The 57,671-nt window shown below is 46.9% G+C and carries 56 protein-coding genes (2 of these 56 cut by a window edge); 17 read left to right on the forward strand and 39 right to left on the reverse strand.

The genetic code is table 11. The features are described 5' to 3' along the window. The 17 genes from KF839_RS04100 to KF839_RS04180 form a co-directional block, all read right to left on the reverse strand. Positions 1 to 446 carry the 5' end (the start) of an ATP-binding protein gene (locus tag KF839_RS04100; protein ID WP_292916564.1) on the reverse strand. 901 nt of this gene lie to the left of the window's left edge, so only the first 446 of its 1,347 coding nucleotides appear in the window; its start codon is at positions 444 to 446; its stop codon lies beyond the left edge, outside the window. A gap of 269 nt (positions 447 to 715) precedes the next feature. Then, positions 716 to 2,503, reverse strand: a complete 1,788-nt coding sequence (locus tag KF839_RS04105; RefSeq protein WP_292916565.1) for a hypothetical protein — start codon at positions 2,501 to 2,503, stop codon at positions 716 to 718. A gap of 9 nt (positions 2,504 to 2,512) precedes the next feature. Beyond that, entirely contained in the window at positions 2,513 to 3,604 is a 1,092-nt protein-coding gene (locus tag KF839_RS04110) for a TIGR00341 family protein (RefSeq protein ID WP_292916566.1), read from the reverse strand. A 512-nt stretch (positions 3,605 to 4,116) separates the two neighbouring features. Continuing rightward, complete coding sequence (locus tag KF839_RS04115; RefSeq protein WP_292916567.1) at positions 4,117 to 7,350, reverse strand: contractile injection system tape measure protein; 3,234 nt, start codon at positions 7,348 to 7,350, stop codon at positions 4,117 to 4,119. A gap of 4 nt (positions 7,351 to 7,354) precedes the next feature. Beyond that, positions 7,355 to 10,471 carry a hypothetical protein gene (locus tag KF839_RS04120; RefSeq protein WP_292916568.1) on the reverse strand — a complete coding sequence of 1,039 codons (3,117 nt, stop codon included), beginning with the start codon at positions 10,469 to 10,471 and terminating at the stop codon, positions 7,355 to 7,357. Then, positions 10,458 to 10,787 (reverse strand): hypothetical protein, encoded by a 330-nt coding sequence (locus KF839_RS04125; RefSeq protein WP_292916569.1) that lies wholly within the window; start codon positions 10,785 to 10,787, stop codon positions 10,458 to 10,460. Before KF839_RS04125 ends, KF839_RS04120 begins: the two co-directional genes overlap by 14 nt. Position 10,788: 1 nt before the next feature. After that, positions 10,789 to 11,571: a hypothetical protein gene (locus tag KF839_RS04130; RefSeq protein WP_292916570.1), complete on the reverse strand. Its 783-nt coding sequence runs from the start codon at positions 11,569 to 11,571 to the stop codon at positions 10,789 to 10,791. A gap of 23 nt (positions 11,572 to 11,594) precedes the next feature. Continuing rightward, positions 11,595 to 15,425 (reverse strand): hypothetical protein, encoded by a 3,831-nt coding sequence (locus tag KF839_RS04135; protein ID WP_292916571.1) that lies wholly within the window; start codon positions 15,423 to 15,425, stop codon positions 11,595 to 11,597. Between the two features lie 17 nt (positions 15,426 to 15,442). Then, positions 15,443 to 15,865 carry a GPW/gp25 family protein gene (locus tag KF839_RS04140; protein WP_292916572.1) on the reverse strand — a complete coding sequence of 141 codons (423 nt, stop codon included), beginning with the start codon at positions 15,863 to 15,865 and terminating at the stop codon, positions 15,443 to 15,445. Between the two features lie 19 nt (positions 15,866 to 15,884). Next, complete coding sequence (locus KF839_RS04145; RefSeq protein WP_292916573.1) at positions 15,885 to 16,184, reverse strand: PAAR domain-containing protein; 300 nt, start codon at positions 16,182 to 16,184, stop codon at positions 15,885 to 15,887. Between the two features lie 46 nt (positions 16,185 to 16,230). Next, positions 16,231 to 18,021, reverse strand: coding sequence for a type VI secretion system tip protein VgrG (gene vgrG / locus KF839_RS04150; protein WP_292916574.1), 1,791 nt, complete (start codon positions 18,019 to 18,021; stop codon positions 16,231 to 16,233). An 8-nt stretch (positions 18,022 to 18,029) separates the two neighbouring features. Further along, positions 18,030 to 18,731, reverse strand: a complete 702-nt coding sequence (locus tag KF839_RS04155; RefSeq protein ID WP_292916575.1) for a CIS tube protein — start codon at positions 18,729 to 18,731, stop codon at positions 18,030 to 18,032. Next, complete coding sequence (locus KF839_RS04160) at positions 18,732 to 18,896, reverse strand: DUF5908 family protein (protein ID WP_292916576.1); 165 nt, start codon at positions 18,894 to 18,896, stop codon at positions 18,732 to 18,734. 17 nt (positions 18,897 to 18,913) lie between these two features. Beyond that, positions 18,914 to 19,396 (reverse strand): phage tail protein, encoded by a 483-nt coding sequence (locus tag KF839_RS04165; protein ID WP_292916577.1) that lies wholly within the window; start codon positions 19,394 to 19,396, stop codon positions 18,914 to 18,916. Between the two features lie 23 nt (positions 19,397 to 19,419). Further along, complete coding sequence (locus tag KF839_RS04170; protein ID WP_292916578.1) at positions 19,420 to 19,878, reverse strand: phage tail protein; 459 nt, start codon at positions 19,876 to 19,878, stop codon at positions 19,420 to 19,422. A gap of 78 nt (positions 19,879 to 19,956) precedes the next feature. Then, positions 19,957 to 21,546, reverse strand: coding sequence for a phage tail sheath family protein (locus KF839_RS04175; RefSeq protein WP_292916579.1), 1,590 nt, complete (start codon positions 21,544 to 21,546; stop codon positions 19,957 to 19,959). 202 nt (positions 21,547 to 21,748) lie between these two features. Continuing rightward, entirely contained in the window at positions 21,749 to 22,129 is a 381-nt protein-coding gene (locus KF839_RS04180; RefSeq protein ID WP_292916580.1) for an exosortase system-associated protein, TIGR04073 family, read from the reverse strand. Between the two features lie 406 nt (positions 22,130 to 22,535). Between KF839_RS04180 and KF839_RS04185 the strand changes: the two genes are divergently transcribed. Further along, positions 22,536 to 22,688, forward strand: a complete 153-nt coding sequence (locus tag KF839_RS04185; protein WP_292916581.1) for a hypothetical protein — start codon at positions 22,536 to 22,538, stop codon at positions 22,686 to 22,688. Positions 22,689 to 22,821: 133 nt separating this feature from the next. Here KF839_RS04185 and KF839_RS04190 read toward each other — a convergent pair whose 3' ends face one another. The 6 genes from KF839_RS04190 to KF839_RS04215 all read right to left on the reverse strand — a co-directional run bounded on the left by KF839_RS04190 (position 22,822) and on the right by KF839_RS04215 (position 29,121). Further along, positions 22,822 to 23,319: a hypothetical protein gene (locus tag KF839_RS04190; RefSeq protein WP_292916582.1), complete on the reverse strand. Its 498-nt coding sequence runs from the start codon at positions 23,317 to 23,319 to the stop codon at positions 22,822 to 22,824. Positions 23,320 to 23,541: 222 nt separating this feature from the next. After that, a complete protein-coding gene (gene dnaJ, locus KF839_RS04195; RefSeq protein WP_292916583.1) occupies positions 23,542 to 24,651 on the reverse strand; it encodes a molecular chaperone DnaJ in 1,110 nt (369 codons plus the stop codon). A gap of 148 nt (positions 24,652 to 24,799) precedes the next feature. Continuing rightward, on the reverse strand, positions 24,800 to 26,737 hold the full coding sequence (gene dnaK / locus KF839_RS04200) for a molecular chaperone DnaK (protein ID WP_292916584.1): 1,938 nt from the start codon (positions 26,735 to 26,737) through the stop codon (positions 24,800 to 24,802). 68 nt (positions 26,738 to 26,805) lie between these two features. Continuing rightward, the gene (gene grpE, locus KF839_RS04205; RefSeq protein WP_292916585.1) at positions 26,806 to 27,399 is read right to left on the reverse strand and encodes a nucleotide exchange factor GrpE; all 594 of its coding nucleotides are present in this window, start codon (positions 27,397 to 27,399) and stop codon (positions 26,806 to 26,808) included. A 130-nt stretch (positions 27,400 to 27,529) separates the two neighbouring features. Next, positions 27,530 to 28,903: an adenylosuccinate lyase gene (gene purB, locus KF839_RS04210; RefSeq protein WP_292916586.1), complete on the reverse strand. Its 1,374-nt coding sequence runs from the start codon at positions 28,901 to 28,903 to the stop codon at positions 27,530 to 27,532. Between the two features lie 32 nt (positions 28,904 to 28,935). After that, positions 28,936 to 29,121 (reverse strand): hypothetical protein, encoded by a 186-nt coding sequence (locus tag KF839_RS04215; RefSeq protein ID WP_292916587.1) that lies wholly within the window; start codon positions 29,119 to 29,121, stop codon positions 28,936 to 28,938. Between the two features lie 12 nt (positions 29,122 to 29,133). Here KF839_RS04215 and KF839_RS04220 point away from each other — a divergent pair, with 12 nt between their 5' ends. The 11 genes from KF839_RS04220 (at position 29,134) to KF839_RS04270 (ending at position 35,895) form a co-directional block, all read left to right on the forward strand. After that, positions 29,134 to 29,628 (forward strand): low molecular weight protein-tyrosine-phosphatase, encoded by a 495-nt coding sequence (locus tag KF839_RS04220; RefSeq protein ID WP_292916588.1) that lies wholly within the window; start codon positions 29,134 to 29,136, stop codon positions 29,626 to 29,628. Between the two features lie 10 nt (positions 29,629 to 29,638). After that, positions 29,639 to 30,745: an S-(hydroxymethyl)glutathione dehydrogenase/class III alcohol dehydrogenase gene (locus KF839_RS04225; protein WP_292916589.1), complete on the forward strand. Its 1,107-nt coding sequence runs from the start codon at positions 29,639 to 29,641 to the stop codon at positions 30,743 to 30,745. Next, entirely contained in the window at positions 30,745 to 31,587 is an 843-nt protein-coding gene (fghA, locus tag KF839_RS04230; protein WP_292916590.1) for an S-formylglutathione hydrolase, read from the forward strand. The genes KF839_RS04225 and fghA overlap by 1 nt, the downstream gene beginning before the upstream one ends. 131 nt (positions 31,588 to 31,718) lie before the next feature. Beyond that, positions 31,719 to 32,597 carry a restriction endonuclease gene (locus KF839_RS04235; RefSeq protein ID WP_292916591.1) on the forward strand — a complete coding sequence of 293 codons (879 nt, stop codon included), beginning with the start codon at positions 31,719 to 31,721 and terminating at the stop codon, positions 32,595 to 32,597. Positions 32,598 to 32,767: 170 nt separating this feature from the next. After that, positions 32,768 to 32,956, forward strand: coding sequence for a type II toxin-antitoxin system HicA family toxin (locus tag KF839_RS04240; RefSeq protein ID WP_292916592.1), 189 nt, complete (start codon positions 32,768 to 32,770; stop codon positions 32,954 to 32,956). Between the two features lie 8 nt (positions 32,957 to 32,964). After that, positions 32,965 to 33,177, forward strand: a complete 213-nt coding sequence (locus KF839_RS04245; RefSeq protein WP_292916593.1) for a type II toxin-antitoxin system HicB family antitoxin — start codon at positions 32,965 to 32,967, stop codon at positions 33,175 to 33,177. A 36-nt stretch (positions 33,178 to 33,213) separates the two neighbouring features. Beyond that, a complete protein-coding gene (locus KF839_RS04250; protein ID WP_292916594.1) occupies positions 33,214 to 33,411 on the forward strand; it encodes a type II toxin-antitoxin system HicA family toxin in 198 nt (65 codons plus the stop codon). Then, entirely contained in the window at positions 33,408 to 33,647 is a 240-nt protein-coding gene (locus KF839_RS04255) for a type II toxin-antitoxin system HicB family antitoxin (protein WP_292916595.1), read from the forward strand. Before KF839_RS04250 ends, KF839_RS04255 begins: the two co-directional genes overlap by 4 nt. Before the next feature lie 97 nt (positions 33,648 to 33,744). Beyond that, positions 33,745 to 34,017 (forward strand): type II toxin-antitoxin system Phd/YefM family antitoxin, encoded by a 273-nt coding sequence (locus KF839_RS04260; RefSeq protein WP_292916596.1) that lies wholly within the window; start codon positions 33,745 to 33,747, stop codon positions 34,015 to 34,017. 16 nt (positions 34,018 to 34,033) lie between these two features. Next, on the forward strand, positions 34,034 to 34,267 hold the full coding sequence (locus KF839_RS04265) for a Txe/YoeB family addiction module toxin (protein WP_292916597.1): 234 nt from the start codon (positions 34,034 to 34,036) through the stop codon (positions 34,265 to 34,267). A gap of 29 nt (positions 34,268 to 34,296) precedes the next feature. After that, the gene (locus KF839_RS04270; protein ID WP_292916598.1) at positions 34,297 to 35,895 is read left to right on the forward strand and encodes a formate--tetrahydrofolate ligase; all 1,599 of its coding nucleotides are present in this window, start codon (positions 34,297 to 34,299) and stop codon (positions 35,893 to 35,895) included. A gap of 50 nt (positions 35,896 to 35,945) precedes the next feature. Here the strand turns inward: KF839_RS04270 and KF839_RS04275 are convergent, their stop codons facing one another. After that, positions 35,946 to 38,993, reverse strand: a complete 3,048-nt coding sequence (locus KF839_RS04275; protein WP_292916599.1) for a DNA/RNA non-specific endonuclease — start codon at positions 38,991 to 38,993, stop codon at positions 35,946 to 35,948. A 236-nt stretch (positions 38,994 to 39,229) separates the two neighbouring features. Here KF839_RS04275 and phoB point away from each other — a divergent pair, with 236 nt between their 5' ends. Then, a complete protein-coding gene (gene phoB / locus KF839_RS04280; RefSeq protein ID WP_292916600.1) occupies positions 39,230 to 39,958 on the forward strand; it encodes a phosphate regulon transcriptional regulator PhoB in 729 nt (242 codons plus the stop codon). 102 nt (positions 39,959 to 40,060) lie between these two features. On the opposite strand, the gene KF839_RS04285 is transcribed toward phoB, so the two are convergent. Continuing rightward, positions 40,061 to 40,204, reverse strand: coding sequence for a hypothetical protein (locus KF839_RS04285; RefSeq protein WP_292916601.1), 144 nt, complete (start codon positions 40,202 to 40,204; stop codon positions 40,061 to 40,063). Between the two features lie 15 nt (positions 40,205 to 40,219). Then, on the reverse strand, positions 40,220 to 41,416 hold the full coding sequence (locus tag KF839_RS04290; RefSeq protein WP_292916602.1) for a cytochrome C: 1,197 nt from the start codon (positions 41,414 to 41,416) through the stop codon (positions 40,220 to 40,222). Positions 41,417 to 41,762: 346 nt separating this feature from the next. Between KF839_RS04290 and KF839_RS04295 the strand changes: the two genes are divergently transcribed. Next, positions 41,763 to 43,310 (forward strand): M10 family metallopeptidase, encoded by a 1,548-nt coding sequence (locus KF839_RS04295; RefSeq protein ID WP_292916603.1) that lies wholly within the window; start codon positions 41,763 to 41,765, stop codon positions 43,308 to 43,310. Positions 43,311 to 43,341: 31 nt separating this feature from the next. Here KF839_RS04295 and KF839_RS04300 read toward each other — a convergent pair whose 3' ends face one another. After that, the gene (locus tag KF839_RS04300; protein ID WP_292916604.1) at positions 43,342 to 43,716 is read right to left on the reverse strand and encodes a hypothetical protein; all 375 of its coding nucleotides are present in this window, start codon (positions 43,714 to 43,716) and stop codon (positions 43,342 to 43,344) included. A 121-nt stretch (positions 43,717 to 43,837) separates the two neighbouring features. Here KF839_RS04300 and KF839_RS04305 point away from each other — a divergent pair, with 121 nt between their 5' ends. Next, positions 43,838 to 44,209: a BAR domain-containing protein gene (locus tag KF839_RS04305; protein ID WP_292916605.1), complete on the forward strand. Its 372-nt coding sequence runs from the start codon at positions 43,838 to 43,840 to the stop codon at positions 44,207 to 44,209. A 10-nt stretch (positions 44,210 to 44,219) separates the two neighbouring features. On the opposite strand, the gene KF839_RS04310 is transcribed toward KF839_RS04305, so the two are convergent. From KF839_RS04310 to KF839_RS04355, 10 genes are all read right to left on the reverse strand, one after another. After that, positions 44,220 to 44,651 (reverse strand): GNAT family N-acetyltransferase, encoded by a 432-nt coding sequence (locus tag KF839_RS04310; protein ID WP_292916606.1) that lies wholly within the window; start codon positions 44,649 to 44,651, stop codon positions 44,220 to 44,222. Positions 44,652 to 44,687: 36 nt separating this feature from the next. Beyond that, positions 44,688 to 45,983 carry an adenylosuccinate synthase gene (locus KF839_RS04315; protein ID WP_292916607.1) on the reverse strand — a complete coding sequence of 432 codons (1,296 nt, stop codon included), beginning with the start codon at positions 45,981 to 45,983 and terminating at the stop codon, positions 44,688 to 44,690. A gap of 33 nt (positions 45,984 to 46,016) precedes the next feature. Next, positions 46,017 to 47,168: an ATP phosphoribosyltransferase regulatory subunit gene (locus tag KF839_RS04320; RefSeq protein WP_292916608.1), complete on the reverse strand. Its 1,152-nt coding sequence runs from the start codon at positions 47,166 to 47,168 to the stop codon at positions 46,017 to 46,019. Between the two features lie 45 nt (positions 47,169 to 47,213). Further along, entirely contained in the window at positions 47,214 to 47,399 is a 186-nt protein-coding gene (locus tag KF839_RS04325; protein WP_292916609.1) for a DUF2065 domain-containing protein, read from the reverse strand. Positions 47,400 to 47,652: 253 nt separating this feature from the next. Beyond that, a complete protein-coding gene (gene hflC / locus KF839_RS04330; RefSeq protein ID WP_292916610.1) occupies positions 47,653 to 48,528 on the reverse strand; it encodes a protease modulator HflC in 876 nt (291 codons plus the stop codon). Beyond that, positions 48,529 to 49,719 (reverse strand): FtsH protease activity modulator HflK, encoded by a 1,191-nt coding sequence (gene hflK / locus KF839_RS04335; protein ID WP_292916611.1) that lies wholly within the window; start codon positions 49,717 to 49,719, stop codon positions 48,529 to 48,531. A gap of 21 nt (positions 49,720 to 49,740) precedes the next feature. Further along, positions 49,741 to 50,922 (reverse strand): GTPase HflX, encoded by a 1,182-nt coding sequence (gene hflX / locus KF839_RS04340; protein WP_292916612.1) that lies wholly within the window; start codon positions 50,920 to 50,922, stop codon positions 49,741 to 49,743. Between the two features lie 17 nt (positions 50,923 to 50,939). Beyond that, positions 50,940 to 51,185, reverse strand: coding sequence for an RNA chaperone Hfq (gene hfq / locus KF839_RS04345; RefSeq protein ID WP_292916613.1), 246 nt, complete (start codon positions 51,183 to 51,185; stop codon positions 50,940 to 50,942). 241 nt (positions 51,186 to 51,426) lie between these two features. Continuing rightward, positions 51,427 to 52,419: a cytochrome-c peroxidase gene (locus KF839_RS04350; protein ID WP_292916614.1), complete on the reverse strand. Its 993-nt coding sequence runs from the start codon at positions 52,417 to 52,419 to the stop codon at positions 51,427 to 51,429. A 163-nt stretch (positions 52,420 to 52,582) separates the two neighbouring features. Continuing rightward, positions 52,583 to 53,143 carry an RNA pyrophosphohydrolase gene (locus tag KF839_RS04355; protein ID WP_292916615.1) on the reverse strand — a complete coding sequence of 187 codons (561 nt, stop codon included), beginning with the start codon at positions 53,141 to 53,143 and terminating at the stop codon, positions 52,583 to 52,585. A gap of 205 nt (positions 53,144 to 53,348) precedes the next feature. Here KF839_RS04355 and KF839_RS04360 point away from each other — a divergent pair, with 205 nt between their 5' ends. Both KF839_RS04360 and KF839_RS04365 read left to right on the forward strand, forming a co-directional pair. After that, complete coding sequence (locus KF839_RS04360; RefSeq protein WP_292916616.1) at positions 53,349 to 55,058, forward strand: proline--tRNA ligase; 1,710 nt, start codon at positions 53,349 to 53,351, stop codon at positions 55,056 to 55,058. Further along, a complete protein-coding gene (locus tag KF839_RS04365; protein WP_292916617.1) occupies positions 55,046 to 55,636 on the forward strand; it encodes a lytic transglycosylase domain-containing protein in 591 nt (196 codons plus the stop codon). Before KF839_RS04360 ends, KF839_RS04365 begins: the two co-directional genes overlap by 13 nt. Positions 55,637 to 55,669: 33 nt before the next feature. On the opposite strand, the gene KF839_RS04370 is transcribed toward KF839_RS04365, so the two are convergent. Next, on the reverse strand, positions 55,670 to 56,131 hold the full coding sequence (locus KF839_RS04370; RefSeq protein ID WP_292916618.1) for a TlpA family protein disulfide reductase: 462 nt from the start codon (positions 56,129 to 56,131) through the stop codon (positions 55,670 to 55,672). Between the two features lie 23 nt (positions 56,132 to 56,154). Beyond that, positions 56,155 to 57,671: the 3' portion of a 2-isopropylmalate synthase gene (locus KF839_RS04375; protein WP_292916619.1), read on the reverse strand. It continues 16 nt past the right edge of the window; only the last 1,517 of its 1,533 coding nucleotides appear in the window; its start codon lies off the right edge, out of view; it ends in the stop codon at positions 56,155 to 56,157.

Below are 57,671 nucleotides of genomic sequence, written 5' to 3' on the forward strand. Positions count from 1 at the left end.
ACCTGCTGTTTGGACAAGTAATGATCCGGCTGAAATAAGTTCATTACTTCAAAGCGCCTCGCCAGATTCTCGCCAGCAAGTATAAACACGGCCGTCTCACAAGTGGGTAAAAAACCGCTATGCCCTTTTCCTTTCCATCCGCCGAACTCGGTAAATCCGCGAGCAGTTTCCTGATTATTAAGCAAGAAGGTATCCAGCACATGCGGTTGAATATGCGGCAATAACGCCAGAATCAGCACCAGACGCTCATCAAAACCCATCGCATGGGCTTCTACCAATTGCGCATATTCGGAAGAATCGGTGTCGATATCCGGCGGCATAATCGTGCGGATATCAACAATGTCGGATTCCCTGCAGAAATAAATATCGCAACGAGCTGCGAGCACCGCTTTGAACCAGGTGATCTCTTTCTCTAAAGTAACTGCATTTGCATGACTTTCCATCATACCTTATGTGCAAGAAAACTCAGGATTGCTGATAGCGCGGTTGATTACAATAAGTCATGAGTATTTCATAAGGAGTGGCATTATTCAAACTCTTATGAAGGTTGATGATAGTGTAGAAGTCAATGAAACGGATCCGTCGAAAAAAGATTTGAGTGTGCCGCAGATCGCATTAAATAGAGAGATGCCTTGCTTCTTGCGCTCATCCGCGTTGCATCTCATCCTGCTCGGTGAATTAGCCGGCATTTCCTTGGAGAGGCTGACATTCAAGTTCATGCCCCAACGTTATGTACTACAACGTTAGTAAAAGGAATTTCCCATTGGTTTTGATTGCAGATATCGACAGCGAATCTTTGCAGATCGCACTGAATAAGTCCGTAATCACCCGCCACGGTGCCATTGAAGATAGCGACTATTTTATAGTCCAAGGATGATGTGTTGGCTTGTTCAAAAAGAACCCTTGCACTTACTAATGCATGCCCATAATTTTCTTGCAGCAGCCTTAAGCGTATGCCATCCTCAAATACGAGCGGTATTTGAGTGGTGCTTTGTTGCTGGTATTTGTAATCAATTCCGATCGTATTGGTGACCACAAACCCGCGTGATAGATTTTGCGGACCGGCTTCCATAAAGGCGTTCATGGTTAAAGTTTGCGGCATCATTTCGTTGCCAAGCGACAACTGAACATGCTCCAGCGAGATGTATATAACCTTGCCAAAACGTCCATCTGAAAGCATCACGTAATCGCCAATCTGACAGGGGAACCAGAGCTCGTTATCCGTATAAGGCCGGGAAATAAAACTTGATAACACGGATAATGGCAATCTTAATTCAAGATCCGGTAAAGCGGGATTGCTTAGTTTCGCATACAAATTAAGCGCTTCAACTTTCATAGGCACACCATTATAGATGATGCGTTCATCCTCCCTTACCGGGCCGGCATTGAGGAGAATTTGTAATTCCCTGAGATATTGCGGAATATAACTCCTCAGCGTCAGAACAATCAGCGCCAATAATAATACGGCTACACCTAACAGGATTTGGTCATTTCTCGCATTTAAAACAAGAAAAACGGCAGCGATGGAAAATAGGACGGCCGTTGCGTAGAAAGCCAGCTTAAAGATGCGTTGAAAAAAGGTTTGCTTGCCTTCTTGGTTGTAACTACTGAAATGTACAATCAGTCTCCAGAACAGATAGAAGAAAAGACACACAACCACCACGGCAATCACAATAAATAAAAGCGTGGCGCCGCGGTTTGCGGCAAATTGTTTTAATGATTCACTAAAGGTCACTTCTTTTTCAGTTTGGGATTTTATTATTTCTTTCAACTGAATTTTAGAAACCTCGAGCGACTGTTTTTTTTCATCGAGACGGGTTTCCCACTTCTTCTTTATTTCTTCAAAATGTTTAAGTGTGCCAGGTTCAAGTACCGGGATAGAAATTTGTGTCATATGCGCGAGACTTTTCTCAATATCCTGAATCTGGGATTCAAGAAAAGGAATTTTATTTTGCAAATTTGCCAGGTTTCTTTTATCTTGCGTCAGTTCATGCAACTCGCTCATAAAAGGCTTTAAAATTTCCAATAACTCCTTTTGCCAATCAAATGCGGATTCGCTGGGCGTATCTTGAAGCTTTGTTAATTCCAAGCCACCCGATTGAATGATTTCAAATGATTTCTCACTTTGCGTCAGTGACTGACTAATACTGTTTATTTCATTCTGAATATCAATCTTTTCATGCTCCGCATCAGTTTTCTTCAGTAAGTTCTCTTTCTCATCAATCTCTTTTTTTAGCAGATTGATCGTATCAAGGATCATATTTAACTGATTGGCCGGTGATACATGTTCTGCGTCATACGTAAAAGGCGCGAGTATGGGTTTATGTTTGGGCAACGGCGCCAATAAGCTTTTTGATTGAGAAAACTGTTCTTGAGATGATGAATTTTTATTATTGGCATGGCTAAAAGCCGAATGATGCGCGTAACCGATCAACAAGATAAATATCAAAATGCGTATAAATTTGCTCTCCTGTGGGTTGCCGCCGGCAGTCATCAGATTCATTGGAATATTTTATGGAGTCGATACAGGTATGACTAAATTTTCACCAGTAATTTCACCGGTTTTGCTCAGTTGGGACATTTCAGCATCAAATATCGGCCCATCCTTTGTCATCACCGAAACTTTTACATGACGAAGCCGCAATTCGACTGGCAACTGATTCGATGAAACTGGAAGTTTCGCTTCAATAGTGGCAACGTCTTGGGCGGAAAAGTTCTTTGGACTGCGGATCACTGTGCGCACTATATTTTTTCCATTCTCAGGTGCAATTCGTACTTCACTGACATAAGCACCGGGATAGTTTTTAATTTCCTCAATTAAAACATTGCGTACTCTTGTCTCGTAAATCACTTTGCTGACTAAAATCTTGGTATTGGCGCTTAATATCACAAAGAGCAGTATCATTAATACGATGCTGATTCCATTAAGCCAAATGACTTTATTATTGCTGTAGAAGCGGTTGATCGCATTATGAAACCCGGAGAGCCACAATACGATGGATGATGAAAACTGGATCGCGACCACATTGGTAATCGTCAACAAATACGCTCCGAAGGCTTCATCCCAACTGCCGCGCGCTAAAAAGATAGTTCCGGCACATAACGGCGGAACCAGGGCGGTTGCAATCGCGACACCAACTATCGCATTGGGAATGCGCGGCGTAATAACCGCATAAGCACCGACCGCTCCGCCCGCCAGCGCAATCATTAAATCCAAATAATTGGGACGCGTTCTTGCCAGTAATTCAGTGCTAACCGGCATGTCGTCATGGATAAAACCGATAATAAAGGAGCAGAAAATAACGATGCCGATACCGCCGATTAAGGAGATCGCGGATTGTTTGAATAGCAGATAATCACCATCGACAAGCGATAATGAAAGACCCGCTATCGGCCCCAGCAACATCGCTACCAGCATGGCACCAATAACACCGGATACACTTCCGGCTAAAAGTGCATAACTGGCAATGATCGCCGCGAGCGCATTCATTACGATAAAAGCTTTCTCGAACTGTGCGTTGTGAACAATATCCGCTCTGATTTCCTGTATCTTAGTCAACTGATCATTGTTTTTGATGTTATTAATGCTATTGGAGCTATTCATTATGAAGCCCTTGTCGGTATATGATTCGGCATAGTAATCTTTGAAATTTTCAAATGATAAGAAACCACATTGTCTTAAATTATAATGTGAATCGAATGTTCAATAATTTAACTTCGAAGTAATAGACGATCCCCTCAAAAAGATGTTTCTTAAATACAACAAGGGTAATCATGTGAGCACATCTGATGGGGCGTCACATAGACCGAGACTTTTGCACGGTGTCATGAGCGGTACCAGAATAAGGCAAAAATTTGCGGAAAAGCGGAGTTTACACGGGGTAAATGAGCATTTTTTGCGAATTTTTAACGCAATTATCGTGCCGCGTAGTAACCGTGTGAAGGTCTCATAATATGATTTGCCCGCCCCCGATTATTCTATGTTCTGAACAGGATATAGCAGCCACAACCTGATTTAGCAGGCCCCGGTTTGATGTTGAACGCCGGATAAGATTGGTAAGATTGACAAGCAAAAACGACCGATCGAGTTTGGATAATTCCTCTATTATTTGTTCATTAACGCCAGGTGACGTGAATAGCGCGTTCCATCCAGGCATGTTTAATCACCGAAAAACTCCACGGCAAGCTGTCCAGCAGCATATCAAACACACCCGGTTCAACCGTTAAATACCACATTCCATCTTCTTTTAACTGCAATATCCCTTTTCGCTGCAAGAAAGTTTCACGTAATCCGCTGATGGAAGTATTGCCGATGGTTTTCCAATTCTGAATCATGCCGCGTAGCAATCCTTCAATCGTTTCTTGCTCTTGTGCCGCGAGTTCGATTTCGCTACAAATGGGAATGCCGGTTGAGATTCCGCATAAAATTTTATTCAGAGTCAGCTGATATTCCGGGGATTGCGATTGCTCATTGACCAGGTACTGCAACACATGCACTGACCGTTCCGCTGCATGCCGATCGACAAATGCATCATCGTTAATCAACCCCAGCAATGTAAAAAGCCGGGGAAGATACGGAGCGGCTAACACCAATCCTGCATTATCGATAAATATCTCTTCGGTCACATCGGGTGATTTCACTTTGCGCAATAAAGCTTCCCAGTCGATTACAGATCGCTCGTCTTCGGAAAATAATCCGGCTATCGCTGCAGGCTGATTGAGCAACCGGTTTTCCTTTATTACGCGGGGCGGCAGAAGCTCCGCCCCTTCTCTGATTATCTCGTACAAAATTGCAGAAAGCGCACCGTATGCTTTGCTCTTTTCCAACCTTTCATACCAGGCCAGCAACGTCGCTCCGGTATTCGCTCCCACCGATACCGCGCGTGCCAACGCACGGATATAAGCGGACGATTCGAATGCATGCTCACCTTTCGTCATGCAATAGGCTATACCCGTTCGCCGCAGCCGGTGTTCCCATTGCGTCTGATTCTCCGGTGCTTCCGAGCCCGCTAACGCATGCAGCTTAGCGCTATGCGCCAGCAAGTGCTCCGTGATTTGCGCTGCCTGCGGTTGCCATAAATAAATGATATCGAGTATCAGCGCCGGCGATAATTTGTCAGCCAATTCATCCAGCTCCATGACGCTTAGCAGCTCGTGCAACCGCCGCTGATGGCCCGAAAACCGCATATCAGTCCGACTGGCTCGCTTCGCTGTCTTCAACAACCCGGACTTTCTCAGTCCGGCTATTATCTTTCTGTAAGCTACGCTATAACCCGCTTCAGTTTGCCAAGCCGGTTCCCTGCCGGACTGCCTGGCTTCAACCGGATCGGTCGCTTGGGGTTGCTTCGCTTTTTTATCCGCCACCCGGTCGTTTTGTACGTCGGTTGCCGTTTCTTCGCCGCCGGTTTTGTAATTTTCACTGTCCGGCTGCGACGCCGCCGCAATCGCTTCCACATCAATGTCCCGGTTCTGCAGCATGGCTTCCAGCAATTTCCAGTAGTACACGCGCTGATCGGCTACCCGGTTCGCTTGCTTGTCGATGGCCTGCAGAAAAATCATGCGGTCGCTGTCCGGAACCGCCGATTCGATCTGCAGCCATCCTTCGATCAGGCTGCGCAGGTCGCGTGCGTTCAACTGCGCAATCGTCTGATCGTAATAGCCGTGGCGCAAATCCTGATAGAAACGCCGTAGTCGCACGGGGTTCTTGCCGAACATTTCCTGCAGCTGCTGCTGCAATTCCCGGTGCGCGGCATTCGCCCTGCCCGTCAAGAATCGCTGTCGCAATTGACGATACGCGTTATCGTCTTTCACTCGCCCGTCAGCTATCAATGCTGCGTTTTTTCCTTCCGCCGGGTGTCGTTCGGGAGCAATTGTGGCGCACATTTGCAGTTGCGTATAAATCGTGCCGTATGATTTATCCCGCTTCAGCGCCACAAGCCATGCATACAACGTCTTCCGCGGGTGCGCCGGTTCCGATATGCCACGGGCAAGCGCTTGCAGATAGGCCAGCGGCTCAAATTCCTTACCGGGTTGCGTCGACCAGTAGGTCAAGCTGGCCATCCAAAGTTTCTGTTGCCATTGCGCGCGGCTAAGCGCACCTTCACGGTATGTCAGTTTATACAGCTTATCGCTGTAGCCAAGCAGGCTCTCGAACATCAAGGCCGCTTGTTCCGACAACACCCAATGGATATCTTGCAACACGCGTTTTGACAGTTTGACGATCTTGGCACGCGTTGTCGCCTGGTTGAGCAATTTTTGAAGTTGTTGCCGGAATGCTTCCGGTCCCAAGCTCTCTTGCAGCGCAATCGCTTCTTCGGCTGTCATGATCCCATGCAACGCCGCCGCTATCCGCGCCCCCGGTGTCTTTCGTTCCAGAAAAAACCGCTTTGCGGGTTGATTAAGAGAAACTGCGGATTCGTGATGTTCGCCAACAAGCCTCTGCCCAGAAATTTGAGCGTTGAGTTTCTGCAATGTGTCCGTTAGAACATGACCGATTTTTCCGGCTTTTTTTCTTTGAATCGCCGTTTCCAGCACCTGTTTCGCTAACTGGCGTGACGTCTGCCACGGTTCCCGAATCGCATTTTGATTGATCAATAAAAGCAATAACGCTTGCGGGTAACTGGATAACCGATTGTCTGACAGTAATAATTCGAGTACCTGTACCCACGCAACAGATGATCGTTCCACCGGCGGGTATTGAGGATCGCCGCGCTCAAGCAATATTTGCCGGTAAATCCGCAAAAAATCGGCAAGTATGGCAGCATTCGCTGGCGTAATGTGAACTAGCAAATGCTCTAAATGCTGCTGCGAAAACTGAGAAACCAGGCGTTTCACCATGATTGTCCGGTCAACCGCCGGCAAGCGTCTCAACAGCGAGACCAATAGCGCTCCGGCTTGTTCAGATTGCAACAGATGCTGAAGCATTTCTTCATGCACGTGCTGATTGGTTGTATTGGTATGCCAAGGCAAATTGCCGGTTCGCAAAAAATCCCGCAATCGCTCCAGATCCGATTGCAACCGGCTGACACGCCGTGCCGGAGCCGCGAGCATTTCTCCGGAACCAGGCGCTTTCTTTTGCGCGGACAGTAGCCGATCGCTCAACTTCTCCCGCAAGCGTTGAATGAACTCATCGTGAAAATTGTCTTCGGCTATATCGCCCAGATCAATTTCCAGCTGATCCAAACGCCAGTCGAAACCAGCTTCGTCAAATTCGAATAAAACCGTATCGATAACCGGTAACAATTTTGTTCTTAACCAGACGTCCATGCCGGTTTCGAGCGCCTGAGCGATTGCGATGGAATCAAAAGAACAATCAAGAATAAGCTCTTCGATTCGATGTACTGCCGGCATAACACTAAATCCAGCGCTCAGTGCTATTCCCTTTCCTGTTTTTTATAAGGAAAGAAATGATTCTTTTGGATGCATCATTCAACTGCGCGAGACTCTCTTGCACCGGATTCTGATTGGCAAGCCGCATACAGTCCAACCATATCCGGTAGCGCCGCTCGAAATCCTGCATATAAACAAAATCAAGCCAATAGAACTCCGGGAAAACATGCGCCGGAAGATTTTTGAGTACCGTTTCTTCAGCGAATTTTCTGAATGCCGGATTTGAAAACCGGGCTGTCCAGGAAGGGAAAATCACGCTGACCCTGAAATCGAAGAAGGCCGCGCCGGGGCTATCATCCGGTTGATCGTAGCCTCTAGGCCGCAATAACACATGTTCAATCAAGTGGAACCCCTCACAGGCAATGCTGAGTTGCGTCAACGCATGGCAAAACTCATGGGCGTAACGTATGGCCTCATCTTGACTGTCCTTCACTTCCAATGGCCAGAGATGCGCGAACTGCACGGTTTTTAAACAAATAAATGTTTTGCCGCCTGAAGTTACCAACCGGTAATTTCGTAATTCAGCGCCTTCTTTAAAAATCGCATACCCAAGCGGGGGTAATGTCGAAGGAATCGAAAGATTCGTAAACTTTTCTTCCTCAGGAAAAATAGAAACCGCCGATTGTTCGAGCGCTTCAGACAGGAAATTAACACCTTGCGCAAACACGCGATCGGGAATCAAGCGGCAGCCTCTTGCCAGCAAAACCGCTGTAATGGACGGTATGCTGTTAAATTGCGTCAGTCCCAGCAAAATATTGATCCGCTGGTGAGCGCCGGCCATATTTTCAACAACCTCCTGATCGGCCGTTCGCATCGCAGGTTCCAAATAGTTATAACCAAGTGCACGATCGCGCGTAATTTCCCGAATACACTTCAAGTAATTAATCTTATTATCAAGAATCCATTTATCCGGATTCTTCCGCCAGTAACGATCGAATTGCAACAGTAACGCTTGCGGGTATTGTTCACCATGCATCGCCAACAACGTATCCAATAACCGATTTTTCCGATCTGCATAGTCATCGTAGCGCGCTAATAGCGTGGCTAATAAAGTCTGACTACATTCCTTGTTACCGACATAAAGGCTTTCAATGTCGGGAATATTCCGATCGTCTAAAATTCTGGAAAAATAGGATTGATCGTGCTTTGAATCCAGCGAAAACAATCGAGGAATCTCATGCAGATTCTGCAAATAATCCGCCATGAGCTGTTCAAAGGGAAATAAGTAGGCTTTTAATTGCTTTGCACGCGCTTGAATCTCCAGAGGTTTGGATAGTGGAATACCATAGCGGTTAATTCCATAAATGGCAGGAAAATGATTTTGGATTGAGAAATATTCTTGCAGCGGCCGCTGCTGACCTTTTGGCAATGGAATCAATTGCGAAAGCGATGGGTGACTATTTCTGAAGGCGTGATATTCGAAAATTAACTTCTTCAACTCCAGCCGGGTTTCTTCAAGTAAGAGAACATCTTGCGTATCGTCGTAAGGTTCAAAACCAGGAACCCTCCGGGCGGACTGCCGTTGACTGACCGCTTGTGGAAGAGCCAATTTCAGCATTTGCTTCGGGTTGGCCGATTTTGGGAAACATAAATCCGGAAACACATACCGGGACGAATCATAGGAAATACTGGTGTGCTTCTTATTATCCTGGTCAATTAAATACAGCTCTTTTACTTGGATGACACCATCGACTTGATTCGCCAATGTGATCAAATCAATCACCCCGAGCACTTGTTGCGAATCTTCAAAACAACGATCGCTTATATAACCATGATTTGTCAAAGGGCCGCAAAAGATCTGCTCAAAATCGCCTAACTGACTGAAAACCGATTCATAGCGATCAATCTGAATTCCTGAAGATATACAGTGCGCGCATTTGAGAAAAATCTCGGCATAAATTTTGGCGCGGTTGTGTGATGGGTGAACCTCGACCTCTCCCGCCAGAAAGAAAGGTATGGAATGAATGACTTCGATATGGTGAATGTCTTCACAAAGATTACGATGTTGCAAAAAAACCGTCTGTATTTTTTGCTTAATCGTTGTTTCGTCAAATGTTGCAACAGCATTATCCGGCGGTTCGATTTGCGTAAACAAACCATTACCGATCTCTTGCAGCGACGCATCCAGTTTGTTTAACGCATGTTCAAATTTTGATAAGGGAATAGTCAGCTTTGCCAGCCAATCCATTTCCACCGGACTCGAATTTTTTCGATCCGAATCCAGAAACGCTAAAACATTCTTAAGCGCCTCGCTCAGCTTGGCATAGCCGAATACCGCATCCATTTTTAGCAGAATCTCGTCAAAACGTCCGGTCAAATCGGCGCTCAGTAATGAATCAGCCACTACCGACCAGAGGTTATTGATCCGGCTCCAGATACTGTCGATACAGGACAAGATTCGATCCAACCGGCACAGAATCTCGTTCAATTGTTTGATAAGCTGCACGGATTCCCGCTCTGAAAGAGCGCTCTCGGATCCGCTATCGCGGCCTCTTTGCAATGCTTCCACCCAAGTATCCAAGCATTCACCAACCTGGTCGAGCTGGTTGCGCACCTGGTCCGATACCGAGCTTATCCACTCAAGCTTTGCGGAATTTTCTCCGAAGCTGCGATCTTCCTGCTTCGGTTTCTCCGTACCGCTTTGCAGTTGCGCTGCATTTAGTTTCACAAAAACGGAATAAAGTCCCTTCGGCGCCGGATCCCCTTCTGCAGCGTATGGTTCCAGCCAGACATATTCGATCTCCGGTATCGCGTCGTATAAAACTTTCTGATAGTCGATTTCTGTGACGGCTGCACTTGGAAATACTTCCTCCGGAGAAAATAGCGCATGCTGGCGATAGTCGATCTTATTGTTATCACCAGCCAAGTAGTCCTGAACTTCAAATTCGGTTCGATACGATAAATCAGTCAGGCCATAGCAAAGATGTTCCAGGATCGTAACGCCCGGATCGTGCGTATTATAATCCGTCCATATCTTGCCGCTGAGATCCTGCGTTCTGTCGAATGCTTCTTTTCTTAAAGTATCAAAATCAAGACCATCCGGATCAATTCTAATTCGTGGTATTTGATCAGATGTTGACATAGTCGGTTGAAGCTACCGCTGAACGCTGTTTATTACACTGCGTCTCGATCTGCAAATTCAAGTCTTCCAGCAGTTTGTTAACACGATGATAAGGCAGGTTTCCCAGTGCTTTAAGAGAGAACGAAAGCTCGTCTTCGGTAAAAACAAATTGCCGCCGCTCTTGAGGGGAAGCGCCGGCAATAAATAAATGGTTGGCTTGATGATTTAATTTTCCGATCAACTCAAAAACCGATTTAAAAGGACATTCTGCAAGCGCTTCCAAGAGCAAATTGCCTTCTTCCAGATTCAAGCTGATAATTAATGTTCGCTCGGTCATTTCATTTATCCGTTTTTTCCTGCCGCTTACGTATGACCTGCGGATAGACGGATCCAGGTTCTTTTTCACTTTCATACATCAGCGGATCATGCCAAAGCCGGGTCATATAATAGTTAACCCAGATATTATCGCCATACGAAGCTTCTACGCGGAGCTGTAACTTATATTCAAAGTTTTCGACATTTTCGCCGTTCTGCCAGCGCAATTCGAGGCGATTACATTTTGCGCCGTAGTGGGACTGATGATAGGTGATATGGCCCTTGGTGTTGTACGTATTAAGCGCGAATGCATGCATCAATGCAAACTTGCCGTCCGCATCTTTTCCGCCAACCCCGGCAACCACTTCAAATGCTTGGCAGCCCGTTAACATTTCAGTGACATCGTGCCAGTTGCCGTCGGCAGGTACGGCAAGTTCTCCGCGTTGCCCCACCCGGCCATAAGATGCGATGGTTCCGGCGACATCCAACTCGAATCGAGGTATCGCGGTATTAATTCCGACGCCCATTTTAGCCGCGCCCGCGGAATCAGGATCCACCGGTCCGATACTGCTTAGAGTCAATACGTGGGGATTACTTTGATTGCCAAAACTCAAATTCGTGGTCGCTTTGTCAATACCCACAGACCACATGGCGCTCAACGTCGCCATATTTTGATAAAAGCTCATCAGTTTTCCATCGCCTAATTGCGAGACTTTTAAACCATCCTCAACGGTTCTGTCGAAACCGTCATCAATCAAGTTCAGCGTTGAGTCAATGAGATCGGCGAATGCAACTTCCGATGGCATCCTTCCATTCTTAAATTTGGCTTCTAATGTTTTTCTATCTTTTCGCGCCATTTTTCATCAGAAATAATAAAAGTACTGCCAATCTCCAGCTTCCCAATCCCGGTTATTTCCGGTTCGATCAAATCGAAGCGATCATCCACTTCAATGAAATGTTGCCCAATGGGTGCCACAATACTCCAGGGATAGATTGGAGCGATATCTTTGGATTCTATATCATCTTCCTTCCGCTCCGCGCTATCAAACAATTCAAAATAATCATCACCTCTCGGTACGATACGTAAAATCGAAAGGTTGGTTACACGATCAATATAACTCATGCTCTGAATATACGATTCGATATCGTGCTTGCTGATGCTCCAGCCAAAATGATTGGTATTGCCAACCGTTTCATTCCAAGGCGACAAAAAATCCGAAATCGCTGTATTTAATCGATTCAAATGTAAGCCTGCCAATAGCGGGTTCTTCAACTTGACCGTACACCGGATCTGGATCACTTCATAAACCGGATTACCGACATGAACCGTCACAAATGGCGTTGTCAGCTCACCGATGTAACCTTCAATCTCATTGATCAAATGGCCGCTTAAGAACGGTTGCTGCATCAGCATTTCATCACGCGACAAATAAGGCAACGCGACTATTACCAGTTGACCGGGAGAAAACTGCCGTGTGGTTACGAAATCCGGCGCCATGCTGGGAAAGCATTTCACTTTATAGACCTGAGGGAATTTTTCCAGTATCAGCAATTCATAGTCCACCGGCAACAATGCGCGCTTCTTATGTTTCAGACGCTCGCTAATGCGCACTCGCAATTGATTGTGATCCTCTGTCAGCTTGCCGCCGAACGAAGCTTGGATTTGTTTGATGCTTCCAATGCCGGGAATTGATTTACGGGCGCGCGTCACGGCGCCGGGCGGCAGCCTTATCAAATGACGTTGCGTAGTGCCGCCCAATTGCCGGCTGACCATGATCGCTTGCGCATGGATCGAATAAACGCTGCAAAAATTTTCCAATTCATGCTCGGCAGATGCTCTTAACCAGGATAGCCCGGCTGGCAGCACCGTATTTTCCTGCGTAATATCCATCGGAATATTTAAAGTGATGATCCCGGACGTCATAAACCGTTGGGTGGAGTCTGACAATATCTCTTTCGCACTTAGCGGCAGCCATTGATTATTGGCCATATAGAACCACTGTAACTCTTTCAGATAAGAATTCTTAATCGGCAGGGAATTTTCGCGCAAATAAAAATACAGCGTTATCACACCGCCATTCATCAACCCTCGTAAGCCGATCAATAAATTGCCTGAATATGAATATCGCGGCAACAAAAAAATGTGGCGATCGACGTTAACCATCGCATTTTCCCAACCCAACGGATGCCAGTGAATTATTTTTTCTTGCATCGTGGGTATACAGTTTGTTTCTTCCCTGCCCACGATGATTTTTGAAGCCGCTTTATAGTTTGCAAATATCGAAACGATCATCGGCGTATAGGGAGGATTCGGTATTTTTTTCAGAAACTGGCTATGCTTCTGTTTCGCGTTAAACGTCAATACCTCCGTCAATACTTTCGGATACTCCCGATGACCAAAAGCTTGTTCCGGGGCAATCAGTGTAAATTTAAAAAAACCTTTATTGGTGGATGGCGAATAACGGTATGGAATCCCGGAGCTGCGGTATTCAACCGGACTCCAACTGGAAATAATGGAGCGACAAGACAGGTGGCTATGCTCATTGATTTCACTCCCGCCATCCAAGCCGGTATTCGTTTGGAAAAGTGAGCTGACAGTTGCCGCTCCGGCATTCTCAGGCAGCCATTTGCCATTCGCCAGGACTGTGGCGCTAACCCGGAAATCCGTATCTTCAGAGAGCTCATAGCCTTGATAATAAGCCTTGAAACCACCCAGCGCTGCAGGTATGCCCCCCCATTGAATCACGATATCAAAATCGGATAAATGCTTACCGGCGGTTTCCGGACACCCTGCAATCAGATAAGAACCTACTTCCGGAATCGGGCCGAAAGGTGCAAAGGGCGTCAACGGCGATAATTGTCCGATATTATTGTATAGCTGCAGTGTTCTGCATCCTTCGACATGAACGTCTATTTCAACCGACGATACTTCCAGTTCGCAAAAAATCCCATAAGGGTATAAATAACTCCGGGAATTCAATAGAAACCGGATGACCGGCAACTCGGTTCCAAAATCCGCTCCATGAACATCGGGATTGACTGCAATAATTCCTGGAAAACTTTCCGGCAACAACACGGTTATTCGCAAGCTATTGGGTTTTTGCTGCGAATCGACGCCGGAATAGGAAGGCAAATATTCCGGTACTTCTTGCCACCCGCTTTTGGTTGATAAGCTGATGACAAAACTATCTTTAAACGCTTTAAAAAAAGCTTGCTGCTCCTGAATGCGCGTTGAAGTTGCGCTGCTGCTACCACACCCGGAATGCGTGGCTGCGGCAATTTTCTGAATCCATTGTCCCAGCGTCAGCCCGTTATGCTTAAAAGAAATCTCAATCGTTACCGTTCGCCGCCCTTCTTTCAATTGCAAAACCTTGCTTGCGAATGCGAAACCGATATCCGCTTGCTGCGCCAAAGCATTTTCTTCACCGTCTCTCGTCGCACCGAATAGCGGATAAGAAGGCATAGTATCCTGATCGATATTCGTACTCGGCAATGCCGGAATATCATGCAACCAGCAAGCGGTTGCCAATTGTCTTCCGGATTCACCGGATCGGTCATTCAACACGACATTTTCCAGCAAATCGTTTTCTGGAAAATTCATCGCATCCCTTTTAAAGTAAAGGGTATAAACCGACTTTACGATCGCATCATTGACTGAAACATCTTCGGTTGCCGTGTAAACGGCTTCCAGCTTTTCGTCATCCAGTTTTGCAAGAAATTCGGTTCCTCGTGATATCAATCCCTTATAGTCTTTTTTGTTGGGAGTAATTACCAAGAAAACATAATCCGGGGAAAAATCACGCTGCTGAACCTTGAGTACTTGATCATAGTAAAAATCAACATAATTCAGCGTAAATCGATTTAATTTTTTTTGCAGTTTCTGAAATAGCTGTAAAAAAGCAAATAATAAACCGACCGCAGGGTCATGATCACCGCTCAGTAAAGATGAAGAAAGTAATTTGGCTGCATTTATCTGCACCATTTCGATGGCTTTAATAAAGGCATAATGACTCGATCGGATCGGTGCGGTATCAGTTATCTCAACGGCACTCGTTTCACGATGGATCTGCGACTCTCCTTCGGTGGAAAACGTCAACGCAATCAGGTCGCTTGAAAAAACTTCCTGATGTTCGCGATACCCGAGGTGTCCCGCTAAATATTGCCAAAGAATTTCGGTATCCTTCCTCAGCCCGATAATCACGCTTTCCAAGACCTTGTGCAATTCCGTTGTGACTTGATTCCGCGATACCGACAATATCTGCAACCAGTTATCTAACAAATGTATTGCGGTATAGGTTCCGATCATATGCCGGCCAACTTCTTTGTAAGCGATTGATCGCAGCGCATTAACAATTGGATTCCCGGTATTCGAGGTTTCGCTGCCGACTGTCAATTTCTTCAAATCAACCGACAGTATCGTCGCGATCACTACCGTTTCATCCGATGAGAAAAATTGTTTCCAGGTCCCGGAAACTTGGTGTTCCAGGTTATAAAATTTCATTACCTGTGCATAATCAACCAACAAAGCTAACAGTGTATGAAAATGCATTTCCGATACATTAAAATAATCTTTCTGCAATGCAGGCAGAAGCCTGTTCTTCTGACTCCGGCCATCGCTAATATGCAGCTGATAATTTAATGGATCTTTATACGATCTCATCCGCTTGCTCGAATAAATTACAATTCAACGTTGGTGCCTTCAGTGAAATAAAACGGATAAACAATGTTATGGCGATTATTGGTTGCCCGCACGATATAAGTAATGTTTATCTTGATGAGTCCATTTAAAACATCTTCCTTACTATCCGAATCGACGGTGATCGCTTCCACCAAGACTCTCGGCTCGAAGAAAAGGATGGCGCGCCGCACCAGATCAACAATGACCGTTACCGCAGTTTCATTGATTTCTTCAAATATTTGGGTTTTCAGACCGCAGCCATAAGTCGGCTGCATCACTCTTTCTCCAGGAGAGGTCGATAACAGAATATACAAACTTTCATGGATATCATCTTCCGCGGAAACATATTTTACCGATCCGTTGATATTAAACTCCGGGGGGAATCCCCAACCGGTTCCAAGAAAGGATTTGTCGACAGCCATGACTGATTGGGTCTCCGCTTTAACCGCCAATCATCACGGTCGGAAAGCCGACAACGATTGCACCGCCATGTGCGGTGGTATCGCCAATTCTGGCCGCCGGTTTATTACCGATCATCACAGTTGCCGAGCCTTTTACGATCGTATCGGGCGGTCCGACACATACGCACATATCACCCACGACAGCAGCGGGCAAATTCCCGATCAACACGGTGGGAACACAAGGCCCGCTGACCGGCCCGCCTACATGCGGTATCGGCGGAACACCGGGGGTTTGCATCGGACAAGTATGCATGTCGGTAATTCTGGCGGCTGGCGGCATAATTGTAGATTCCTCTGTTGATCGTTCAATGATAATCCTGGCGGTGCTAGTTGATCATGACGATACCGCCTTTCACCGTCGTTTGCCCGCTGGCGGATAATTCGGCGGTCGCGTTGCCCTTCGCGCTGAAACCAACATTCGCCTGTTGATTGATATTCAAACCTTGATTCTTAATATCCGCTTGCGCGGTCGATTCGATATTACCGACAGCATCAATGGTAACTTTGCCTTTTGCACTGATCTTGATATCTTTAGGACTGTCAATGACGATGCCACTGCTGTTAAGCTCAATTTTGTTGGAATTTTGATCTTGCAGCAAAATGGATTTCTGATCATCGTCGATGACGATCTTGTTATTAGCAGGCGTAATCAACGTGATAATCTTCTTTTCGTCGTCAAACTCCAACTTAAGCTTGCTTTTTGTAACCACGGCCTTAATGTAATTATCAGCGGTTAATTCGTACGGCGGTTTCCGGTTGCTGCTGTACATACTCCCTAAAATCACCGGATGCGAGGGATCGTCATTAAAATATCCCAATATCACCTCATCGCCAATTTCCGGAATAACAAAAGCACCAAAACCATTCGAACCGTAGAAGCTTGCAAACCTGGCCCAAACACCCTCAGTTTCGGGTTGCATGACCGGAACCGATACCTGGATTTTGTATTGCCCTTCCGGATCCGCGTCCAGTTTCTTCACCACTCCGACTTGCAAACCGCTTACACCCGGCGTCAAACCAGATGCCAACGGCGCCTCGGTTTTGTACAATTCCGTAAACCATAACGGTGACAAACCAAACTCGATTTCCGTCACCCAGTTACCTTGCTTGATTTCATGCTTGACCGCCGTCACTAATACGTTGCCATTAAAACGGTCGCCTACGCCCTTCAACTCGATCAACTCACCAATTTTAGCTTTCGCGCTCCCCTGAAAAGATGCGTAACCCCGAATCTTTGCCAAACCGGATTTCACCTGTTGTCCTTTAACCCAATCGGTCAGTGCCGAGTCGTCAAGCGGTGCCGGTGTTTGCAAACGGAAATTACTGACCGCGATCACTCCGGCTAAATCACTTCCTGTCAAATTGCCTTGCCCGGTAAGATTGTCCGAAGCGGCCTGCGCTTCTTGTACCGCTTGATCCGTTAAATTCCATACGGCGCCTTTAACTTCCGAGTATTGAGCGGCAGCATCCACGTCCGCACCAAATGCCATCAAATCGATCCCGTAAGTCAGCGTTAACACGGCTTCACCACTCACTTGCGGTCCTTTAACATTCACTTTGGCTTGATCAATCGTCACCAAAAATCCATTGGCTTCGGCTCTGGCCAGCACATAATCCCAGTCCGTGCAGTAATATTGCACCAATTCCTTAAAACTGGTGGTCGTGGTTGCCACGTCGGACGACAATCCGTTATAGGATCCGATGATTTTGCTAAGAATGTCACTGTCCTTCGAATCGACATAGTTGGCATTCTTGCGCCCCACTGTCATGGCAACCGCTTTATCCTTGCATTGCACAATCAAGCGGGAAAAGTTATCGCCGTCCATTTTAATACCGTGCTTAATCACGACACCTTTAAAAACGGTGGTGGTTTGATTGGCATACCCGGCATTAATAGTGATCTCGGCGCCGGGTATAAAGTCGTCGGCATTACTCACCGGAAAATCATTGTTCGGCATGTCGCCGTCCAATAGCGTAATCCTGGCGCTGGGAATTTTATTAACCGTATAGTAAATTTCAATGGATACAATTTGGATCGTGTCAGCGATCGTAGTTCCGTTACTCTGGATCGTTACCGAAACTACACCCGTGCTGCCTTTTAAGGGGGAATCTGCCATAGCGAACCTCAGCTTAATGGCGGGAATTGAAGCTTCATCCCTGGGGTTAGATTGCGAAAATCCGTCAAATTGTTAATCTTTGCAACTTGCGGATAATAGCTGCAGTCCTGGTAAATCCGGTAACAAAGGAGCGGCAAGGTGTCACCGGCTTTTACTTCGATCAGATGTGTCAAATCGGGCGATTCCTGCGCGGCTTCTTTGGATATTTCCTCGCTGCTTTGGTATTCGATAAAAGTCAGTGTCACCTTGGCCCTGAGCGGCACTCCGCTGGGTTTGAACAACGTGTAATCAAATTTGAGCGATTCCACCCGTCCATAAAATAGCAGTTCACCCCACTTCAACTGAACGATCGGCGCTTCGTGCTTGCTTCCCAGGTAGGTGTAAACCACTTCTTTCAATCGCTCGATCTGATCCTTGACCGGCACCGGATCGCTGGCCACGTCCAGCGGATTCGACCTTACCGCACCGGTCGCATCCAGAATCAGCTCTTTCAGAACGATTTTCTCAGGATGACTGGCATCGTATTTGGTTTCCGTTCCCGGCTGTCCCAACACCCGGTTCTTCGAATAACTTAGCCGGAAGGTATGCTCATAGCCTGCGGGATTGAGCATAGCCTCGAATTTTTGCTTGGAACCATCAACACTGATTTTGCCGTTATTGACCGTACACGGAGAAATCGTCAGCAGTGTTTTCGTTCCGCTCAGCAGCATTTAACGATCTTCCTTGCGCTGCAAAGAATCATGAATCAACCGTTGGCATTCTGCCAGGATGTCTTCTTTAAGTTCCCGGTAGTCTTCCGGCAACTCCGAATCTTCCAGCTTGTTTCTTTGAATGATATTCGATTTAATCAGTAATTGTTTAATTTCAATAGACATCTTCTGATCCTGACACGCTAAATGATGCGGGATGACGAGGTATAACTCAATATGATTTTCTCGATCGCCACTTCGTTCTTGGTCGATCCGAAACTCTCCACCTCCCACTTTAAAGGATAAGCCGAGTCAAAAGCCCAGCCACGAATCGGCACCTTGTCTTCATTCATCAGGTACACCAGCACCGGCAAAGGCTTAATCGCTAAATTCAGACCGGATTCCAGCGTCGCTTTACACCATATTACGAGCGGCGAATCCATCGATGCGATGCCTCGCTTCAATGACAAATTGGAGTGTTTGGTACCTTTGGGCAGCTGACGGACAAAACGGTTTTCACCGCCTTCGGTCACTGTCTCCACATCCATCTCAATATCGATTCCGGAAACTTCCTGGAAAGAAGTGTCGGTTGTCAAACCGGCCGGTGGCCCGATGATTACCTTGAAATAAAAAGCAGATGGGGGATAAATACTGTCTGACAATGAAAGATTCATTGATCCACTCATCTGCTCTCCGGATCCGTTTGGAATTAGCTGTTGGCGATCGTCAAGCCTTCGTGCACAATTTCGATGGTTTCGATTGCGACCTCATTACCTTCCGATTTCAGATCGGTACCCGTAATCTTTGTCGGCCAAGCATTGGTTAACGTCCACACCATCGTCGCTTTACCGCCTTCATCGAGCAGACTGATCGTGACCGGCAGGCGCTTAATCGTATTCATCTTGATTTGTTTGAACCAATCCCAGAATTTATTATCGCCTTTAAAAATACCTTTCTTCATGGTGATATTGCCAAATTTTTTCATGCCCGGCATCTTAATGACTGAAAATTCCGGGCTATCACCATGGCGATATTTGATTTCTTCGGATTGGATATCCAATCCGCTGACTTCTTGAAATCTCATTACTTGCGAATCCCATTTAACCTGAAAATAAAATTTCGGCATGGGCCATACTGTCGTCGATTGAGCCGATCCATCATCTGCCATGATTTACCCCTACTTTTATGATTAAGAAATAAATGCTGCTTTCATCAACTGCCTTAAGGTACAAACTGTACTTTCAGGTTAAGACTTCTGCATCTGCTGCTGGAAAGTAATTTCGATAAACTCAGCTGGTCGGCTCAATGCCACCAAAACTGTGACACGTAAAATACCATCGAGGATATCCTGCGGTGTCATGGTTTCACCCAAGCCGACATAAACACCGAAGGCGTCGTCCGGTGTTGCGCCAGCTAAACCACCGCGTTTCCATATGCTGGTAAGAAAATTGCTGACCATGCTTTTGATCGTCACCCAGGTACTGGATACGTTCGGTTCGAATACATAGGCCTTAGCCGCCAATTTGATAGATTCTTCCAGCATAATCATGGTTCTGCGCACATTGATATAGCGCCAATCCAAACTATTTCCATCCAGCGTGCGCGCCCCCCAAACCAACGTTCCCTCCCCGATGAAAGTACGTATTGCATTGATCGATTTGCCTGCCGTTGTCACGTTCAGATCTTCTTGTTGCGCATGAGAAATCTCCACGGAAGGAGAAATGACTGCATTCAGACTCACATTGGCTGGTGCTTTCCATACACCACGGGAATTATCAACCAGGGTATAGACACCCGCCATGCCAGCGCTGGGTGGCAGCAGATTCAGCTTGACTTTGATACTTTCGATAATGGTCTTGTAGAGCGGGCAAACAGCGGTGAGAATTTTATGCAAATCCTCATCGCTGGACATCTTATCTGTTTTGGGCGATACGCCTATCTCCGCAATTTTGGCGTTGACCTCCCCTTTTTTCTTGTCATCCAGCTCGCTGCCATCCGCTTCCGCTTTGAGTAATTCTTTCAATTTATCCAAATTGGATACGTTGGAGAAACTCAAATCGCCGGTTTGTACAATGGAAGTATTCAACCATGGATAATACGCTGCGGCAAAATCCAGACTGTTCGTGCCGAGATCGTTCCGGAATGTCTCAATACAGCCGCTATCCTGCGCTTCCTTGTACCCGTCGAACACATCCAGAATGGCAAAACGGTTTTTCATCACCTGCCCGCAATGGCTTAGCATCGCTTGTTGCAAAGCGATACAATCCGGCTCGGCCAACGACACGGCATCCGGAATCACCACCATAGTCGGTTCTTGCTCTTTTAGCAGGATATCGATTCCCGCGCTCAGTTTGGGCTTCTCAATAATTTGCTTCTCTACCTCCTGCTCATAGTTACCCACAGAAACGATATAACAAGCACCTCCACCGTTCTGAAAGAACAGCATCATGCTGTGATACAGAAAATAGCGGGCACCCTGCAATTCCAGTGCATATTCCTTCTGCTCACTGGAAAAATCGGATTCAAGCGCGGTTACGGCAGTTGCGTTATCTTTTCCTGATCCCTTATCCTTATCTTTTCCACCCGTAGTAGGAGCGGGGGTGGGAGCCGTTGCTTCGGAAATCTGATATTGCGTTTTAGGCGGCCCACCAAAAAAACTGATAAATTCAGACATGGATGAAATGCGCCATGCCTTGCTTAGCAACGATTTGCCTTTATTGTTTGCTTTTTCCGTATACCCGATGAATGCCGGCACAGCCGTAGCAACTTCTACGACGGAATTTGGAAACGCATTCTTTTCAACAATGTAAACACCCGGTGTTTTATACTGCCCCATAGCCAGCTCCTTATTGATTGGATTAGTAGCGCTCTACAACTTGCTTTTTTAAACCCGACAAAACTGAGAGATATTACAGTGTTACGTTTATTTCCTCTATTTCAATTTAACAAACCACAGCTTAGCGGAAGAATAGCGAAACCTCAAGAAAATTGCAAAGCCAGGTGATGATTGAATCCATGGCCGTTCTGAAGTATCCGAATTACCTCGCCATGCGCCAGCCGAGGTAGTCTGTTTCTTTCCAGAAATCTTCCCAGATAAATACCGGGTCAGGGATTGGGTAGGTCGGTAACCAGAAAGTAGCGAAATCCAGCGCTCCATTGGCAGTGCGCCCAGCTGTATGAAACATGCCCCAAAGCAACCCATTGATAGTGCCTATCACAATCTGATCATCCTTCTCATTCCAAATTGCAAGATTTTTGGGTAATTCCATCCAGCCAGTCGCAACATTGGCAATACCGCTCACGATCTTCGTACCTGCTCTGTTAAAGTAAATGTCGGCGGTAATATTTTCTGCATGCGTTGACGTCAAAACGAACAATGACAAAGACAATATGACTACAAAGCGAGCGACTGCTTTCATAATGAAACTCCTTCTTGAGTTATTTAAGTGCGATGGCGGGTATGATTCCATGGAAACGAGCGAAAGTGAAGCAATTGCTCGCGGGATCGCAATATCAACCCGAGCCGATCACATGCCCGGGATACTGGATAACACGTTTTTCCGTTCAATTTCTATCGGCGGATATAGTATGATTGAACTTCGTATCATCGTTACGGGGAATTGAAATAAATGTCGGATCTAATCGAAATCACTTTTTATTGCATTATCGCTTTGGTTGCCGGGTTATTCGTAGCGCAAGCCATTAATGACAAACACCGCAAATAACCAGTGGATGATGTTTTATTTGAAACAATCAGAGAATCTCATGAATCCGGGTATCATGAATGCGATGAAAACTCATTTAAAATAGTGAAAGGAGGCGTAAATGAATAAAATGATTGTGATTGTTTCGCTAATCATCGCTCTGATACTTTTTGGCTACTACGAAATGACCGGTGATGGAGTGGTTCTGGCACCGTTGCTCTTGGGCTTACTGGTCTCGTTTACCAGCGCGATGGTGTTACTGACAAAGAAATGATCAATCGTATTGATAGGGTTCGATAGCTTGATTTCGCATGCGGGAAGCGGAATCGAGCAGCCTCAACTATCATCACTTCAATTGATAATTCAAATACTGCTGATCGACTCCGCGTTTGGGCACAACGCCCTACTCAAAAAAGATTCAAATATAACCAGCGGGAACTGTTGTCATCGTCCGCTATGTTCGCGGTGTTGTTACAACCCACTGAATAATCCAGATGGATATGGCAGAAATCATTCAATGTCAGCGCTCGGATTCTGCTACTCAAAGTAAAGCCATAGCTGCCTCCCTCATTAGCACTTCCTTTTGACCCGGTCAGATGATTATCATCTTCACAATCCTGAATAGCCTCTGCATTCATTAGCTCCAAATCCGTGCCGTTTCTCAGAGACGTCATGGCTTTTGCATTAACGCGATTTAACTGCGTCACGGCGGTTACTTGTAAAGCGTTAACAATACTATCGTCTTCGATATTAAAGTACACACCTCGTAAACCGCCCATGCTGCCACCCACTTGCTTTACCATGAAATCGAGCGAGCCGCCGCCGTTCTCCGTAATCGTCACCCATGCAGCCGGTTTGCGGTTATCCGTTGATTTGCCATTAACCAGAAAAGATATCGTCGCCATAATCGCCTCCTTATTAAACTGATGATCTTCCATCCGTGAAGATGAAAAGCGTTTTTGAATAAACAGGCTTAACTATAGGCTACGAAGAACCCCGAATTGTGAAGGAAATGCAAACTCTTTGTAAATTCTCAGATAGGATTAACAATCATAGTCAAATTGTTAACAACACAAGACATAAAACCACCACGGGATTCGATGGTTGTTTTATTCCATCAAGCTGCTTTATTTCTCCGAGAAAAACTCGCGTGCTTTGTCCATCCAGGATTTTGCACGGGGACTGTGCCGCGAACCGTCTTTCAGACTGATGGCTTCCAATTCTTCCAGCAATTCTTTTTGGCGAGCTGTTAGTTTGACCGGTGTTTCCACAGCCACATGGCACAATAAATCGCCCTTTTCATGACTTCGAACACCCTTAATGCCTTTACCACGCAGCCGGAAAATTTTACCAGTCTGCGTTTCCGCCGGCACTTTGATTTTGGCGTGTCCTTCCAAAGTCGGCACTTCGATTTCCCCGCCTAATGCCGCAACGGTAAAGCTAATCGGAATTTCGCAATGAAGATGATCACCATCGCGGCGAAATACCGAATGCGCCGACAAGTGGACAACCACATACAAATCACCCGACGGACCGCCATTGACACCCGCTTCACCCTCGCCTGAAATACGGATCCGATCGCCATCATCGACCCCCTCCGGAATTTTTACATTAAGTGTCTTATGTTGCTTGACGCGCCCGACGCCATGGCAACTGGTACACGGGTGTGTAATGGTCTTACCGCTGCCGTGACACTTAGGACAGGTTTGCTGAATAGAGAAAAAACCTTGCTGCATTCTAACTTGTCCGTGGCCATTACATGTCGAACAGGTTTTTACCGAATTACCCGGCTTGGAACCGCTACCATGACAAACGTCGCATATTTCCATGGTTGGAATGCGAATTTTCGTTTCGGTGCCACGTGCAGCTTGTTCAAGCGAGATTTCCAAGTTATAACGCAAATCCGATCCTCGATGCACATTGGCGCGTGCGCCGCGTCCACCGAACAAATCACTGAAAATATCGCTGAAAGCATCACTGAATCCTTGCGCACCGGCTCCACCCGCACTGCCTTCCACACCGGCATGTCCAAACTGGTCATACGCAGCTCGCTTATTCGAATCGGTCAATACTTCATAAGCCTCTTTCGCCTCTTTAAACATCTCTTCCGATTTCACATCACCGGCATTACGGTCGGGGTGATATTTCATCGCCAGTTTTCGATAGGCCTTCTTGATCGTTGCTTCGTCGGCATCGCGGCTAACGCCCAACACTTGATAATAATCGCGCTTACTCATATTGATTTCCTACTACCGTGACAGATATAAGGGTTCTGCTTCTTAATCATTAATATTTACAGCTAACGACACTAAAACGCAGAGCACGCACAAGGAAAATTTTTTCCCTTGGTGCGCCTCTGCGGCAATAGTGTTGCTTCAGCAACCGTTATTTTTTGTTTTTAACTTCCTCAAACTCTGCATCCACAACTTCACCTTCGACCGGTTTTTCGCTTTGATTCGAAGAGGCTCCCGAATCCGGTTGCGCTTGTTGCCCCGACGACTGATCGTGTTGTTGATACATTTTCTCAGCCAATTTATGTGCTGCTTCGGTCAATGCTTGCGTTTTGGCTTCAATGGTTTCTTTGTTATCGGTCTTAAGCACATCTTCCGCTTCTTTTAGCGCGGTTTCAATTTTGGCTTTTTCATCATCGCCCAATTGATCACCGTGCTCTTTCAAAGATTTCTTGACCGAGTGAATCATCGCATCACACTGGTTACGCGCAGACACCAGTTCCATCGCTTTGTGATCTTCTTCAGCGTGCGCTTCCGCATCCTTCACCATGCGTTCAATTTCATCATCCGACAAACCGGAACTGGCTTGAATCTTAATTTTATTTTCTTTACCGGTCGCTTTGTCTTTTGCCGATACGTGCAAAATACCATTGGCATCGATATCAAACGTTACCTCGATTTGCGGCATCCCGCGAGGCGCCGTCGGAATATCACTCAAATTAAACTGCCCCAGACTTTTATTACCGGATGCCATTTCGCGCTCACCTTGCAGGACGTGAATGGTAACAGCGGTTTGATTGTCTTCCGCGGTCGAAAACACTTGCTGCGCCTTCGTCGGAATCGTGGTGTTTTTCTGGATCAGCTTGGTCATGACACCACCCAGTGTCTCGATTCCCAGTGACAGAGGCGTCACATCAAGCAACAGCACGTCTTTCACATCGCCTTGCAATACACCGCCCTGAATGGCTGCACCGACAGCGACAGCTTCATCGGGATTCACGTCTTTACGCGGTTCCTTGCCAAAAATTTCTTTTACTTTATCTTGCACTTTTGGCATGCGGGTCTGTCCGCCCACCAGAATCACATCGTCGATATCCGATGCGCTCAAACCGGCGTCTTTGAGTGCTGTACGGCATGGCCCCACGGTACGTTCGATCAAGTCTTCCACCAGGCTTTCCAATTTGGCGCGGGTTATTTTGACCGCCAAATGTTTGGGTCCGGAAGCGTCGGCCGTGATGTACGGCAAATTAACTTCCGTTTGCTGACTGGACGATAATTCGATTTTAGTCTTCTCAGCCGCATCTTTCAGCCGTTGCAATGCCAGCATGTCTTTTTTCAGATCGATACCGTTTTCTTTTTTAAACTCATCGACCAGATATTCAATGACACGCAAGTCAAAATCTTCACCACCGAGGAAAGTATCGCCATTGGTTGCCAGCACCTCGAACTGATGTTCGCCTTCGACCTCAGCAATCTCAATGATGGAAATATCAAAAGTACCGCCACCCAAATCATAAACCGCTATCTTCCGGTCACCTTCTTTTTTGTCCAATCCGAAAGCCAGCGCCGCGGCTGTCGGCTCGTTGATAATCCGTTTAACTTCCAAGCCCGCGATCCGTCCGGCATCTTTCGTTGCTTGCCGTTGCGAATCGTTAAAATACGCAGGCACCGTGATAACCGCCTCGGTAACCGGTTCTCCCAAATAATCCTCGGCGGTTTTTTTCATTTTCACCAATACCTGTGCCGATACTTCGGGAGGTGCGATTTTCTTGCCGCGCACTTCAACCCAGGCATCGTTGTTATCCGCCCGGATAATACTATAAGGCACCATTTTAATGTCGCGTTGCACCATGTCTTCGTCAAACCGGCGTCCAATAAGCCGTTTGACAGCAAACAAGGTATTTTTCGGATTGGTGATTGCTTGGCGTTTCGCCGAAGCGCCCACCAGGATTTCACCTTCCTCAGTATAAGCAACAATCGAAGGAGTCGTCCGGGCACCTTCCGAATTTTCAATGACTTTAGGTTTTCCATTTTCCATGACAGCTACGCAAGAATTGGTGGTTCCTAAATCGATACCGATAATTTTTGCCATCTTTAGATCCTTTTTGAAATTAATTCTGCTTGTAAATTGATTGGTAGTTGGGGATATCTGTCAGAAATTCAAGTATCTTTGGCTTTGGAAACCGATACCAGCGCGGGGCGTATAATCCGTTCATGCAATTTATAGCCTTTTTGCATGACTTGAACCACGGTATTGGGAGCCAACTCGGAATCCACCATACACATGGCTTGTTGTTGATGCGGATCGAACTTCTCACCCTTAGGATCAATGGCTTTAATATTGAATTTTTCAAAAACACTCGAAAGTTGCTTCTGAGTCAACTCCATCCCATTTTTGTAATTCTCAACCGTCGCATTTTCCACTGCCAACGCAGCTTCCAAGCTGTCCATCACACTGAGCAATTCCGCTGAGAAATTCTCAACCGCATATTTATGCGCATTGGCAACATCATTTTGCGCGCGTTTCCGGATATTTTCGGTCTCAGCTTTCGCACGTATCCACGCATCATGATGCTCGGCGGCTTTTATTTCAGCTTCTTTCAATCTATGTTCAAAATTAAGCTGCGTTGCACCGACTTCACCTGTCTGTATGGTGGGATCATCGGTTACGCCGGGAATTTTAGTTTCTACTGTCTTTTCTGCTGCTTCCGCTTGATTTGTTTCCGCACTTTGCGGATTTTCTGGACTTTGCATTGTTCCTCCTAATAACTGTGCAGACAATGTTGGGACGGTCGCTTAAAATTTCAAGCTGAAAACAAGAGTTTTTTATGAATTCTTAATTTATCCTTACAGTTCAATTGATTAAATTTTAAATTTATGACTTCTATTTAACCGCAGCGGCCAGCACACTGGCTTTACCAATATAATTGCGAGGCGTTAATGCCAATAAGCGTTCCTTCTCCGCTTCGGGAATATCAAGTTGCACGATAAATTGATGCAGTGTTTCCTGGGTAATGCCAGTTTTACCGCGAGTCAACGCTTTCAGCTGCTCATAGGGATTGGCAACACCGTAGCGCCGCATTACCGTTTGAATCGGCTCCGCCAAAATTTCCCAAGTGTTATCGAGATCATCGAATATTTGCACGATGTTCACATCCAGTTTATTCAATCCCTTAATACAGGAATCGTACGCCAGCAACGTATATCCCAATGCGACCCCCATATTGCGCAACACCGTCGAATCGGTTAAATCCCGTTGCCAACGAGAAACCGGCAGTTTCTCGCTCAAATGACGCAGGATGGCATTAGCGATGCCGAGATTGCCTTCGGAATTCTCAAAATCGATCGGATTGACCTTGTGTGGCATGGTTGAGGAACCCACCTCATTTTCTTTAGTTTTTTGCTTGAAATAACCAAGCGAGATATAACCCCAAATATCGCGATTCAGATCGATTAGAACAGTATTGATCCGGGCATAGCTATCAAATAGTTCGGCCATGGCGTCATGCGGTTCGATCTGTGTAGTGTACGGATTGAATTCCAATCCCAATTGTTCCACGAACGATTGCGCCAACTTTTCCCAATCCAAATGAGGGTAAGCGGATAAATGCGCATTGTAATTGCCGATAGCGCCGTTGATCTTGCCCAGAATGGCGACCGCTTCGAGTTGTTTCTTTGCGCGCTGCAGACGATAGGCGAAATTCGCCATTTCCTTTCCAAGCGTCGTCGGCGATGCCGGTTGTCCATGCGTCCTTGCAAGCATGGGTATTTCCGCCAATTGCTGCGCCAATTCAACCAGTTTGGCGATAATCACGGTCAACGCCGGCAGCATCACATGCTGCAAGCTGGATTTAAGCATCAACCCGTGCGCCAGATTATTAATATCTTCCGAGGTGCAGGCAAAGTGAATGAATTCGGCGACACCGGCCACTTCCACATTGTCGCTGAGCGTCTGCTTCAGCCAATATTCAACGGCTTTCACATCATGGTTGGTAACTGCCTCAATCACTTTGATGGCTTCGCCATCCGCCACCGAAAAATTGGTGACTAAATCATCCAGATGTTCATTCGTTTCCGCTGAGAAAAGCGGAACCTCGGTAATATCAGGCTCGGCGCTGAGTGCTTTAAGCCAGGCAATTTCGACTTGCACACGATGACGAATTAACGCAAATTCACTGAAGTAGGGTCGCAGTGATTCAACTTTGCCGTGGTAACGCCCGTCCAACGGCGAGAGTGCTGTAATGGTAGAGAAATTCATAATGGATTTAGATTATTGAAGCGCGGATTTTATCATGCTTGCCCGCTCCCGAAGCTGGTATTCCATGATGCCGAATATCCGTAGGCTTCCATATATTCCGCGATGCAATCTTGCATAAGACCGTCTCGCTTAAGTGTTACAAAGGCAGCCGCATACATACTGTTCTTACGTTCACAGCGGTGTAAAATACCGGCAATTTCATTTGTAATTGCTGTCACTTAAAAGCCACCATGAACACTCAAAAGAAAATCAAAGTACTATTCGTCTGCATGGGCAATATCTGCCGCTCGCCAACCGCCGACGCGGTGTTTCGCCATCATGTCAAAACCGCCGGGGTGGATCATTTAATCGAGGTCGACTCGGCGGGAACGCACGCCTACCATATCGGCAACCCCCCGGATGAACGTTCGCAACGCACCGCTATCAATCGCGGCTATAAAATGGATGATTTGCGCGCGCGGGCAGTGGAATTACGAGATTTCGAGGAATTCGACTACATCCTGGCGATGGATAAGGAAAATCTGCACTTGTTGAAGCAGCGCAGCCCGCGGCATCATCACGACAAAATCCGCTTATTCATGCATTACGGCGTAAACTACGACGGCAATACCGAAGTGCCGGATCCTTATTTCGGCGGCCATCAAGGCTTCGAGCTGGTTCTCGACATGGTGGAAGAAGCCAGCCAAGGTTTGCTGGAGCATTTGCGCAATCACATCAATCGATAAGGACAATACAATGAAAACAAAAGCTGCCGTAGCCTGGAAAGCGGGCGAACCGCTAACCGTCGAGGAAATCGATCTGGAAGGTCCGAAATCCGGCGAAGTGCTGGTCGAAATCAAAGCCACCGGCATTTGCCATACCGATTATTACACCCTATCCGGTGCCGATCCGGAAGGCTTGTTCCCGACGATCCTCGGCCATGAAGGCGCGGGTGTGGTAGTCGACGTCGGCCCTAACGTCAAATCGCTGCGCAAGGGCGACCACGTGATTCCGCTGTACACGCCGGAATGCCGCGAATGCAAGTTTTGCCTATCGAAAAAAACCAATCTATGCCAAGCGATCCGCGCTACGCAGGGTAAAGGTTTGATGCCCGACAGCAGTTCGCGTTTTTCCATCGGCGGCAAGCCGCTATTTCATTACATGGGAACCTCAACCTTCTCCAATTACACCGTCGTACCCGAAATCGCGCTGGCCAAGATCCGCGAAGATGCACCGTTTGATAAAGTGTGTTACATCGGCTGCGGCGTCACCACCGGACTCGGTGCGGTGATTTATACCGCCAAAGTCGAAGCCGGCGCGAACGTGGCGGTGTTCGGCCTGGGTGGCATCGGTTTGAACGTGATCCAAGGCGCGCGCATGGTCGGCGCCGACAAAATCATCGGCATCGACATCAATCCCGAACGCGAAGCGATGGCGCGCAAATTCGGCATGACGCATTTCATCAACCCGAACGACGTACCCAACATCGTCGACGCCGTGGTGCAACTGACCGATGGCGGTGCGGACTACAGCTTCGAATGCATCGGCAGCACCAAAGTCATGCGTCAGGCATTGGAATGCACGCACAAAGGCTGGGGACGCAGCATCATCATCGGTGTCGCCGAAGCCGGTGCCGAAATCAGCACACGCCCTTTCCAGCTCGTTACCGGACGGAAATGGGAAGGCTCGGCGTTCGGCGGCGCGCGCGGCCGCACCGACGTGCCAAAAATCGTCGACTGGTACATGGAAGGCAAAATCGACATCGATTCGCTAATCACGCACACGCTGACGCTGGACAACATCAACGAAGGCTTCCGCCTGATGAAAGCCGGTGAATCGATCCGCTCCGTGGTGATTTATTGATGGTTGCTGTGGAGACTCGCAGTCTGCACCGCTGTTTTGGCGGTATCCAGGGCTATTATCAGCATTCTTCCACGGTCATCGGTCTGCCGATGCGCTTCTCGGTGTATCAACCGCCACGAGCGGAACAGCAGCGCGTTCCGGTCGTGTTTTTCCTCGCCGGACTGACCTGCACCGAAGAAACCTTCATGATCAAAGCCGGTGCGCAACGCTACGCCGCCGAGCTCGGCTTGATGCTGATCACCATGGACACCAGCCCGCGCCAAACCGGTATCCCCGGTGAAACCGACGCCTGGGATTTCGGCGCCGGTGCCGGATTTTATCTCGACGCCACCGCCGAACCGTGGGCGCGGCATTACCGCATGGAAAGCTACGTCACGCAGGAACTGCGCAACATCATCGTCGATCAATTCCCCGCCGACCCGAGCCGTATCGGTATTTTCGGTCACTCGATGGGCGGCCACGGTGCATTAACCTTGGCGCTGCGCTACCCCGAACTGTTCCGCTCGGTCTCGGCATTTGCGCCGATCTGCGCACCGATGCATTGCCCGTGGGGACAAAAAGCGTTCCGTAACTATTTAGGCGAAGATCAACAAACCTGGCGTAAATACGACACCACCTCGCTGATCGAAGACGGCCTAAGAATGCCGAATCTGCTGATCGATCAAGGTCTAAACGATCAATTCCTTGCCGAGCAACTGCACCCGCACCGCTTGGAAAATGCCTGCAACGCAACCGGACAAAAACTGACGTTACGGTACCACCAAAACTACGATCACAGTTATTACTTCATCAGTACATTTATCGGGGAGCATTTGAAGTATCATCGGACGCAACTTGGGTAATTTGTGTGTTGCATTTCAAGAATAAATTGGAGGAATATTATTTGTGGCCGGCTGCTGCTATTTTCTTGATTCGCTATCTAAATCTGTTTGTTGCAACTTGATCATCCCCTAAGTCACGATATGGGTGAAAAATGGAATTGCCAAAATTTAATGAAACTTTTCTTCCAATACTGGAAGTGCTTAAAGATGGTCAAGTCATCAAAGGCCGCGATCTAATTCGACTTGTTGAAGAACGATTTTATTCTGATTTACCTCGAGATCTGCTAGAGCAAACAACTAAGAGCGGAGATCGATTAATTGAAAATAGAATTGCCTGGGGAAAGTCATATCTTAAAAAAGGTGAATTGGTGCACTATCCACAGCGAGGTTATGTTCAGATAACAGAAAAAGGAAAGTTAGCCAAGCCAGAAAATGTGTCACTCAATGAAATTCATTCCAATGTCATCACATTTTATGAACCTGAAAGCAAATCGGCATCGGAAACAACAATTGCTGTAAATGCGAGTCCACAGGATTTAATTGATTCAGGTTTTGAACAGATCGAGCGAGAGGTGAAAGACGAACTACTTTCGAAACTTAAAGGAATTGATCCATATGCATTTGAAAAGATAATTCTGATTTTGCTTAAGAAAATGGGGTATGGTGATTTCATAGAAACGTCAAAATCTGGTGACGGCGGAATCGATGGAATTATTAACGAAGATCAGCTGGGGCTTGAAAAGATCTATATTCAAGCAAAACGTTTTACCGAGAATAAAGTTCGTGAAACGGACATACGAAACTTTATTGGTGCCATGAGCGGTGATACCCACAAAGGCATCTTTGTGACAACTTCAACTTTTGATGAAAAGGCAAAAATAAAAGCCAAAAATGCACATCACAAAATAATATTATTGGATGGATCCAAGTTAGTGGACTTGATGCATAAATTTAATGTAGGAGTACAGACCAAGATTACTTATGAAATAAAAGCTCTTGATAATGATTTTTTTGATTCTGAAGAAATATAACCGATACAAACGAAATGTAAGAGATCGTGCAAAGGAGTGTGTCTTGATGTTGCCTTTTCTTGCAAAATATAAGCCAGGTCGCGAACGCAAAAAAATGTCAATTCACAATTCGATTTCATTGTTTCCGTTCATTGCTGAAAATCAACAACATACCATGCTAAACTCGCAGCATGAAAGTTAAAGATCTCATCGCGTTACTTGAATCGGATGGTTGGCAGCAGGTTCGGCAAAAAGGCAGTCATCGCCAGTTTCACCATCCCGTTAAGTCCGGTACGGTCACAGTTGCCGGAAAACCCAGCGTGGATGTTCCGTCCGGTACGCTCATCAACGTTTTAAAACAAGCAGGACTGAAAAAGTAGAGGTGTGTATGCGTTATATGGTTGTTATCGAAGAAGGACCGACGAGCTTTGGTGCCTACGTTCCCGATCTTCCGGGTTGTATCGCTGCCGGTGAATCAATGGAAGAAGTATTGCAGCTTATCCAGGAAGCCATCGAATTTCACATTGAAGGTCTTAAAGATGAAGGCCAAAAAATCCCGGTACCGCATTGCTCAAGCTCGTTTGTTGAAGTGCAGGTTTGACGATAAGAATCGTACCGAAAGCAGATGTGATGATGTATGCCCAAAAAAATCAAAGAACTCATCGGTGAATTGGAAAAAGCCGGTTTTGTTAATCGAGGCGGCAAAGGCAGTCATAGAAATTTTATCCACCCGCTGGTGATGAAACCGGTTGTACTCTCCGGAAATGCGGGCGATGATGCCAAGAAATATCAGGAGAAAGCGGTTGCAACGGCTATAGAGGAATCCAAAAAATGAACGCGAAACACCATTATGTGAAAATTGTCGAGTGGTCCGATGAAGATCAATGCTTTGTCGGCAGTTGCCCTGGTCTTTTTTATGGCGGCTGTCATGGCGATGACGAAAAACAGGTTTTTGCCGAACTCTGCGAAATCGTTGATGAGACGATTACCTTGTACGAAAGAGATGGCAAATTGCTACCGCCACCGACATCGGGCAAGGATTATGCAAACAAAATGCTTAGCGTTGTTTAGCCGGTGTCTTCTCAAAAACAAATTTATCTTAGCGCAATGACTATGTTACCGTTGCAATTGTTAATTGAGTGCACGGCCATACCGTACGGAAATCAAAATGGATAACATCAGCGTCAATAAATTTCGCGATAACTTGAAAAACATCGTTGAGAAAGTGATCAGCGAACATCAGCCGGTTAAAATCACACGCCGTAGCGGCGAGGATTTCGTAGTTATCAGCGCGGAAGATTGGGCGCGTGATCAAGAAACGCTGTTTGTGCTTCAGAATACCAACCTCATGCAACAAATCCTGACCTCTACACAAACCCACGCCACAAAATCGGGATACCGCCCTTCGGATGAAGAAACCCAAAAGATCCTTGGTGTTTGAAGGCAATACGTAGGAAGTGTACGAAGCACTGAAAACGCGTGACCCGCGCCTACACAAAACACTTTGCAATATTCTGAAAGAAATGCTGCGCGACGATCCGGCAACGGGTATCGGCAAACCGGAAATGTTGCGCCATAACTTGACAGGCTTTTGGTCGCGCAGACTTAGCCAAAAAGACCGGTTGATCTACAAATTTGATGATCAGTACGTTTATATTTTCGCTATTGGCGGACATTACGAACAACTGTAAATATGCAACCCATCGTCAATATCGCCGCAATGCTTGGTCTGCAACCAGATAAGCTCATGCTTTTCGGCGAGCACATGGCCAAGCTACGGTTGAGCGCTTTGCCTCAAAAGAATGCGCTACCGAAAGGCAAAATCATCTTGGTTTCGGCGATTAATCCGACGCGCACGGGTGAAGGGAAAACGACGGTTTCGATCGGGCTGGCGCAAGGTTTTGCGCGTATCGGGCAACAGGTTGCGCTGGCGTTACGCGAGCCGTCGTTGGGGCCTGTTTTCGGCATTAAGGGCGGCGGCACCGGTGGCGGAAGTTGTCAGCTTGAGCCGTCGACGCGTATCAATATGCATTTCACTGGCGACCTACACGCCGTCGGCGCTGCGCACAACCTGCTCGCCGCGTTGCTCGATAACGCCGTGCATTTCCGCAGCGGATTGGATTTGGAACATCGTCAGGTTTTCTGGCGTCGCGTGCTCGATATGAACGACCGTTCACTGCGGCAGGCGGTGATTGGGTTGGGTGGACGGCTCAATGGGGTGCCGCGGGAAACCGGTTTCGACATTACCGCGGCTTCCGAAGTCATGGCCATTCTCTGTTTGGCCGAAGATTTCGCCGATCTCAAAGCGCGATTGGGGCGTATCCTGGTGGGATTCGATCGTTCCGGCAATCCGGTCACGGCGCAGAGCCTGCAGGCAACAGGCGCGATGGCGGCTTTGCTGCACGATGCGATGCTACCGAATCTGGTGCAAACCACCGAAGGCGTACCGGCTTTTGTGCACGGCGGCCCTTTCGGCAATATCGCACATGGCTGCAACAGCGTGATCGCCACCAAAGCTGCCGCGGCTTGTGCCGACTGGGTGGTGACGGAAGCGGGTTTCGGTTTCGATCTGGGTGCGGAGAAATTTTTCGATCTGAAATGCCGCAGTTCCGGTGTATGGCCGAGTGCGGTGGTGCTGGTCGTCACTGCGCGAGCGCTGCGGGTGCATGGCGGCGGCGATCCTTCCCGTCCGAGCAGTATCGAAGAAATCGAACGCGGGCTGGCGCATTTGGAACATCACGTGCAAAGCGTGCGTGCTTTCGGCTTCGAACCGGTCATCGCCATCAATCGCTTCATTGGCGATACCGAAAACGAACTCAGTATCATCGAACAGTATTGCGTCAAGCTTGGATTGAGTACCGCCCTGTTCACCGGCTTCACCGATGGAGGTTCCGGAGCCGAAACACTGGCGCATGCGGTAATCACCGCAACCAACCGGCCACAACCGCCCGTGCGTTATTTGTACGATCTAAATGCTTCGCCCGAAGATAAAATTGCCGCCGTTGCCAGTACCATTTATGGCGCCAGTGAAGTCGAGTTCAGCCGGACGGCAAAGAAAGACCTCGAGCGAATCTGCGCGCTGGGTTTCGACCGGCTGCCGGTGTGTATCGCCAAAACTCATTTATCGCTCAGCAGCGACCCCGCAAAAATCGGCCACCCCGAAGCATTTCCATTACCTGTGGAATCGGTACGCATCGCCGCCGGTGCTGGCTATCTGCTGGTTATGACAGGAGACATCGTCACCATGCCAGGACTTCCGCGCGATCCAGCCGCGCATCGCATCGATTTGAGCAACGATGGTAACATCGTAGGTGTTTGAATTCTTAAAGTTTTAAACGGCAGTAATCCAGTCCCGCCATTAACAGGCCGTTAACCACCGAATCCATCCAGATAGCTTCTCTCATTGCTCATGCGCATCCCTACATCGTTGGAATCGGATTGTCCCCGTTCGAACAACCCCATTTCGTATCCATTCCGGTATGTCAGATTATTGGATTTTCTCGCCACCAGATTATAACCATCGTCTTTGCCGCGTTCATACATCCCTTGCGCATAGGCTTGAGTGTGACTATCGCCTTGATTGGTGATATAGCTTGTTTCATGATGCGGTATCAAATCGTAGCCTTCATCCTGACTCAATTCATGCGCGCCTTGCGAGTAACCTTCTAAGTACACGTTATCCTGACTGGCTTCATCTTCAGCGTCATAGCCATCGTCCTTACCGCGCTCGAAAACTCCGTCATAATAACCCTTGGCATAATCTTGTTCGGCGCTGGCTTCGTCTTCCAGATCGTAACCGTCTTCATAACCGCGTTTTTCAATTCCTTCTTCCCATCCCAGATAGTATTCCTGAGATTGATTATCCAACGACGGTTTAATATCGTAACCGTCGTGAAATCCACGCGCATCCTGGCCCTCTCGATAGGCGGAATTAAATTTCTGGAAATAGATATTGGGTAAGTTTTGAGGAAAGGGATCGCAATCGTATCCATGATCGTAGGCTTTGTCCTGATAGATCTTCCAATATCCTTCAAGATAGTCTTTCTTATCGCTGGCGGCCACCTTGTCCTCAGTCGCGTCTTGTTTACCGCGCGAGTAGAGACCATCAAAGTATCCCTCCTGTATCAGATCATTAAGGTTGGCTTTATCGGGTTGATCGCCCAGCAATTTGCCAATGGCCCGGCCACGGTCATACCGGCCTTGATTATAGCTGTCAGCCAAGACTTGATTGGGATTGACCGGCTCATGAACTTCATCATGCAGACCGTGCGCATGGCTGAATTTCAGCTGACCTCTAACGAAATACTTGTCGTATGTTTGGGTTGCCAGCAATGGCCATCCGAATTGATTGGGTTTTGGTTGCTGCGCAAATCCGGTATCAAATGCTCTGTCGCCCAATCCTTCGAGAAAATCCTTCTGTTTCCCGAGATTTAACTGCAACCAATTGCCATCCATTTGATAGCCTTTTTCATAAGCTTCGGAGGCATCCGCCGGCAAAGGCACGACTTCATGCCCTGTCACATTGTTATCGCCTTGTTTGATGGTATTGGCAATTCCAGCATCATTAGCTTGTCCGCCTGCCAGGGTCTTACCGAGTACGCCGTTAGGATCGTTGGGATGACCGTTCCAAGCACGATAAGATGCAATCAAACGGCCTTTCTGCAATCCGCTATGATATTGAATCGCTTCCCAGGCATTGCAATCAAGATACTGAGGAAGCTTGACTTCTTCATCAAACAACTTGGCGGAGTTTTGCAGACCAGCCGCATGCCGATCCCAGCCGAATGGGCGTGTCACATTACCGCCGCCGGTTCGGGTTTCCCAGAGCACCCCTTTCTGAGGGTTAATCAGCGCTTCCGATTTCTTTACAATTTCTTCAAAGTTGCGCGACATCTCACCGTTCGCCCGCGTCGTGATCGGCAATAAATTACGCGAATCTGCGCCAGGCCCGTGTAACCCGGCATTGAGCAAGTGCCCTTTTTTATAAATTTTATCGCCCCCGGTGGCAAAATTCACAGCTTTACGCAGGTAAGCCCAGTCAGTTCCCAATGGATCGACGGTATCAATCGTATCGCTACCGCCAAATCGATTGTAGATACCCATGGGATCCATCCAGACGTAAGCCCGGACACCGCCCGCTAATCCATTGTTCCCTGCTAAATATTCCGTAATCCCCGGTCTCGGCATAGCGCCGTATAAAGACTGGTAATCCGATTGGTAAGTCTTGTCTTTAGCAATTGATTCACCTTTTTTCGGGCCATAGGATTTTTCAAATGGTTTAAAAGTTTTGGAAGTGCCTTCACCTTCCCGCCCCTTACCTACTTTGCTAAATTCTTCGAGCAAGATTGTAGCGGTGCTAAAGTTCCTGGGGATGGTTCCTTGTAAGGAATCCATAGGACTATCGGGATCGGTTATTGCAACGTTGCTCAGGCTCGAATCGGTCAACGATACCACATGGATTGTTTTAGGAATGCGCCCTAAAGTCCGCATGATCATGCTATTGGTTGCGGGATCGTTCTTGATATCGGTGCGTTTATCGGCGTCATCCTTCTTCACTAATTGATTCATCAAATCGTCAAAATCGGTCGCATAGCCAACCTGAATATTGATGGATAACGGACTTTCGTTTTCTAACGCTTCATCCAGTTCATTTTCGAATTGTTTATAGCTCCCAGCCTGGTTATAAACTTTCTCCATCGGCACCATATTATCGGTCCCCGGTGAACCGCCGAAATGGTGCGCAATGATGTGCCCGCCGTTAAATTCCTTAAGTGGTTTGAACATGCGGCGATGGATGCCTTGCACATGATCCCACGCACCGGATTGGGCGTCGGACGAACGACCACTCTCGGGAGTAGTACCGCTCTTATAGATCTGTCCTTCCGCACCAATCACACGATTGAAACTATCCACCGTGAATTTCAATTTACGAAAAATGTTACTTCCACCTACCGTAGGATTAATGGCTGCTTTGTCTTCGTCAAAATCGGCAGGACCAGGCATCGGTTTCTGGTTTGAATCGAAATATTCATTGGTAGCGGGTTTAAAAAAGAAGGCGATGCTGCCCGTGTATTGATAGATGCCATTGACATTATCAAACAAATTGAGAATAGCTGGCTTGCCAGTCATCGGATGCATCGCAGCTACGGTCGCATCAAACGTGCGTTGAACCACTCTGCCAATGGCTGCAGAATGCGGTTTGTACTGTGTTTGCGACTGCAAACTGTTATTGATTCGCTGGGCTTGTTTTTTCAGCTGCTGCACTCGGGAACTAGCGCTCATGGCAGTATTCAAGCGATTCAACGCGATTGATTCCGGGCGCTGGTCGTTGACCGTGTATCCTGCTTGCGACTTTGCCTCCCGTTTTGCATCATCGGGAGTCTCAGCTTTCTTGGAATTAGCAAGCACCATTTTCATTCGGAAAGAGTCTAAAGATAGTCTTATACATTGAATATCTTATCACTGATATCGCCTTAATTTATAGCGTTATAGAATTGAATTCGATCTGTATCGCGCTGCAAAAAAATATCGCAGCATAGATTCATGCATCACTCGTAACAAATAATATTCCCTTCACCTGATTGTCATAAATTTGTAACGCATTCTTTATATGATTGCAGCATCTTTTAACTGTGGTAATTTTGGAGTCGTGGATGACTGTCACCATACTCGTTGTTGAAGACGAACTTGCAATCCAGGAATTGATCGCACTGAATCTCAAGAAAGCCGGGCATATCGTGCTCTGCGCAAGCGATGCTGAACAAGCCAGAAAAATGGTCAATAATATTTTGCCGGATCTGGTTTTGCTTGATTGGATGCTGCCGGATATGAGCGGACTGGAATTCGCCAAGAAACTACGGCGCGAAGAACGCACCAAAACAATCCCGATCATCATGCTTACTGCACGCGTGCAAGAAAGCGACAAAATCGCCGGATTGGACGCCGGTGCCGATGACTATGTCACCAAACCGTTTTCGCCGCGGGAATTGCTTGCTCGCATTAAGGCGGTGTTGCGCCGGCGGTTGCCGGAAATGTCGGATGAAATCATCGAAATCGGCGGTTTAAAACTTGATCCGGTGACGCACCGGGTGCATGTCATCGCAACTGACGATCCTTCCAAAGCCACGGAGATCACGCTCGGCCCCACCGAATTCCGTTTGTTGCATTTCCTGATGGCGCATAAAGAACGGGTTCACACTCGCGCTCAATTGCTCGATCGTGTCTGGGGCGATCATGTGTTCATCGAAGATCGCACGGTCGACGTACATATTCGTCGGTTACGCAAGATTCTGGAGAAGGTCGAAAAAGAGAATCTGGTACAAACCGTGCGTGGCACTGGCTACCGCTTTTCCATTGAACAAACCGAAGAAGCGGTCGAGTAGTATTCTCCAGGGAACAATAACCGGTAACATTCTTCCGTAAAACTGCCATGTTTTATCCGGGTCAGCGGCATCCATGTTTGGATGCCGCTTACGATGCATGGGTTAGAAAGACATCCATGCGTTGAAATACACCGCATCATTATTGACGGCGTTACGACCAAATCCATCGTAATTATGAACACTACCGTTAAATTTGAAATTATGCACGTATTGCACCGCTAACCGCAGATTGACGAGGGTATTCATTACCGAATTATTGGATTAACCAAATGGCGTAAAGCTGGCTTCAGCGATGAATGCCTGACTTAAAGGGCGACCTGTCCGGCTGCCGCTGATCGGATCACCAAGGCCGTAAATAAACGTGTCAGCCGTTCCCGTCGTTTGATTGTAGAAGAGATTTAAACCATAAGTTTGTTGGAAGGTATAACCGGCTCTGATGCGCACAGTGTCGAGATTGCTTTTAATCCTATCCGCCAACCCTAATGCGGAACTGGCATTCATGTTACGGTTCTCGCGCAAGTAGGTCGCAGTAAATTCATAAATATGAACCGGATTTCCCAGATACTGGTATGTCATATCGAAACCGATGTCATCGTAGCGATCGGTTCCTGCGGTCGTTATCCGTTGCGGATTGACATCTCCGTGCATACCGAATGTGCCGATCGCGCCGTAATGCCCGTTCCAGTCTTTCTGCAACGCAACCCGCCAATATGGCGCTCCGCCGCTCAAGCGGGATTGTTCCGGATCGAAGACACTAATGCCTTTCTGAGCATTTTTTGCCAGACTGGTATAACCGCCCGCTTCGATATAAAGCAAGTTGTTAATCATCATATACGAGGTCGCGCCGATTACTTGCGAGCCCAGTGATTCGATCAATGTTGCAGCTGATTGCGCAGGTGCCAGCGGCGATGAACTCCACGGAAATCCCCAAGTCGGCGTGGTATTCCATAAATCCGAGACAGTCGGGTTATTATTCGTAGTCAAACCGAATACCACTTTCTGTCCCGCCACTTCAAAATGATCGGCAAAGCGGATTTCGGTATTATCGAGCACGCCGATATTTTCAACGCCATCGTAGGTTCCTTCGACAAATGCGCCAATCTTGGATGTCAAGCGGCCAGCCAAAAACACCGCCGCTTCATCAATCGTCGCGTTATCGTTCCGACCGAAGCGCGGCGCGGCACCGCCATCCTGGCCTTCCTGGGTATGCGTAAAAGAACCGCGAATCATGCCGCTCAACGGAATAAGATTGTTATTTTTACCATCCGTTTGAGTATAGCCATTGAGTTTAAAATTTCTGCCAACCGACGTAAGATTGGGTCCGAACGATTGCACATGGCACGCACTGCAGGCGTAACCGGTTTGACGTGCAAAACTTGGCAGTGCTTGCGCACTGGAGCTTAGCAACATGAATGTTACTAAAGAAAAGAACAAAAACATTGTGTTTTTGACTATCATGGTGTTTTCCTCATAGAAAAGAGACGAATCTTGGCAGAAGCCCGCGGAACATTGAGTGCATGCGACTGATCTATCATATAGACGATAATTCCTTGAAATAAAACACACTTCTGCGATTGAACATTTTACTCCTCAATACATGATTTTCTTGTGAGGTTATTAAAGATAATTTGTGAAGCTTCCTAAACAAATAAAATTTATAATTATCAGTAGATTAATAATTATTCATTGCATTATTGGAAATAATTTGTGAAGCTTTCAGGATAAAAAATTGGAATAATTATCAACAGACTAATAATTATTCGCTGTATGACTGTCAGTTCTTGATCAATTATCAGGATTTACTATGCCATCGCCTCTATTCTCAAGCAGCACCACCAATCGCAATCCTTCGGGTATCAACTCAATAGACGCATTATTGAACGGCTCGCTGTGGTTGAGTTCCACCATCTCTTTCAGCTTTCCAACCAGCAACAGCACCTCGCTCTGGTCTACGTATTCCAACGGCTATGGCCCTGTATCCGGCGATGGTGAGCCGTGGAGAAGCACATTTTCTCCACTATCCAGTACCGATCAGAGCAATTTCATCCATGCGTTGCAGCAATGGGCGAATGTCATCAAACTGAACTTTACCCAAGTCGGTGAATCCCCCGGCAATGTCGGCGATATCCGTGCAGCGTATACGGTCGAAGCGGATTCATTGGTCCTGGCCTGGACTTACCTGCCGAGCGGCAGTCCTCTGGGAGGCGATATCTGGATTAACACAAAAGGAGAACTCAATAAGGAAGAATGGAATCCTGGCAGTCTGTCATTTGAAACGATTCTGCACGAACTCGGTCACGCATTGGGTTTGAAGCATCCGTTTACAGATCCTGATAATCCTTCGGAAGCTACGCTGCCACCGGATTTGGATAACACCATCCATACTGTCATGAGCTATACCTACGCCAACCTGGACGGTGACGAAGGCAATGGTTTTTCCTTTCATCCGACTACGCCGATGGTGCTGGATATCGCCGCCATTCAGTATCTCTACGGTCCCAACAATAACTACCATACCGGCAATGACACGTATGTATACGATGATGCTCACACCTATCATGAGACGATCTGGGATGCCGGCGGCGCTTCCGACACAATTCAATACACCGGTTCGATACCGAGCCTGATCGATCTCAACGCCACGCATCCATCGCTCATCGGTCAAGCGGTCTACGTACAAGCCAACGGCGTTAATCTTGGCTCACCGATTCCGAATGTATGGATTGCCGATAAAGTTACCATTGAGAATGCCATCGGCGGACAAGGTGACGACATTCTGGTTGGTAACAGCAGCCGCAACAGTTTGGACGGCGGCGCCGGTATTGACACGGTAAGAATCGAAACGCAATACAATCAAGCTACACTCAGCAAAAATACCAGCGGTTATACCGTCAAACTGAATACCGATCCAAGCAACGAGGATACGCTTGTCAATATCGAGCGGGCAATATTTGACGATTATCACTTGGCGCTCGACCTCGACGGCAACGCCGGAGAAGTCGCCAAACTGATCGGTGCGGTATTTGGGGCAACTTTCGTCAACAACACCGGCTATGTCGGTATCGGTTTAAGCAAAACCGACGAAGGATTGAGCTATGAGCAGTTGGCAAAATTCGCCATCGACGCCACCCGGCTGACCGATCACGACAAAATCGTCACATTGTTGTGGCACAACCTATTCGGCGAACTTCCAACCGACAGCGAGAAATCACCTTACGTTGAAATGCTGGACGACGGCGACCTCTCAATCGGCGGATTAACCGTGCTGGCAGCGGAAAGCGTTATTAATGCGGAAAACATTAATTTGACGGGGCTGGTGCAAACGGGATTACCGTATATTGAAGTCGGTTGATGCTTCACTGACCGCTATCTATATGCGGTATTCACTGCTTCTTTATCACTGCGGGCGGTTTGCAGTAATAACGCGATGGGAATTCCGGATTATTACGTAACCGGTTTCGTATCACATCGCCGCCTTCATTGACGCAAACCGCGATCGACTGGTCCAAACTGGGAAAATATTCATTGGCGCCAGGTTGCGCTGAAGTGGGTGGAACGCGTGCACGGATGCGCGCGCATATTTCAGGTTCGTCCGATTTGGGCGGATCGTTCTCCATCGCCGGTAACGGGCACAAATTACAGGGATCTCCCGGACATAAGCAGCCTTCGCAACTCGCCAGCACCGGCGTCGCAAGCAAACTGAGTCCGGCACTAAAACCGATGATGACGCTGATTCTGAAAAAAAATGACATCGACATTTCTCTTTCCTATAAGTTAGATGAACACTGAATAATCGCTTTTTGCTATACTGATTTTACCTTAACTCCAATACGGTTAAGCAACGTGACAAAGTTTTTGAACGCATAGGCTATGATGACAATGAACAATAATTTAAAACTATTCCCCCACAGCCATTTCCGCCGTATTGACTACCTGTTGATAATATTACTGGTTTCGTGGACATCGTCGACGCAAGCGGATTCCATCGAACTGTTGCAAAAAAATGCCAGTATCGCCTATGAAAAAATGATGGATGCAAAGAGATCCGCCGATGATTTAGCAAAAGACGCCGCATTCGCCCAAAGGAAACTGGCTACCGCAAAACAAAAGCTGACGGAAGCCGAGCAAGAAGCCGAAGCCGCAAAAATACGGTCAGAACGAGCGAAAACAGCGGCCCAGCAGGCAACCAATCAATGGAAGCAAGCGACAGATGCTTTAGCCAGTGAATGGGGCAATACCGAAGTCCAGTAACCACGCCGTATTATTCTAGAAATAATTCCATTTGAACGTGGGGAATACCGGCTTCCATAAATTCTCCGCTGCAGACTTTAAAACCGAATTTCTCATAAAATGCAACAGCGTAAGTTTGCGCATTGAGCATGGCTTTCTTTTGCTGACGTTGCCGCAGTTCTTGCAAGAGTGCTCGCAGCAGCGCACTACCGAATCCTTTACCGCGCCATTGCTTGAGTACCGCCATGCGGCCGATATGTCCATCCGGTAACAACCGTGCAGCTCCCACCGGTTGTCCGGCAATATCGAACGCCAACGCGTGCACACTGACTGCATCGAATTCGTCCCATTCCAGTTCTTCGGGAACTTGTTGCTCTTGAATGAACACAGCGGTGCGAATAACGCGCAATACCGGGGCTTGCGTCCGCCAGCGCACTATTTGTACCGAGTGCTCAGGAAGCATGATAAATTTCCGGCGGGCAGATCCGATCAGAACCTGTTATTTGAACGGGTGACGCAACAAAATCGTGTCGTCCCGATCCGGTCCGGTGGAAATCATATCGATGGGGATTTCACAGACTTCCTCGAGACGCCGCAGGTAATTTTGCGCGGCTTTCGGCAATTGCGAAAATTCTCTGATACCGGCGGTTTTTTCCGACCAGCCGGGTATTTCTTCATAAATTGGTTCGCAGCGATCAAGATCTTCCGCGCCGAATGGAAGAATATCGCTTTTATTGCCATCGCTGAGCTGGTAACCGACTCCCAGGTTAAGGCTTTCAACACCATCCAATACATCCAGTTTGGTAATGCACAACCCGGTCACGCCGTTGATTTGGATTGAACGCTTCAGCGCCACCGCATCGAACCAGCCGCAGCGGCGCGGACGACCCGTTGTTGAACCGAATTCATGTCCGCGCGTCGCCAGATGCTTACCAACTTCATCAACCAACTCGGTTGGAAATGGTCCCGATCCCACGCGCGTCGTATAAGCTTTGGTAATGCCCAGCACATAATGCAACATTTGCGGGCCGACACCGCTGCCGGGACCGGCTGCGCCGGCCACACAATTACTGGAAGTCACAAAAGGATAAGTACCGTGATCGACATCGAGCAACGCGCCTTGTGCGCCTTCAAACAACAGGTTATTGCCGGCTTTATGCGCTTCAAACAACTGCCGCGGCACATCGGCCACCATCGGTTTTATACGTTCCGCTTGTACCAGTGCCTCATCCATTGTTTTTTGAAAGTCAATTACTGGTGCATGGAAGTAATTCTTCAATACGAAATTATGATAATCAAGAATTTCTCCCAGTTTTGCAGCAAAACGATCGCGATGAAACAAATCCTGCAACCGCACCGCGCGCCGGGCGACTTTATCTTCGTAAGCCGGGCCGATGCCACGTCCAGTCGTGCCAATCTTCCCTATACCTCGAGCAGTCTCCCGGGCGTTATCCAGCGCAATATGGCACGGCAAAATCAATGGGCACGCTTCGCTGATCCGTAATCGGCCGCTGACATCAACGCCGTTGCTCTCGAGCATGTCGATTTCATTGAGTAACGCTCCCGGTGAAATCACTACGCCATTACCAATGTAGCACACCACATTGTTACGCAGGATACCGGAAGGAATCAGGTGCAACACGGTTTTCTTATCGCCGATAACCAAGGTATGACCGGCATTATGTCCACCTTGAAAACGCACCACCCCTTGCGCATGATCGGTCAACCAGTCGACAATTTTGCCTTTTCCTTCATCCCCCCACTGCGTTCCGATAACGACAACATTTTTTGTCATATTTGCATCTCTAAAAATTCTGTTTCCCAACAATTATAATTCTTTAACGATCCATTGCCCGTCATGCCATATCAACTGCCGATCGCAAGCCTGCGATTCATTCGGTTGTCCCGGCAACTCCACGACGACAATCTCTCCAGATTTCCGCAGTTGCGCGATTTTGCTCTCAAGCTCCGGATTCTTCAACTGATAAGGCGCTCGAATGGCTTTTGGATAGGTTGCCGGCTTTACCAATCTCGCCAATTCTCTGAGATCCATGCTAAAGCCAGTCGCGGGACGCGCCCGGCCAAAAGCCTTACCGATTTCATCGTAGCGTCCCCCCAGAGCAATTGCATTTGAACAGCCTTGTGAATACGCAGCGAAAACCATCCCGGTATGGTAATGATAGCCGCGCAGATCCGCCAAATCGAACGCAATCGTATCCACAAAGGAGCTCAGTTCTGCGGCGACAGTCGACAATTCATTGAGCGCGGATTTGACTTCGGGATAATCCGGCAGGCGATTGAAAGCATCCGCTAATACTTTCCCGTCCCCATACAACTCAGGCAACAACAACAATGCTTCACGTGTGCACGCTGGCAGCTGCGTGCACAATTCATTCAAAGTCGATATATCTTTTGCCTGCAGAACAGCATACAGCTCGGTTTCAAGCTCTTGCGAAATACCTGCGCCTTTGATGATGCCACGAAATACGGCGACATGCCCGAGATCCAGGTGAATTTGAGTGACATTCGAAACCGACAAACATTGCAACATCAGCCGTTGCACCTCCAAGTCACTTTCGAGGCCGGCATGGCCGTACAATTCCGCGCCAATTTGCAGCGGCTCACGCGTTTGAGTAATGCCGGATGAAATCGTATGCAATACGCTATTGACATAACATAATCGAGTGACGCCTTCGCAGTTCAATAAATGCGCATCCATCCGGGCGACTTGCGGTGTCATGTCAGCACGTAATCCCATCATCCGACCGCTCAGCTGGTCGATTACTTTGAACATGCGTAAATCCATATCGCTGCCACTACCGGTCAATAAGGATTCGACATATTCCAGCAACGGCGGAATCACTTGCTGGTAACCATGCACCATTAGCAAATCAATAATTTGCCGGCGCATATTTTCGATCTGTAAAGTTTCCACGGGTAATATGTCTTCGACATATTCCGGAAGTAACCAATTACGCATAAATTAAGGATTGATAACCATCAATGAAGAAATTTGAAAAACAACTCAACTGAAGATAAGAAGCAACATTACACCGACCATCATGGATGTCAAACCGATAAAGCGTATCTGATTATCATTGGTTTCGATTAGCCTTTTGAACGCTTCCCGCCACGCTTGCGGCGACAAAAAAGGCAGCATTCCTTCAATGATTAACATCAATGCGATCGCATTCAGAAAATTTTCCCACATATATTACGATAACCTCTGCGCTATTAACGCATTCACGCTGACTTCAGTGAGGGAGCACAAAAATTAAGAGGTTCTGTTGTAAATCGAGTATGTACAAAACAGCGATTTCCAGAACCTCTTCATAACCAATAGAAACAACAAACAAGAAACTTATTAAGTAATCATCATGCTAAGTTCAGACTCGATTTGCTTGTCATTAGCAAAAACCACGATATTACTCAATTCGCTCTCTATCATCATCGCTATCGGCTTGTTATTTACTGATCGAGGGATTCTTTAAATATTTAAAAAACTCGGAAGTCGGCTCCAGAACCATCATATCACTCTTGTTCTTAAACGATTGCTTATAGGCATCGATACTGCGCCAAAAAGCATAGAATTCCGGATCTTTCTGAAATGCTGCGGCATAGGTTGCGGCCGCTTGACCATCGCCGTCACCCATGGTTTTCTGTGCTTCACGATAAGCTTCCGCCAGAATAATTTCGCGCTGCTTGTCAGCATCTGCACGGATTTTCTCTGATTCAGCAGCACCGGTTGAACGCAGTTCGTTTGCTACACGTTTACGTTCCGCTTCCATACGCCTGAATACCGACTCGCTAACCTCTTGCGGCAAATCAACGCGTTTCAGGCGCACATCCACAACTTCCACACCGATTGAACGGGCGTCGTTATCGGCTTTCTGTCGCATGATTTCCATAATGATGTCACGCTCGCCGGATACCACATCATGCACGGTACGGTTACCGAATTCGTCCCGCAAACTTGCATTGATTGTCTGTGACAACCGCGTTTGCGCCAATCCTTCGTCACCACGCACGCTGATATAGTATTGCTTAACGTCGACAATACGCCATTTTACAAAAAGATCCACCAGTACGTTTTTCTTCTCGGAGGTAATAAAACGTTCGGGTTCTTCAGTATCCATCGTGAGAATGCGTTTCTCGAAATACCGTACGTTTTGGGCGATCGGGATTTTAAAATACAAACCAGGCTCGGTTTTTACATCGATTACTTCCCCTAATTGAAACAGAATGGCTTGTTGCCGTTCGTCGACAATATAAATCGCCGAGCTGCCTAAAAAGAAAACCGCAATAAGAATGCCTGTTAATACGGATGTTATGCTTTTCATCTATCTCATCTCCCGTTCGCGGCTACGAAACGACTCGCGTGCGCGTAAGCTATTGTCGGGCGCCGCTTCCTGTATCATTGGTTGCACAGTCACCGGTGACACTGGCGAGGAACCACTCATATTGATCAATTTATCCAATGGCAGGTATAACAAATTATTACCATTCTTCTGATCCACAACGATCTTACTGGTATTTGCAAGCACTTGTTGCATCATATCCAGATATAACCGCTCTCGTGTCACTTTGGGTGCTTTACTGTACTCCGTGAGAATCTGTTCAAAGCGGCTGGCATCACCCTCGGCACTTACAATGACACGTTGCTTATAACCTTCGGATTCTTGAATCAACCGCGCCGCATTACCGACCGCTCTCGGAATGACGTCATTCGCATACGCTTGACCTTCATTTTTCTGGCGTTCTCTATCCTGCCCCGCCTTCACCGCATCATCGAACGCTGCTTGAACTTGTTCCGGCGGCTGTGCATTTTGCATCGTTACTCTGCTAATTGAGATACCGATTTCGTAACGATCCAAAATTTTTTGCATTAATTGCGTTGCGTTGGCCGCCACTTGCTCACGACCTTCATACAAAACATAGTCCATTTTGCTTTTACCAATCACCTGCCGGATTGCCGTTTCAGCCGCTTGGAGCACTGCTTCGTCAGGATTCCTGTTCTTAAAGAGGAAATTCTCGGGATTATTCAAAATGTATTGAACCGCGAATTGAATATCGATGATATTTTCATCATCGGTCAACATCAACGATTCGCGCAATACTTTACTCCTTACATTATTGCGATAACCAATTTCGACTGTCCGCACCTGACTGACATTGACAATTTCCACTTTCTCAACCGGATAAGGCATATGCCAACGCAAACCGGCAGGGGTCGTATCCACATACTGCCCAAATCGCAATACCACGCCTCTGTGACCTTCGTCTACGATGTAGAATCCACTGGCTAGCCATACCACAACCAATAGGCCGAGAATTAGAGCGATACTGCTACCGCTGTTCGGGCTAGGACCTTGTGATCGTGGACCTCCTTCATCACCGCCCCCATTGCCGCCACCTTTTTTCTGTCCAAAAATATTATTTATTTTCTTATTGACATTACGCAGCACATCATCCAAATCCGGTGGTCCAGAATCACCTTTATTTTTTCCCCATTGAGGATCATTTAATCCCATAATCTTTCCTATTTTGTTCGTTCAAAAAAGTTCTCGTACCTTAGCACAACCTCCAAGCTCATTCATAATCTTACTGTTTACCGCTTTTTCATTTAATTTCTTGGAGTTTTCTACGATTGCTTCTAATAGTGCTTGCCTTACAAACTCAATACCATCGCCTGTTTTTGCGCTTAAACGAATGCGCGATATTCTACCATATTCATCACGCACGAAACTTTTCCCGCGATTCGCCTCATCAACGCAATCAATTTTGTTAAAAATCAAAATCTGCGGAATCGTATCCGCTCCGATTTCTTTCAATATCTTATTCACTTCCTCAATCTGCTCATCTCTGTTGGGGCTGCCGGCATCGATCACATGAAGCAGAATATCGGCCTGTACCGTTTCTTCCAACGTCGCACGAAATGCTGCCACGAGTGTATGTGGCAATTCGCGAATAAACCCGACAGTATCTGAAACCACGACTGAATCACCTTCAGATAAAAACAATTTCCGGGTTGTGGTATCAAGCGTAGCAAAAAGCTGATCGGCCGCATACGACTGCGCATGCGTTAATCGATTAAACAATGTTGATTTTCCAGTATTTGTATACCCGACAATAGATACTGTAAGCACTTTGGAACGTTGCCTTGATCGTCTTTGAACACTCCCCTGGCGTTGTAAATCCGCAAGTTTTTCCTTAAGCAGCTTTACACGTTTTTTAAGTAACCGCCGGTCCGTTTCCAGCTGGGTTTCGCCCGGACCGCGTAGACCGATACCCCCCTTCTGCCTTTCCAAGTGAGTCCAGCCTCGCACAAGGCGAGTCGCCAGATGTTCCAACTGCGCCAGTTCAACTTGCAGCTTACCTTCGTGACTCTTCGCGCGCTGGGAAAAAATATCCAAAATTAAGCTCGTGCGATCAATGACATTGCAATTTAATCGCACAGACAAATTGCGTTGCTGCGCGGGTGATAAATCATGATTAAAGATTATTAACGCGGCTCTTGTCTGTAACAGATGCCGCGCAATCTCATCAACTTTCCCGCTTCCGATAAAAGTTGTCGGGTCGGGACGAGTTCGTTTACCTTCCACTATCGCCACGACTTGGAGCTGATCACTGATCGCTAGCTGCTGAAGCTCCTGCAAACTCTCTTTATGGGTAGCATTTTTTCCAAAATCGATTCCTACAAGTATAGCCGCACTAGCAGCTATCGATTGATTCATACCCGACTCAGGCAACATCAAGTATCGCGCGTCTCCATTGTTTCAATGGGAATTGAAACGGCTCTTGCAGGTACTACCGTTGAAATCGCATGTTTGTATACCATCTGTGTAACTGAGTTTTTTAACAGCACCACATATTGATCAAATGAATCAATTTGTCCTTGTAATTTAATACCATTCACTAAATAGATCGATACCGGAATATGTTCTTTCCGTAAAACATTGAGAAATGGATCTTGTAGTAACTGTCCCTTGTTACCCATTGGTAACTCCCTCTTCTAATTATTGGTTATAGGATGAGTGACTCTACTTCATTTTCGGATGTAAATCTACACCAGATTATACTCATATCTGCAAATTCCGTCATAGCCCGCCAACTATTAAATCGCATTCATTGATCTTATCGGCGCTGCTTTTAGGAAATAAGCACCCAGGATAAGGGTTTAAACCTGGATGCTTATTAACTTTGACTCTTAACAAATACTTATCTGTGAGTGCTCGAATTTAAAATGGCGCCGGTCTTGGAGTATTGTTATTTGAAGGCGGTAATATCGGCATTTTGATATCCGGTTGCTCACCTGTTAACGTTTTCAAGAAAGCTACAATGCTATCTATTTCTTTCTTATTGAAATCACGATCCAATTGTACTTTGCCCATAATCTTAACGGCATCCTCCAATGTGGTTGCCGCGCCATCGTGAAAGTAGGGATAGGTCAATTCTATATTCCGTAATGTCGGAACTTTAAAGACATTCAAATCGGTATCTTTCCCGGTAACGGCTTTTCTTCCTTCCACTTTGCTTTTAGTTTTATAGGGATGATGCACGCCAAATTTTTGATAAAGCGCACCGCCAACCGCCGGGCCATTATGGCATCCGGCGCAGCCGCTGCTCTTGAATAACTCATAGCCTTCCAGTTCCTGAGCACTCAGTGCTTTCTTGTCGCCTTCCAGCCATTTGTCAAATCGCGATCCAGGTGTCACCAAGGTTTCTTCAAAAGCTGCGATTGCAGTCGTCACCCGATCGATATCAACTTGATCCGAACCAAAAGCTTTTGCAAAATGCTCACGATATTGCGGGATTGATTGTAATATCTCCACCGTCACCTTGTGGGTGGATGCCATTTCACCCGGATTCGCAATCGGCCCCCCGGCTTGTTCTTTTAAATCCTTAGCGCGTCCATCCCAGAATTGCGCTAAATTCATGCTTGCATTTAGTACAGTCGGTGCATTAATTGGTCCTTGTTGCCATGCATGACCAATAGAGGTTGGGATATTATCCGTTCCGCCCATACTGAGATTGTGGCAAGAATTGCATGAGATAAAACCAGATTTTGATAGCCGCGGATCAAAAAATAACATTTTGCCCAGTTCAACCAAATCCGCATTTGTTACTTTGGCAGCTTTAATGGGTTGAATAGGTTCGTTGGCTGAAGCATGCATTGAAGTAACAAGAGCGCCAATCGTTATCAATGACGCAACCAGTATACGTGTCTTCATCGGTATTCTCCCTACCTTAAAAAAATAAAAAAACGGCTGTAATGGCGCAGCCGATTACGCCTAATAAAAACACCCGGAATGGGGATCTTGCAAGAAAATATGAAGAACTTACATCAGTAACCGTCAACTATAAATGCATCTTTGAAAATCCTCAACAAATCCATTATTCATTAATTCCCAACCGATCTGTAAGTATTTTCTTTGCTTGCCTGGTTAAATTACTAGTGTCGTTGCTAATGCTTTGACAAGGATCAGTTTTTAACAAACGTGATAATTCTGTCAAAGCTTGCTTATAAACCTTGCGTTTAAATTCAACAACCGTATCCAATTCAACCCAATATTGATTCCAGCGCCATGCATCAAACTCCGGATGTGCGCTTCGGCGCAGGGAAACATCGCTATCGCGCCCGATCAAGCGCAGGAGATACCAAATTTGCTTTTGCCCTTTGTAGTTTCCACGCCATTCACGCCTGATCCAACGATCAGGAACTTCGTATCGCAACCAATCGCGGGTGCGTCCAATAATTTCAACGTGATTCGGACGCAATCCTATCTCTTCACTTAGCTCCCTATACATGGCCTGTTCAGGGCTTTCGCCTGATTTAATGCCGCCTTGGGGAAATTGCCAAGAATTTTGTCGTATTCGTTTACCCCAGAAAACTTCATTCTTAGAATTCAGGAGAATAATACCGACATTGGGACGATATCCATTACGATCGATCATTTGAATTATTCATTTGATCCATTAAATGAGTGGATTTTTTCATACTTTATTATAGATTAAAAGTGCCTTGAAACAGAAAGCCGCATATCGCCCTATTTCTTTCTATCAAATTGATCGGCGTACCCGCAATATATCGTTCCGTACGCACTTTCCCACGCGTTTCAAGGTAAAATTACTGTTATTTTATTATAATATGGAATCGCTCATGCGCGTCTCGCAATTTTTTATTTCAACTTTGAAAGAAGCCCCTGCAGAAGCTGAGTTAATTAGCCATCAACTTATGCTGCGTGCCGGACTTATCCGCCGGTTAGGTAGTGGACTCTACACCTGGATGCCTTTGGGTCTTAGAGTCTTAAGAAAAATAGAGAACATTATCCGTGATGAAATGAATCGGAGTGGTGCCATAGAAGTATTGATGCCGGCGATACAGCCCGCTGAATTATGGCAAGAAAGCGGTCGATGGGATGTTTTCGGACCGCAAATGCTCAAAATCAAAGATCGGCACGAACACGATTTTTGTTTCGGCCCCACTCATGAGGAAATCATTACCGATATCGCGCGAAGGGAAATCAAAAGCTATCGCCAGCTACCTCTCAATTTCTATCAGATACAAACAAAGTTCCGCGATGAAATCCGGCCTCGTTTCGGAGTCATGCGTGCCCGGGAATTTGTCATGAAAGACGCTTACTCCTTCCATGCCGACGAAGAGAGTCTGATGCAAACTTATCAGAATATGTACGAAACTTACAGTCGTATTTTTACGCGCCTCGGTCTAAAGTTTCGGGCTGTAGCAGCTGATACCGGTGCCATTGGCGGCAGCGGCTCGCATGAATTTCATGTGCTAGCGGATTCCGGCGAAGATGCGATCGCGTTTTGCCCAAATTCTGATTATGCTGCCAATATTGAATTAGCAAGTCCATTACTGTCTCACACAAAGCGGGATGAGCCGACAGGAGAAATGAAAAAAATTGCAACGCCCGGTAAGAAATCTTGCCCGGAAGTTGCAGAGTTTCTTAAAATCCCGTTAGAAAAAACCATCAAAACGCTCGCTGTAAAAGCAAACGATCAAATTTATTTATTATTGCTTCGCGGCGATCATCAGCTGAATGAATTAAAAGTAAGGAAAATACCTTTTTTATCCGGGTTTCAGATGGCCAGTGAACAAGATATCCTGCAAGTTACTGGGACAATACCCGGCTATATCGGCCCCATTGGTTTAGACGCTTGTATTATCGCCGATCAAGCGGTTATCAATATGAGCAATTTTGTCATCGGCGCAAACAAGGAAGGTTTTCACTTCATGAATGTCAATTTTGATCGCGATCTTAGTATACCCAAGCATGTATTTGACATCAGAAATGTCGTGCCGGGCGATACTTCACCTGATGGCAAAGGTCCATTAGAAATCTGCCGCGGAATTGAAGTGGGACATATTTTCCAATTACGGACAAAGTACTCTGAGATTATGAAAGCCACTTACCTGGACGAGTCCGGGCACACCAGAAATATGGAAATGGGCTGCTATGGTATCGGTGTATCGCGCATTGTCGCAGCCGCCATTGAGCAGAATCATGATGACCATGGTATTATTTTTCCATCGGCCATGGCCCCTTTTCAGCTCGTAATCATCCCAATTGGTTTACATAAAAACGCTCAAATCCAGGAAATCGTGGAAAAACTATACAAACAGTTCATCAATGCACACATCGAAGTTCTTCTTGATGATCGAAACGAGCGTCCAGGAGTAATGTTTGCGGATGCCGAATTAATGGGTATTCCTCATCGAATCGTCATAGGCGAACGCGGACTTAAGGAATCAACCGTTGAATATCAAGGCCGTAGCGATCAAGCTTCACAAGCAGTACCCTTTGATCATATCCTTTCATTTATCACAGCCAGGCTATGCAAAAATTAATATTAACCATCACCACCTTATTATTTCCCGGAATTACAGCCGCTAATAACCCGCATTATGAGCAGCTGGCCACCAATACCCAGGCCATTATCCTTCACGAAACAAGCGACCAGGCAGCTTCTTACACGGAGTATGCAGCTGTGGCTGACAATGTCACCTGGCTTGTCAACATGAGCCGCCGCTTGGAAAAATACATACCGGATTTACTCGAACGTGAAGCTTTTTTAAGAACTGTATTCTACGAAGCGACACGCGCAGGATTAGATCCTCAGCTCGTTCTGAGTGTCATTCAAGTTGAAAGCGGTTTTAAGAAATACGCCGTTTCCCATGCTGGCGCTCGCGGTTATATGCAAATAATGCCTTTTTGGGTTGGTGTTATCGGACACCAGAACCACAATTTATTTCATCTACGTCTTAATTTACGGTATGGTTGCACTATCTTGCGTCACTACTTGGATAAAGAAAAAGGCGATTATTTCCGGGCGCTTGGGAGATACAACGGCAGCCTGGGCGCCGCTTCATATCCACAATCAGTCTTTAATAAATGGCAAACCACATGGCGCTACACGTCATCTTGATGCACACGGCTTTTGTAAGATTAATGTGCCGAATTATTTTTTCTCGATCGACTTTGCTTCAATAAAGTTTTCTATACTCTCTCTCGAAATAATGCCGAGTTGACGCGCCGCAGGATTACCCTCAGGATCGTAAAAATAAGTACTGGGCAATAGCGAGATCTCATCCAATTGAGATGCGATCTGGCGATTGCCCAATACAATCGGATAGCTGATTGACATTGACCGCACAAACTCCATAACGACCCGCGGGTCACCTGAGTCCATCGCCACACCGATCACCATAATGTCCTTACGATCTTTGTAAAGAGAAATTAAATCAGGAATTTCCTTCAAACATGGCGGACACCAGGTTGCCCAGAAATTTACCAACACCCACCGCCCCTTATAATCTTCAAGCTTATGGATTTTCCCTGTCGCATCTTGAAATTGGAACCCATGCGCCTGGGCGCTCAGTATCAGCAAGAATATGCAAAAAGCCGCCATTGAATTTTTCATATTTCGCACACCGTCACACCGCACTATACTTGCGGATGAGCCCGCTCTAATTTACTACAAAGCTTATTTAATGCGCTCAAATAAGCTTTTGCCGAAGCGACGACAATATCGGTATCCGCTCCATGGCCATTTACGATGCGATCGAATTTACGCAATCTGACCGTAACTTCCCCCTGAGCGTCGGTACCGCTGGTGATATTGTTAACTGAGAACAATTGGAGCTCGGCACCACTCGTTAGCAATTTTTCGATCGCTCGAAAGGTTGCATCGACCGGCCCGCTTCCCTGAGATTCAGCATGCATCTCATTGCCATTGTCGGAAATCACTATCCGCGCATAAGGAATTTCACCTGTCTCGCAATGAATGGTCAGCGATATGAGTCGGTAGCACTCATGCAATACCAATTCTTCTTCCGAAGCCAATGCATGTAGATCTTCATCGAATATTTCATGCTTCTTGTCCGCCAATTCCTTGAAACGCATAAACATGTTGTTGAGCATCTCTTCGGATTCCAGTTCGATTCCCAGTTCCATTAGTCGGCTGCGAAATGCATTCCGGCCCGAATGTTTTCCAAGCAATAGCTTATTGGCATTCCAGCCTACATCTTGTGCACGCATGATTTCGTAGGTTTCCCGATGCTTTAGCACACCATCTTGATGAATGCCTGATTCGTGAGCGAATGCATTGGCTCCGACAATCGCTTTATTGGGCTGCACCGGAAAACCGGTAATACCGGAAACCAACTTACTGGCTGCCACAATATGCGTAGCATCAATTTTCGTGTCGCAAGAAAAGAAATCCTGGCGCGTACGCACAGCCATCACAATCTCTTCCAGTGCAGCATTTCCCGCTCTCTCGCCCAAGCCATTGATCGTACACTCAACCTGCCGCGCGCCATTCATTACGGCAGCGAGTGAATTGGCAACCGCCAACCCCAAATCGTTGTGGCAATGCACCGAGAAAGTCGCTTTGTCAGAATTAGGAATACGTTCGCGCAAATTAAGAATAAGCTTACCGAATTGCTCTGGCATGGTATAACCAACCGTATCCGGAATATTGAGCGTACTCGCACCCGCATCAATGACCGCTTCCAGAATCCTACACAAAAAATCGATTTCTGAACGCCCCGCATCTTCCGGTGAAAATTCAACATTATCGGTATATTGGCGCGCCCATTTGACAGCCTTTACAGCTTGCGCAATCACCTGATCAGGCGACATTCTCAGCTTATTCTTCATATGAATGGGCGATGTTGCAATAAAAGTGTGGATACGCGCAGAGTTTGCACCACTCAACGCTTCACCTGCACGTTGAATGTCCGATTCGATCGCTCGGGCTAAACCACACACCACACTTTCCTTGACCGTATCCGCTACTGCTTTGACAGCTTCAAAATCGCCATTCGATGCAGCCGGAAAACCGGCTTCAATAACATCCACACCCATCCGTTCCAGTTGCCAAGCAATGCGCACCTTTTCTTCTTTAGTCATAGAAGCGCCGGGGCTTTGTTCGCCGTCGCGCAGTGTTGTATCAAAAATAA

Origin of the sequence: Nitrosomonas sp. (assembly GCF_019635155.1) — a bacterium.
In the GTDB taxonomy this organism is placed as follows: Bacteria; Pseudomonadota; Gammaproteobacteria; order Burkholderiales; family Nitrosomonadaceae; genus Nitrosomonas.

Coding starts and splice junctions, on each gene's coding strand:
- KF839_RS04105 (WP_292916565.1), bottom strand. CDS start 2,503: ATGAATCTGATGACTGCCGGCGGCAACCCACAGGAGAGCAAATTTATA.
- KF839_RS04110 (WP_292916566.1), bottom strand. CDS start 3,604: ATGAATAGCTCCAATAGCATTAATAACATCAAAAACAATGATCAGTTG.
- KF839_RS04115 (WP_292916567.1), bottom strand. CDS start 7,350: ATGCCGGCAGTACATCGAATCGAAGAGCTTATTCTTGATTGTTCTTTT.
- KF839_RS04120 (WP_292916568.1), bottom strand. CDS start 10,471: ATGTCAACATCTGATCAAATACCACGAATTAGAATTGATCCGGATGGT.
- KF839_RS04125 (WP_292916569.1), bottom strand. CDS start 10,787: ATGACCGAGCGAACATTAATTATCAGCTTGAATCTGGAAGAAGGCAAT.
- KF839_RS04130 (WP_292916570.1), bottom strand. CDS start 11,571: ATGCCATCGGAAGTTGCATTCGCCGATCTCATTGACTCAACGCTGAAC.
- KF839_RS04135 (WP_292916571.1), bottom strand. CDS start 15,425: ATGAGATCGTATAAAGATCCATTAAATTATCAGCTGCATATTAGCGAT.
- KF839_RS04140 (WP_292916572.1), bottom strand. CDS start 15,865: ATGGCTGTCGACAAATCCTTTCTTGGAACCGGTTGGGGATTCCCCCCG.
- KF839_RS04145 (WP_292916573.1), bottom strand. CDS start 16,184: ATGCCGCCAGCCGCCAGAATTACCGACATGCATACTTGTCCGATGCAA.
- vgrG (WP_292916574.1), bottom strand. CDS start 18,021: ATGGCAGATTCCCCCTTAAAAGGCAGCACGGGTGTAGTTTCGGTAACG.
- KF839_RS04155 (WP_292916575.1), bottom strand. CDS start 18,731: ATGCTGCTGAGCGGAACGAAAACACTGCTGACGATTTCTCCGTGTACG.
- KF839_RS04160 (WP_292916576.1), bottom strand. CDS start 18,896: ATGTCTATTGAAATTAAACAATTACTGATTAAATCGAATATCATTCAA.
- KF839_RS04165 (WP_292916577.1), bottom strand. CDS start 19,396: ATGAGTGGATCAATGAATCTTTCATTGTCAGACAGTATTTATCCCCCA.
- KF839_RS04170 (WP_292916578.1), bottom strand. CDS start 19,878: ATGGCAGATGATGGATCGGCTCAATCGACGACAGTATGGCCCATGCCG.
- KF839_RS04175 (WP_292916579.1), bottom strand. CDS start 21,546: ATGGGGCAGTATAAAACACCGGGTGTTTACATTGTTGAAAAGAATGCG.
- KF839_RS04180 (WP_292916580.1), bottom strand. CDS start 22,129: ATGAAAGCAGTCGCTCGCTTTGTAGTCATATTGTCTTTGTCATTGTTC.
- KF839_RS04185 (WP_292916581.1), top strand. CDS start 22,536: ATGAATAAAATGATTGTGATTGTTTCGCTAATCATCGCTCTGATACTT.
- KF839_RS04190 (WP_292916582.1), bottom strand. CDS start 23,319: ATGGCGACGATATCTTTTCTGGTTAATGGCAAATCAACGGATAACCGC.
- dnaJ (WP_292916583.1), bottom strand. CDS start 24,651: ATGAGTAAGCGCGATTATTATCAAGTGTTGGGCGTTAGCCGCGATGCC.
- dnaK (WP_292916584.1), bottom strand. CDS start 26,737: ATGGCAAAAATTATCGGTATCGATTTAGGAACCACCAATTCTTGCGTA.
- grpE (WP_292916585.1), bottom strand. CDS start 27,399: ATGCAAAGTCCAGAAAATCCGCAAAGTGCGGAAACAAATCAAGCGGAA.
- purB (WP_292916586.1), bottom strand. CDS start 28,903: ATGAATTTCTCTACCATTACAGCACTCTCGCCGTTGGACGGGCGTTAC.
- KF839_RS04220 (WP_292916588.1), top strand. CDS start 29,134: ATGAACACTCAAAAGAAAATCAAAGTACTATTCGTCTGCATGGGCAAT.
- KF839_RS04225 (WP_292916589.1), top strand. CDS start 29,639: ATGAAAACAAAAGCTGCCGTAGCCTGGAAAGCGGGCGAACCGCTAACC.
- fghA (WP_292916590.1), top strand. CDS start 30,745: ATGGTTGCTGTGGAGACTCGCAGTCTGCACCGCTGTTTTGGCGGTATC.
- KF839_RS04235 (WP_292916591.1), top strand. CDS start 31,719: ATGGAATTGCCAAAATTTAATGAAACTTTTCTTCCAATACTGGAAGTG.
- KF839_RS04240 (WP_292916592.1), top strand. CDS start 32,768: ATGAAAGTTAAAGATCTCATCGCGTTACTTGAATCGGATGGTTGGCAG.
- KF839_RS04245 (WP_292916593.1), top strand. CDS start 32,965: ATGCGTTATATGGTTGTTATCGAAGAAGGACCGACGAGCTTTGGTGCC.
- KF839_RS04250 (WP_292916594.1), top strand. CDS start 33,214: ATGCCCAAAAAAATCAAAGAACTCATCGGTGAATTGGAAAAAGCCGGT.
- KF839_RS04255 (WP_292916595.1), top strand. CDS start 33,408: ATGAACGCGAAACACCATTATGTGAAAATTGTCGAGTGGTCCGATGAA.
- KF839_RS04260 (WP_292916596.1), top strand. CDS start 33,745: ATGGATAACATCAGCGTCAATAAATTTCGCGATAACTTGAAAAACATC.
- KF839_RS04270 (WP_292916598.1), top strand. CDS start 34,297: ATGCTTGGTCTGCAACCAGATAAGCTCATGCTTTTCGGCGAGCACATG.
- KF839_RS04275 (WP_292916599.1), bottom strand. CDS start 38,993: ATGAAAATGGTGCTTGCTAATTCCAAGAAAGCTGAGACTCCCGATGAT.
- phoB (WP_292916600.1), top strand. CDS start 39,230: ATGACTGTCACCATACTCGTTGTTGAAGACGAACTTGCAATCCAGGAA.
- KF839_RS04285 (WP_292916601.1), bottom strand. CDS start 40,204: ATGAATACCCTCGTCAATCTGCGGTTAGCGGTGCAATACGTGCATAAT.
- KF839_RS04290 (WP_292916602.1), bottom strand. CDS start 41,416: ATGATAGTCAAAAACACAATGTTTTTGTTCTTTTCTTTAGTAACATTC.
- KF839_RS04295 (WP_292916603.1), top strand. CDS start 41,763: ATGCCATCGCCTCTATTCTCAAGCAGCACCACCAATCGCAATCCTTCG.
- KF839_RS04300 (WP_292916604.1), bottom strand. CDS start 43,716: ATGTCGATGTCATTTTTTTTCAGAATCAGCGTCATCATCGGTTTTAGT.
- KF839_RS04305 (WP_292916605.1), top strand. CDS start 43,838: ATGAACAATAATTTAAAACTATTCCCCCACAGCCATTTCCGCCGTATT.
- KF839_RS04310 (WP_292916606.1), bottom strand. CDS start 44,651: ATGCTTCCTGAGCACTCGGTACAAATAGTGCGCTGGCGGACGCAAGCC.
- KF839_RS04315 (WP_292916607.1), bottom strand. CDS start 45,983: ATGACAAAAAATGTTGTCGTTATCGGAACGCAGTGGGGGGATGAAGGA.
- KF839_RS04320 (WP_292916608.1), bottom strand. CDS start 47,168: ATGCGTAATTGGTTACTTCCGGAATATGTCGAAGACATATTACCCGTG.
- KF839_RS04325 (WP_292916609.1), bottom strand. CDS start 47,399: ATGTGGGAAAATTTTCTGAATGCGATCGCATTGATGTTAATCATTGAA.
- hflC (WP_292916610.1), bottom strand. CDS start 48,528: ATGAAAAGCATAACATCCGTATTAACAGGCATTCTTATTGCGGTTTTC.
- hflK (WP_292916611.1), bottom strand. CDS start 49,719: ATGGGATTAAATGATCCTCAATGGGGAAAAAATAAAGGTGATTCTGGA.
- hflX (WP_292916612.1), bottom strand. CDS start 50,922: ATGAATCAATCGATAGCTGCTAGTGCGGCTATACTTGTAGGAATCGAT.
- hfq (WP_292916613.1), bottom strand. CDS start 51,185: ATGGGTAACAAGGGACAGTTACTACAAGATCCATTTCTCAATGTTTTA.
- KF839_RS04350 (WP_292916614.1), bottom strand. CDS start 52,419: ATGAAGACACGTATACTGGTTGCGTCATTGATAACGATTGGCGCTCTT.
- KF839_RS04355 (WP_292916615.1), bottom strand. CDS start 53,143: ATGATCGATCGTAATGGATATCGTCCCAATGTCGGTATTATTCTCCTG.
- KF839_RS04360 (WP_292916616.1), top strand. CDS start 53,349: ATGCGCGTCTCGCAATTTTTTATTTCAACTTTGAAAGAAGCCCCTGCA.
- KF839_RS04365 (WP_292916617.1), top strand. CDS start 55,046: ATGCAAAAATTAATATTAACCATCACCACCTTATTATTTCCCGGAATT.
- KF839_RS04370 (WP_292916618.1), bottom strand. CDS start 56,131: ATGAAAAATTCAATGGCGGCTTTTTGCATATTCTTGCTGATACTGAGC.